Origin of the sequence: Burkholderia sp. COPS, from assembly GCF_019425585.1 — a bacterium.
Classification (GTDB): domain Bacteria; phylum Pseudomonadota; class Gammaproteobacteria; order Burkholderiales; family Burkholderiaceae; genus Burkholderia; species Burkholderia cepacia.
Genome location: NZ_WIXR01000009.1, coordinates 56,204 through 112,172 on the forward strand (window position 1 = coordinate 56,204; position 55,969 = coordinate 112,172).

A 55,969-nucleotide genomic window follows, 5' to 3' on the forward strand; every position below is an offset into this window, starting at 1 on the left:
TCGCTTGCCTGGAGCGTGCTGCTTGTCGCGCTGTCCGAGCACGCGGCGTTCGAGGCAAACGGATGGCTGTTCTCGCTGCACCAACCACGCGCCGCTTCGCTGCTGCTGTTCGTGCGCACCGGCGCATGGGCCGGCATCGCTTGCGCCGGACTGCTTTCCGGCGCGATGCAATCGATCGAGACGGTGTTTGCGATCTGGGTCGCGGTCAACGCATGCGTGGTGGTCGCATGCCTGCGTCGAATCGACACGTTCGCGCGCCGCGTACACGGCATCCGTTTTCCGGGGTGCGAGGCTCATCCGGGGAGCGTGCTGCCGGTCTGGCTGCGCGGGCTGCCCTTCTATGCGGCGGGCGTGCTCCTCGCGGCGCTGCAGTATGCGGAACGCTTCGTCGCGGGCGGCCAGGTGAGCGCCGACGCGCTCGGCCAGTACGTGTTCGCGTGGTCGATCGCCAATGCCGTGCAGACGGTCGCGTTCGCGACGGTCGTCGCGACGGCCGGCCCGCGCTTCGTGCGCACACTGGCCGACACGCCCGGTGCGTTTCTCCGGCAAGTGCGACGCGCGGTGGCAGCCAGCGTGGCGGTGACGCTGCTCGCGTCGGCCGCCATCGCGGTCGTCTGCCGCGATCTGTTCGCGTTCGCGCACCAGCCGGCGGACGCCGGTCATGCCGCGCTGCTCGCGGTACTGCTCGCGTCGTTCGTGCTGCGCGCGGCGGCGGACGTCCTGTGGACCGCCGCCATTGCGGTGCGTGCGGGCAGCATCGTGCTGGTCGCGTTGACGGCCATCGCACTGCTGTATCTGCCGCTCGCGTCGCAACTGATTGCTCGCGAAGGCGTCGTGGGCGCCGCATTTGCTCATCTCGCGACGAGCGTCGCGATCGCCGCGATGCTCGCGCTGAGTGTCGCACGGCTCGCGCGCCGGCATCGACTCGCCGCACAAACAACGGAGCTGCGTCATGCTGGATAAGCTGCTTTGCGCAGGCCCGCGGCTCAGCCGCGGCCTGATACGCGCGATCGCCGCGCTGGCCGTGCTCGCCTACTGGGTCATCTATGCGAAAGCCGGCGCGTTCCTGCCCGAGTTCGTGTTTCGCGACGCGGAGAAGATCCAGAGCCAGATCGGCGGCGCGAGCACCTACGAAGGCACGTCGTTCGACGCGGTCGCGCAGGTCTATGCCGCGCTCGGCACGACCGGCACACACCTGTTCGTCGCGTCGATCGGTGCGCTCTGCATCTGGCGCGTGCTCGGCCAGGGTACGCGCGCCGGATCGATGGCGGCCTGCATCGTGCTGCTCGCGCCGTGCGTGTTCTTCAATCTGTTCGTCGCGAGCAAGGACACGCTCGTCGTGCTGATGGCCATCGTGCTCGCCCGAATCGCGCAGCGCCGCACCACGCTCGTCGCGATCGCGGCCGCAGTCGTGCTGTACGGCGCGTACGCAGCCATCGTGCGCAGCTATTTCGCGCTGATCCTCGCGGTCGCGGTCGGTGTGCTGCTGTTCCGGCACGGCGGGTGGCCGCGCAGGATGCTGCTGATTCCGGCCGTGCCGCTCGCGATCTTCCTGCTGCCGAACGACGTGTATTACCTGCTGCTGCATCCGCGCGACATGGCGTCGGACTATCTCGCCTACCAATCGCCTTTCGGCGCTCGCACCAGTTTCCGCAACCCGCTCGAGCCAGTTTCGTTCGTCGCGTTCTGCGTCGACTACCTGTATGCGGTACTGCGCCTGAATCTGCCGGTGCTGTTTTCGCCCGGACCGAAGGAATTCGCGATGCAGGCGTTCGTCTGGATCGCGCTGGCCGCCGTATGGCGCCGCGCGCGCGGCGACGGCGGCGCCGGTCGCGACGTGCTCGCCGCGCTCGTCATCGGGCACGCGGCCGTATCGATGCTGTTCGAGCCCGATCTGGGCAGCTACACGCGTCATCTGTCGAGCGTGTCGTTGCTGTGCGCGATGCAGTTCGCTGGCGTATCGCGTTCGACGCGCGGGACGAATCGGGCGTCCGGCGCAATCGGCGCACCCCGGGCCGCCGCCGGCCGGCGGCGCTCCCCGACGACACCGCAAGCAGCCACGTCTGGAGGACCACATGCGTAACGACGGCATGCCACCCCGCGCGTTCTTTCCCAATATCCAGGCCGCCCGTGCATTCGCGGCCCTCGCGGTCGTCGCCTATCACATGCACGTACTGCCATTCGGTCAGGCCGGCGTCGACGTCTTCTTCGTGATCAGCGGGTTCATCATGTCGTGGGTCGCACCGGGCGAAGGTCGTATGTTCTTCCGCAAGCGCCTGGTCCGGATCGTGCCGCTCTATTGGGTGACGACGCTCGGCATCTACGCGATCGCCGTGCTGCGCCCGCACTGGCTGAACAGTACGACCGCGGCGCCCGAATACCTGATCAAGTCGCTGTTGTTTGTACCGTACGTCAAGGAAAACGGTCATTGGGGGCCGCTCAACCTGAACGGCTGGACCCTCGAATACGAAATGCTGTTCTACGTGGTAGTCGCAGCAAGTCTAGTGGGCGTCCGCGCACGCTTCGCGACGGCGTTCGCGGCGCTGATGCTCGCGTCGTTTTGCCTGTGGGCGACCATCGACGGCACACCGGGTACGGTCGCCCACCATCTGGGGCAACCGATCGTGCTGGAGTTCGGCCTGGGTGTGGTGGCGTACCGGATGCTGCAAACCGGTTTCGTGCGTCGCATCGCCACACCGGCGTGGGTGCTCGCGGCATGCGTCGCCGTCGCGGCGATTCCGTTGTCTCATGCGCTTTTCGGTACGCCCCAAGCGTTCGCGCGCATCGCGCTGTGGGGCATGCCGGCGTGCGTGCTGATCGTCTCGCTGGTCGTGCTCGACATGCGGAACGTGACGATCACGAACCGGATCGTGACCGCGCTGGGCGCCGCCAGCTATTCGATCTACCTGATCCATCCATATGCGATCGGTGTCGCCGAGAAAATCGTCGGCGTGCGCGCGGATCTTCAGACGTGGTCCAGCGCCGTGGCTGCGTGCGCGATGCTCGGCGCGGTGTGTGTATCCGGATACGTGTGCTATATCCGGGTTGAGCGACCGATGGTGGCCGCACTAAATCGATGGCTTCGCTGAGCGCAGGCTCCGATGCACGATTTATGATCGACTCACGACCAACGGGCGACGAGCGCCCCAAGCCATTTCATCGGAGGATTGCCATCAAGGCGCCCGGTGTCGCTCGTTGGCATGCGACCGACCTGAGCCGATAAGCAACACCATCGCACGGGTGCAATCGAGCGTCTGGCTGCGACGGAGCCCCTACGCGGCTCACCGTTGCGGGCTCCGCATGCCGGTCAGTTAAACGTCGCTGGGCGACCAGGGCAGCTAAGCACGCAGCGTGCCCGAGCCTTGTGTGGCCACATTCCGCCGGCCGGCACGTGAGAGGGATCGAGAAGCCTTCGAGACAAGCGCAGAGGTAACAAGGCCACTCAGTTGAGTTGCCAGGTGTAACGGATGATCTCGAAAGGAGTATTTCGACGGTTTTGATACCAGCCCCAGCCATACAAGTCAGGGCCAGTCGAATTGGAGGGCGAGAGGGAACGAACAACAGCCGCTCGACGTTGAGCGGCAATTTCGTCGCGCAGCCTGCGCAAGGAAACGGGTTGTGTGGTCGGTTGACGCATGACGATCTCGAAAGGCATCGATTTGTCGAAACCGGTTCGATTCATATGCCGATACGATCGAGGCTCTACCCTCAACCCGAAACACCCGCCCTGCAAGCCGAATGTTCCGGAATCTCGACGACATGGCCCGGCAAGGCCTGCGGCACGCCCGGATAAACATTGAAGTTATCGAGTTTTCGCCCATCCACTTCCGCCCCCTTCACGCGATAGCGAACATTGCCCGTGGCAGTGAGATGTGCGCCCGATGCATCACACGTGACCGACAGTTTCGCGCGTCCGCTCGCCGGCAATTGACGGACAAGTACGCTGAACCCGAGGTTGACGATAATGTTGCCCGCAGTCTTCTGTTCCCCCTCGGTCGACGCCTCGATCACGGGCGTGACGTTGAGCCGATACACCGTCTCCACTTCAACCGACCGCAACGGCTTCAATACGATTTTTTTCGTTTGCCCGGGCGCGAGACTCAGCTTGAACGGATACGCGTACAGCGAAGGCTTGCTCGCATTCACAATCGGCTCGACCTTTTCGTCGGCCAACGGTACGCCAGGATTGAGCAGACGCGACAAGGAAATGTTCACGTACTCGGGACGCATACCGTTATTGACGAGTTGCACGACCGTCGTGTCCTTGTCTATCTCGACCTCTTTCGGCAGCACGTCGATCGCCGCAAGGCTCGACCCGGAAAGGAGCCCGCCTACGACACAGACCATCGCTCGAAACCTGGCAGTAGAAAAGCTGGAGCTCATATCTGAATATCGATCAATTGGCGTTGGAAGGAAATTGCTGAGACTGCCGTGGAACTCGCCTCGCCACTTGCGATTCGGCGGCCGCCGATCGGCGGATCAGGTACTCGCACGAACTGTACGCATACCGCCGCCCGCAACAGATAGACCGTTCATCCGCTACGACCGGAAACGACTACCCTCACTGCTTGGTGATGATCGGCTCAAAGGTCAAGGACAGGGTGCCCGTGTATGTGCCGACGGTACTCTTGAAATCTCCCGCCGGCGGAAATGCCGAAACGAGAAGCGTGTAGTATCCCCTGGAATCCGCATTCGGTTCAGGGGGGGGCGGGTTCTGGAATTCGACACCCTGATCGACGCTCAACTGGGAAAGCGGGGCGCCTTCGGCGCCCAGGCTGACGGTCGGGGTCCGAAACGCAAGCGTCGGCTTTGCCTGATTCACGATTTGCAGCGGCTGATCCATGCGAACACGAAATCTTCCGGTGGTTGAATCGACGCGTAGCCGTGCCTGCACGTCATACGCAGTTTCCCAGCCACCGAGCTGCCGCATTTCCAGCCCGTTTCCGAACCACCCGCCCTTATCATCGGTCACGATCAGGTTGTTCGCGCGCGTAACGCGTGCGGTTACCTTGCTCGTCGTCTTACCGTTGACGAGGATGATCTGAGCAGACGCCAGCGCCGGCAACGCCACGAGTCCGATCAGCATCAGCTTGAAAAATCGCTTTCTCATCTCGCCCCCTAGGTTTTTGTAACAATAGTAAACGTCAATATGTCAGAATAATTCCCGACACCGACACTCATCCCAACCGATGTCTTGAACGTCGGAACAAAACATGTTCTGTTACGGTTATTTAACAAGACAGGACTATTACTTCCATTTGGAACGGTGAATTTATCAACACCACTATCCAGCGTCACCTTATACGGGATCTTTTCCGCCGCATTGGCGACGTTTTTCAAGAAAAAGGTTCCGCCCGAGGTGCCATTCTCACCTTTTGCATCAATAACGAACTGACGAGAACTGTTCACACCTGAATAAGTGAAACAGAGTTGTTCGGTCAAACCTGAAAGCGTCTTTTCGCCTTCACCCCGCGGCAATTCGCCGAGATTCCAGTCCGGCGCAGCCACATCGACCGTAATGGCGGCCGGCGGCGGAGGCGGCGGCCTGGTCGGCTCCAGGAGGTCGCACTTGCCGCTGCCCAATTTGCTTATATAGGCGGCCCCCGTCACTTCGCCGACGTCCGCTTTGGTGGTGTATGCTCCACCACGAATCCCGATACCCGGCCACTTGGCGATAACCGAGTTATTTATGATGACCTCTACGTCAGCGACGAATTTTGACCTATTTTTCCATGCGTAAACTCTAGAAAAGTAGATAAAATAGTCCTCACCTCTGTACACTTCGTCTGACCGATAACCATTCAGTGTGATCGACTTTGCAGCATTGCTGCTTGGCAAGATCTTCCCATTTTCATCATACGTATAGACCAATATCCCACGCGCCACCCACGTACCTTCACCAATTGTCTCAGGGGCCGATTTGAATTCCATGCTGACATTAATCTTGCTCGTTCCATCCCCAATGTTCTCCCACGAGCACGATTTATAGCTCACCAGAACGTCCGACGTGATAAGCGTAAAAGCTTTTGCGCTTTCCGCCACAAACAAAAGAGATAATAGGAGCACGTTGCAACACAATAAACTTAATGCCCGCTGCGTCAACATTCTTCGCATCATGTCGCCTGTATAAAATTTGCTCAATTTAACTTCATCGAGAAGACCAATCTCGCGAATTCACCGAGAATTCAACGGGTGCCCGATAAAGGCTCACAAACCGGAAAGATCCGCACTGCGATCAACCCGCGTCGCCCCGCTGATAAATCACGACTCCGTAGCCAATGCTGATCGACAGGGGTGCCGCTCGGCTGTCCTGCATGTCGTTGGACACCACGATGCGTTCCGTCGGCCGAAAGGTGACTCGCCATACCTGCGTTTGGGGCGGCGTACCGAATTCCTTCATGACCATCAGATATTTCTGCCCTGGCGCGAGCACGAGCCGACTCGGCTGGATCAACAATCCGGGCCGTTCGACTTCCGTCACCGGAACGAGACGCTCCGGGGACTCGCCAGGGTTCGCCACCCAATGCTGTTCGACGTTCAGATACAACGGCGCATCTCCGACGTTTTCGACGCTCAACTCGCCTGCCGGTTTGCCGGGTTCCAGCGTCAGTTCCACACGCGACAACCTCAGGACGCCGGCGGCCATGCTGGATGCGCACGTCATCGCGGCCAGAAGGGCCACGGCACCACGCAGTCCGGCTTTCATCACGGACATACGAGTTCCGTCGGCTTGTCGTCGACATTCATCGACATGCGCTTCGTCGCAAAATGCTGCGGCGTACCTGGAAAGACAGCCAACGTCTGCGGCGCCTTCGCCTTGTCATAAACGACCTGGGTAAAGATCTGACGCACATTCCCCGTGTTTTCCAGCGTCAAGCCGCCGTTTTCGCACCGATGCGTCCAGCCCGTAACCTGCTTGCCCGGCGCCGGCATGTGTCGCACCAGCACGCCATACCCGATCGCCACTGACATCGGCGCGGTGATCTTGTCCGCCGGCACGTCGTCGACCTTCAGCGATCGGACCGGCAGGATGTAGAGCCGATAGAGTTCCTCCCGCTCCGGTTCCGACAACGACTTCAGGACGATCGACCGTGTCTGGCTCGGGCCGAGCGTCAGCTTGTCGGGGCTGGCCAGCATGCCGGGATGCGCGACGTCACCGAGATCCACCTTCTTCTCCGGAATCGCACCGGGATTCGTCACTTTCTGAACGGTGATGTTCAGGTACAACGGCGCATCGCCCATGTTCCTCACGGTCACAGTCTGTTCGTGTGCGTTGAAGACCTTCGTCGTGGCCGGCATGACCATCAGTTCGCCTTCCGCATGAGCGGATTGGACGACTGCCATCACCAGACCGAACAACAGTGAAAATGGGGTATAACGTTTCATCGCTTTTCCTCTCCGATATTCGCCGGACGTTATTTGCAAAGGAAATTGCTGCCCTTTGCGTCCTTCAGATCGCACGTCAACCGGCGCCCACCTCCGTCGACCGTCACGACCCCCAGCATCTTCTTGCTGACGATAGAGAACAATCCATTCCGATGCACCGTATCGTCCGTTTCGACAATCTTCCCGCTGACGGGCTGGCCATTTTCGTCGATCATGAATCCGCTATAGACCATGTTGATATCGACACGCGCCTTGGCCGAATACACTTGCCCCGGATGGGCGCGCATGATGTTTGCCGGCACCTCGATATTCATGTCGAGATTGTCGTTATTGCCAAACACGCGTGCGAACGACACATCTCTATATGCGTTGAGCGGCACCGCGTAAGTTCCGTTTCCAGCAACCGGGCTACCTTCGACGCTGAAGCCATACTTCATGCCGTCAATTTTTGGTGTCCTCAGCAGCAATGCGCTTCCACTCGAACTGTACCGCCCGAATGCCATGCCATCCTTGCTTGCCGCAACCATGCCGCGGTAGTTGAAGTCGACGTTGCTGCCCGCATTGCTGGTGCCAAGATTCAGCGATGCGTCGCCACGCGTGCCGGAGCGCGTACCGTAAAGGTTGACGCCATAATTGCTGCCGACCCGGTTGGCCGTGGCGCCAATAGTCGACGTTCCGAAGCTGTCCACGAAATCCTTCCGGACGTCCCCGCTCAGCTGTGTCTGACCACCCACATGCGCGACATTGACCGTCCCTTGAACCTTGTCCAGGGTCATTGTCGTGTTGAAGTACACGCCATAGCCGCCGCTACCGCTCTGGTAACCGCCTTTCTGCACGCCAAGCGCAAACGTGGCCCACAAGCCGTTCGGACGATAGTTCCAGCGGACTTCCGCCTGATGCGACGGGCCGCCCATCGACTGCATATAGTTGTAGCCGAGCATCACCTTGCGCAGGCTGCGGCTATAGGACACGCTCGTGCTCGGTCGCCCGGAATAGAAGCGCGACACGTCGGTGCTCTGGTAGCGGCTCACCGACAGACTGCCGAGCGCTTCGCTGGCCATCGAGATGTTCACGTAGCCACCGACGCCTCGCTCCCCGGCCAGTAAGCCAAGCGTCGGTTGAATATCGATGTCGGCGATCTGCGTCGGACGCGTGATATTGACTTCTCCCGCCCATTTGCCGCCCTCGCCCGCAAGCGCCGACGCGTTCACGTAGAACTGCTTGAGGTTCCGGCTCACCCCGGCCTCGAGCAAGTAACTGCCGCTGCCCATTTCCTTGCCGGCCGTGAAGTGCCAGGCGTTGCCGCTCGTCGCGTTGAAATTCAGGTTGTTGATTTCACGGCGCTCACTGCTCACCACATTACCGTTACGGTCGACCAGCCGGACCTCGAGCGGATAGTAGCCACCAGGCAAATCGGCAAAACTGATTTCATTGCGTCCGATCGCGGCCGGCCGCTTGAAGATCAGGCGACCGTTGCGATAGAACTCGTAATTCCCTTCGGCCGTCGCATAGAGAATCAGCGAGCCGACATTGTTGTTCACCTGCAAGTTCGCCTGACTGCCGACCGTCACGAACTGATCGAAGCTCGGCGACAGCATCGTGCTGACGGAGCCCGCCGAGTAGTCGATGCTGTTCTGCTTACCCATGCGCACGTAGGTGCTTGCGAAGTTCTTCTGCAGATAGTACGAAGACACGCCGCGGTCGCCACCGCTGTAGCCGCGCGAGCTGGTCTGGTTCGCGTACCAACTCACGTAACCGAAGCTCTGCGACGGCAGTCCGACCCAGGTATTGGCGCTGATGTTTGCCGCGCGATAGCCGTCGGATCCGGCGCGCAAATCGACCGACTGGTTGTTGACGATGCCCAGGCTCGTCTGCGGCGCAATGTAGTCCTCTCGCGCATCACGAATCGAGATCGAGCGCTTCATTTTGTCGACGGTCACGTGATAACCGTCGATCTCCACGTCGCAGCCCTTGCTGCAACGCTTGTAATCCAGTTGTGAAACAACACGCTTGATCGTCGAGACATCCTCCGCCGGAATGCCATTTTCCTCGAACTTGCTCGCATCGAAAGTCAGTACGCCATCCGCTTGCGAGAAACCGATGAAGTCCGGCAACGTACGGCCGTTGAACGTCGCGACATAATTTGCGCTATCGTCCATCTCGGCCGCGCCGAACCCGTCCGGCACTCCGTACGAAACCTTAAGCTCTGCGAATGAATGCGACGAAACAAAAAGAAACGCACCCAGCCACAGCTTGTTGAAGCGGAAAGGAACTTTATCGGCGAACACGTTTTTCTTATCGAGGAGTTGGACGGATGGGCACGCGCTTGCTTCCTGTGACTGCGCTGAAGAGGAAGCCCCCTGATGTGGGGCTTCCCGTCAACCTGGCTAGGTGATTTACGGCGCGGTCGCTGCGGCCGGCTCGAACACCATGACGAGATCGCCGCTGTAGCTGCCGTTGGTGCTCTGAGTGCCCGCTTGCGTCGGTGCATCCACGTTGATCTTCAGGTTGTGGACTTCGTCGAAGCCGCCATTGCCGGCAACGGTTTGCGTGACCTTCTGGACGCCGGTCGTGATGTCATGGTCGCCCGCCTGGCTGGTCAGCTGGACCTTTGCGTTCTTCATTTCGTAGTGGCCGTTCGACATCTTCAGCGCCGATGCCAGCGAAACGTTGAAATCGGCATTCTTCGTCCACACGCGGACCGGCAGCGTCTTGGAGAACTTCGCCTGGGTGTAATCGGTGGCTTCGAGCTCTTCCGTGCCGTACCACGTCGAACCGTCCGGCTTCGAAACGAAGATGCCGTCGTTGATTTGCGCGGTCAACGTGATCTTCTTCGACACGGATTCCGCCTGCGCCGTATGCGCCATGCCGAACAGTGCCGTGGTCATGCCCAGTGCCAGAACGAGTTTGCTAAGTTTCATCTGATGCTCTCTTTTCAACGAGTTTCGAAAATGAAATGCCGGATTGAATCGGCACACGTTACGTGGAAGATCATTTCCACTGACGCTATTTTCCAAGAGCATCGCCATACGATGAATAGGACGATTTTTATAAACATCCGAGAAACACTCGTACATGTACGAATATTATCTTTCGGCAAACTCAAACCATTGATTGTCAAATCAATCTGACACTTGTGGTCATCGCATGCTTCATGCAAGCGACAGCACATGCTGGAAATGATTCGGGAAGACACGCTGCAAGCTTTGCCGCACGCGCAAAAGGAAGAGGCGACCGGTCAACGCGAGCGCTCGATTCACGCGTCCGGGACGGTCAAATGCGATCCGTCGTTTCGACGGATCGCGCGACGCCTGAGGAGATGACGCCGCTATTCGCGATGCTTCGGCAGACTCACCGCACGCAGCGTGCGTCGATCAGATGTGCGTGCCGGACTGCGCGAGGCCCGTTCAGCTCAGGCGCGTCAACGCAGTTTCAATCGCCGCCCTGCACTCAGGCCACGCCAGTCCAAATGCATCCGAACCGTCGCGGAGCAACACGTGTTCGGCTTGTGCACAGGCATCCCTCGCCACGGTATCGCGGGCAAGCGCAAATCCACCCCGCATCGAATGCAACTCGACCTTGATCGACTCGATATCGTTGTTCGGGAGTGCCGCTTCGATCACCACCAGCGAACGCAGCGTCGCCTCGCGTAATCTCTGCCGCATCTCGTCGGTCACAACCAGCGGCGCGCCATGTGCCAACGCATGCGCTTCGCCACTTTTCGCCACCCGCCGCCCGCCATGCCGGCGCAATACCGCTTCGAGCGTTCCGATCGACAACGGCTTCAGCACGACCTCCACCGCGCCGGCCCGTTCGCAGCGCTGGCGGTCCTCATCGGTCGCGTGCGCGGTCATCGCGATCACCGGCACTTTCGCGCCCTGCTCCCGCAGAAAATTCGCCAGCGCGAACCCGTCGAGTTCCGGCATGCCGAGATCCGTCAGCACGACGTCGTACGGATGCTCGAAAAACGCGCGCATTGCCTCTACGCCGTTGGATACGATCGTCGCGTCGTAATGCAGCGCGTCGAGCTGGTCGCGCAGCAATGCGCGACTCGCGGGATGATCCTCGGCGACGAGCACACGCAGCGGCTCCTCGTCGCCCTCCCGGCCCGGCGGGCCCGCTTCGGCCGCCGCCGTCGCTCGGGACTCATCATCCGCTTCCGATGCCGATCCATAACCGCGCACCGCATCCGCGAACGCCGGCAGTTCCGGCACGTCGATACGCCACCCGGGTGCGGCTTCGGACAGCGGCAACGCGGCCACGAAGGTCGTGCCTTCGCCAAGACGACTGTCGACGCTCAGCTCACCGCCCATCAGCGTGACGATGCGCTTGCACAGCGGCAACCCGAGCCCCGTGCCGCCGAAGCGGCGATACACCGATGCGTCGGTCTGAATATAGACGTCGAACAGCGTCGACACGCCGTCTTCGGGAATGCCGATGCCCGTATCCCGGACGATGATCTCGACTCGTCTTCCCGCGGCACCGGCCGGCACGGGCCGCGCCTCGACCGTCACGTCGCCGCGCTTCGTGAACTTGATCGCGTTGCTGACGAGGTTCGACACCAGTTGACGCAACCGGGTCGGATCGCCGACGTAGCCGTCGGCCAGTTCCGGCGCTACGCGACAAGCAAGCCCGAGGTTTTTCGCTTCCGCGAGCGGACGGAACATCGCGGTCACGTCGTCCAGCAGGCGACGCAGATCGAACGGGATGTTTTCCAGCACCATCTGGTTCGACTCCGCCTTCGAAAGATCGAGCACGTCATTGATCACGCGCAGCAACGTGTCCGACGACGAAGCGACCGTATTCAGGCGCCGCCGCTCCGCCGACGGTAGCGCCCCGCGCGCCATCAACTCGAGATTGCCGATGATCGCATTGAGCGGCGTGCGGATCTCGTGGCTCATCGTCGCGAGGAACGTGGATTTGGCCTTGTTCGCATCCTCGGCGGCCACACGCGCCGCACGGAGCGTCTCCTCCACTTCCTTGCGCGCGGTGATGTCGATCAGTGTGCACAGCAGCACGTCGATGCCGCGGTACTTGGCGCGCACCATGTGCGCATCGAGATACGCGGTGCCGTGTTCCGCGTGCTCGATCGCGAATTCATGCGTGACGAGCCCGTGCGCGCCATCGTCGACGCGCACCTCATCGCGATAAACCTGCCACAGTCTTTTGCCGAGCGGCGACCCCGAAACGGCCTTGTCGTAGGCAGCCATCGCATCGTTGCGCACGATCGCGTCACCGTCGGCGAGCGACAGCAGCGCGAGGCCGGCCGGCGCCGTGCGAATCAGCGTGCGGTTCAGCGCCTCGCTTTCGATCAGGCGTATCGCGCGCCGATTCGCAGGACGCAGCGCACGCCGGTCGAACAGCACGATCGCGGTCCACAACACCGCGATGCCGAACAGCGCCAGGACGCACGTGATGCCGATACGCGTGGCATTGGCCACCGCCACGCTTTGCCACGAAACGCTCTTGATCAGCACGAGGTCGGCCCCGGGCAGGCGATCCCCAAGCACGAAGCGGCCGCCGATGCGATGCGGAATGGCTGGCGCACGATCCCGATTCACCACGCGATCGAGCATTCGCGCGACGACTCCGCTGTCATGCGCCCGCCCCATCACGATATGCCCGCTCGTGTCGACGAGCACTTTCTCTTCGTCCGGCGCCTGCGGCGCCATGATCCGGTCGAGTTCGGGACGCCCGTTGAAAACAAGCCATGCGAACGGCTCGCCGTTCTCGTTGCGCAGCCGTTGCGCAATCCGGGTCACGGGCCTGCCAAGCAACGGATCGTCGCGCGTCTCGATGACGACGCGGTCATCGACGCCCGCCGGTTCGAGGCGTCGCGCCAGCGCCCGCAGATCGGACGGGGCCAGCCGTGCGGGGGCCCGTGCAGCCAGTTCAGCGCCGAACAACACCAGATAGTCGTCGTTCACGCCGATCAGGTAAGCCGAGAAACTCAGCGCAATCGAAACCGGCGACGGCGTGGCGACGGCGTGGCCCATCCGGTAGAGCGCGCCGATATAGCGCAGATACGCGGCAGGCGAATGCCCCGGCGTGATATCGGCGAACCCGACGACCCTCGACTTCCCGTACGGGTTCGGCCAATCGAGCCGGCCGCCATTGTCGATCAACGTCTGCAGATCGGACGGCGGCACGACTTCGGGGTTGCTGTTGGCCGCGGTCATGTTGTCGGCGAATCGTCCAAGCAACACCTTCGTCACCTGCAACTCGCCGTGCAGTTGCGCCGCTTCCCGCAGGAACGACGAGCGCATCTGGGCAACGTAGTCGTCGACGGCAAGCCGGACGACCAGGAACGCACACAGCACGATGAACACGGTGATCGCCACGCCGCCGCCGTACAGCAGCGCGTACTGCTGGCGCCGGACCCGGACCGGGTCGAACGGTTTGCCGCCAACGGCGGCAGCCTGCGCGGCCAGCCTTTTCAGTTTGTCGGGCATACGCTTCGATGTGGTTTCACTGTCGTCGAACGTGAGCCGGTATTCGCCCTTGCTGGCAACAGCTTGCCGCGGGTGCAACCGTCACGCATCGGACATGCGCGCAGGAACGGTGCATCACCGTGCCGCCCGCGCTGCGCGCCTGCCTGTGGCCGGTGCCGAGCCGTGTGGCCCAGGTCAGTCACGTGCGGGGGGGGCGCCCGGAGCGGACGGATCCTGCACGTCGCCTTCGTCCGCATACCGGATCAGGTCCGCGTCGCGAACGATCCCCAGCTTCTTCATCGCGCTCGACTTCTGGGAACTGATGGTCTGCTTGCTGCGATGCAGCTGCGTGGCGATCTCGCCCACCGTGTAGCCGGCGCCGAAAAGCCGGACCACCTCGATCTCGCGCGTCGTCAGCGCGCGCGCGACGGGCATCGCATCGCCATCCTGAAGCAGTTGCTTCACGAACGGCGACATGTAGTTCGCGCCGACATAGGCCGCGTGCACGGCGCCGATCAGGTGCGACAGCGCATCCGACTTGCTGAGGATGCAGTGCACGCCCTGCTTCTGGATCGCGCGCAGCACGCTCGGGTTGTCGATCATCGTGATCGTCACGATACGCAGCGCGGGGTAACGACGCTGCAGGAACGACAGCAGCACGAGGCCATCGCCGTACTTGCCGCCTGGCATCACGTAGTCGAGCACGAGCACGTCGCTCGGCTGCGCATCGAGCGCCGTGACCAGATCCGTCGAGTTCGAAACGGCGCCCACCAGCTTGATCGTGCTGTTGCCTTGCATCGCCTGCGACATCCCGAGCGCCGACGCCGGATGATCATCCGCCACCATCACGCGCACTGAAAATTCGTCCATGCTCCTGTTTCTCCCCGAGGCTTCCCGTCACGCATCCGGCGCACGACGCAACGCTCGCATCCTCGCGCCGTCGGCCGATCGTCAGCTACATACGGCCGCCGGACAATAGTGACCTAATTTTAAGATAAATCCGGCCGCGTTTGCCGGTCGGGCGGTCGATGCATCGCGCATCCTGCGCGCCAACTGGCGAACGGGCTGCGATGGCCGCGTCGCGCAGTTTGAGGGATCGAACACGCGTCACCGGGGAAATCGGCTACGCGGCGCGCCCGCACGTGCCAGAGGCGGCACCTGCAAGCGGCTGGCCCGTGCGGGTCCTCACCGCCTGCCGCCATCATACGGAGGGCGTCTCGGCGGACGGGCGCGGGGAGATCCCGCTACGTACCGCCCCGCCACCACGCACTATCGGTGCACCGACTCGCCGGGTTCGTCATGCCGCGCACCTTCCTGGCGCATTTTCCAATCGTTGATCGCGCGCCGTCTCTGAGTCGGCGACATCAGCAGATACTCGTTCATTATCGTCAGAAATTCCTTGCGCGACCGCTCGGACAGCGCCGCGAATTCGATCAGCAATGCGAATATCTTCCCCAGGTGACGCATGGTCTTCCCCTCCAGTGTGATTTGAAATGTGCACTGCGACCGGCGCAGGCACTCTGCCCCTGTCATGTCGGACATGCGTTGCCGGATTCCGTGTTGCCGGTTACTTGTCATGCAGTGCCGCCTCGCGATCGCCCGGCGCGCTCGCCGCGCTTTCCGGCGCAGCACCGCACCGCTGCCACACAGAGGCAAGCGCGGTGCGCAGGTGGACGAGCGTCACGGGTTTCGTCAGGACGCGCCGCACGCCTGCCGACAGGTAGCGGCGCATGCCATCGGGCGACACGTGCGACGTGATGACCAGTACGTCGCACGCGGCACCTTGGTCGCGCGCGGCTTCCGCCAGCTCGTGCGCGCGCAGATCGGGAAGATCGGCGCCGATCAGCAGCACGTCCCAGTCGCCGCCGGCCAGCGATTCGAGCACCGCGCGCCCGGACCCGACCTCGGCCACCGTGCAGCCGAGTGCATGCAGCTGCTCGCGGAAAATCGACCCGTCGACGGCTTCGTCGCGAGCGACCAGCACGCGCGGCGCACGGGCGATGGAGGGCTGTGACTGCGCCACCCCGGCGCGCCGCCGGCCGGGCATGGCGACAAGCGCAAGTTCGCCACCGGATGAAGCGGCAATCGCGCTTTCACCGCGACACGACGCGCAACACGACAGCGCGGCGCGCAGGCCGCCGAGCGAATAACTCGATACGCGCACCGTGCCGCTTGCGCGGTGCGGTTCGAGCGGGCCATCGCGCGTGGCGAGGATCAGCGGCGCACAGCCGCGCAGGTTGCCCAGTTCGGCGTGCGACCAGGTGTCGGGATCGCCGATCAGCACGACCGGGCCTGCCAGATCGCCCGGCAGGCTCGACAGGGTGTCGTACACGTCGACGTCGAATCCCCATGCATGCAGGTGCGGCAACGCGAATTCGCGCCATTCGCGATGCGCGGCAACGAGCGTCAGCGCACATGCATGCGCGCGCACGCCGTGCGGCCGGCCGAGCACCGCGACTTTCGTGCCGAGCGGCAGACGGATCGTGAAGCGACTGCCGACACCCGGCTCGCTCTCCACGCCGATGCTGCCGCCCATCGCCGCGACGAGGCGGTCGCACAGCGCGAGCCCGAGCCCCGTGCCGCCGTAGCGCCGCGTGATCGACGTATCGACCTGCGTGAACGCCTTGAACAGCTTGCGCCGATGCTCGTCGGCAATGCCGATGCCGGTATCCTCGACCGCGACCGACAGCACCGGCGCGCCGTGGCCGTCCGCAACGACGGCCACGCGCACCGTCACGCGGCCCGTGCTCGTAAACTTGATCGCGTTGTTCAGCAGGTTGCCGAGCACCTGCGCGAATCGCGTCGGATCACCGCGCACCCGCTGCGTATCGGCCGCGTCGATTTCGCAGAACAGCTGCAGGCCCTTCGCCTTCGCGATCGGCGCGAACGCGCTCAGCTCGCGTGCGACCGTCGCGATCACGTCGAACTCGATCGACTCGACCTGCATCGCGCCGGCCTCGATCTTCGAGAAATCGAGAATGTCGTTGACGAGCGCGAGCAGGCTCGTCGCCGACGTGCGCAACGTGCCGATGCGGCCGTGCTGGACCGCATCGAGCGCCGAGCGTTCGAGCAGTTCGAGGTTGCCGAGGATCACGTTCAGCGGCGTGCGGATCTCGTGGCTCGTCGCCGCGAGGAACGACGATTTCGCGGCATTGGCCGAATCGGCCGCGCGCACGGCCTCTTCGAGCTTCTGCATCAGCTGGTGCTTCGCGGTGGTATCGGTGACCGCGGCGATCAGCACGTCCGCGCCCTGATAGCGTGCGCCGCATGCGATGAATTCGAGATGCAGGTGCGCGGCTTCGCCGCTGCCGATCACGAGATCGTCGTGCAGCACGCGGCCCGCGCCACCGCTCGCGACGTGCGCCTGCCACGCGGTGGCGATCTGGTTCGACAGCTCGCGATGATCGCCGCCGTTGCGGGCGACCATCTCCCTGAGCGCGGGACTCGCCAGCATGCAGCGCCCGTCGTCGCGCGCGATCAGCCCAAGGCCGATCGGCGCCATCTCGATCACGCTGCGGCACAGCGCCTCGCTGTCGAACACGCGCTGCGAGCGGGCATAGAGCGGCGCGAATTCGCGCCGGTGAAAGCGCAGCAGCAACACCCACATGACGGTGAGCGTCAGCAGCGTCGCCGCCGCCAGCGTGCCCGCCGAATGCGCGACGCCGGCCGCAACGTCGGCCCACGACAACGCATACGTAAACGTCCAGCCCGTCGATTCGAGCTTGCCGTGAAACATCAGGAAGCCGTCGCGGAACACCGGCGAACCCGACGGGCCGCCGCCACGCCACCGGGCCAGTTCCAGCAGGCGCGCCGCGCGGCCGGCGTCGCCCACGGCGGGATCCATCGCGACGAGCCGGCCGTCGGCCGTCGCGATGGTGAACACGCCGTCGGGCCGATAGTCGGCCAGCCATGACAGCAGGTACTCGGGCGGATATTCGGTGACGAGCACGGCAAACGTTTTACCGTTGTCGTGCGCTTCGGCCGCGATCCGGATGCGCGGCTGCCCCGACACGGGATCGATGAACGGCGCGAGCCAGCGCACGTGCGGTCGGCTATCGACGACACCTGGATACGCGCGCTCGAAATCGATGCGCAGCGCGTCCAGCACGCGTGCGCGATCGTCAGGCGACACCAGCGCGGGATCGTCGCGGTTCCGGTTCGGCACCAGCCCGAACATGCCCGTGCGCGTGCTGTAGTGGTAGCCCTCCAGCGTGCGCCCGCGATTGATCGAGCTCGCCGCGCAGATGCGCGCCAGCAGCACCGACAGCGACAGGTAGCGCGCCACCTCGATGCGATCGCCCGTCTGCCCCGGCACGCCGAGCACGAGCGACGGATGCGGCCGGATCGCGACGCGCTGGTCGTCGCCGAAGAAGGCATCGACGACCGATTCCGGCGCGCTATCGGCCTCGCGCCAGATCAGCTGCGCATTCGCGACGCCGTTGCGGAACGAGGTTTCGCTCACCTGGATCTCGTTGAGCGTCTGCTCCAGCCCGTTCAGGTAATTGCGCCGCTCGCCCTCGACATGCCCCGAGACGATCGCCGTCATCCCGAGACCGCATGCGATCAGGACCAGGATGGTAACGACGATGCCGCCACCGAACACCGAGATGCTCAGATAGCGGCGGAGGGATTGAAGCGGACTCTGCGGCATGACGCGCGACGAGGGTCGCGCCCTCGAACGATGCCGATTCGAAGTGCGACGCCTGGCCGGAATTCACCATGGAAAAGATGGAATGAATTCCGACGATGCCAAACGGGTATGGGAGCGTCCACCCCAAATGAACCGTTTCGTACACGTCAAATCCTATTGAGCGGATATTTAGAACTTGACCGAAATTCGGTGCGGGAAAATGTGGCGTTCGGACACATCCCGGCTGCACGTCGGACCCTGCGACGCGCAACCGGGAGGAAGAGGAGGCGAGGAAAAAGGCGGGGGCGGGCCATCAAGCGGCATACCCCCACGGAAGCGCCGCTCAGGCGGCGAGGCACTTCGGCGGCCGTCGAACGACGGCAGGTCAGTTCTGCGTGAGCGGGTTGAGCGTCGTGCACAGGAACCCCGTGCAGTTCGCCGGCTTGAAATAGAACGACGCCATCACCGGCGTGGGGGCGCCGAGCGCGAGATCGCTCAGATACGCGGTACCCTGCGCGCCGAACGTGTTCGACTGCTGGACGAAGCTGGCGCCGCTCGACTGGATCGCGGCCGACTGGTACGTGAAGGTCGGCGACTGCGTCTGGTCCTTCACGTAGACCCACGAGATCGTGCTGCCGAACACCATCGCGCCCTTCGCGCGATAACCCTTCGCACCTTCGCTGTTGGCCTGCGCGATGAAGTCGCTGACGCTCGTCGTCGGCGTGAGCGCATCGTACGTGTAGGTTGCGCTCGACGCGTTGTTCTTCATGTACACGTTCGACTGCACCGAGCCGATCATCATCGGGCCCAGGAACCAGTAACCCGACTGGCCCTGGCCGTTCGCCTGCGTGAGGAATGCGTTCGGGTCGGCCGGCAGGCCGGTCGTCGTATACGTGTAGGTGGCCGACGAACCGCCATCCTTGCGGTACAGGTAGCCGTACGTGAGCGGCCCTTCGTAGCGATAGCCGTTCGTGCCCTGCGTGTTGGCCTGGTTGAGGAAGGTCGACCAGTCGCCCGGCGCGGATAGCAACTGGTACGTGTAGGTCTGCACGGTGCCGTCGTTCACGAAGATCGAGCGCGAACCGCCGTCGGACGGAGCGTAGTAGTAGTCGCCCAGGTAGCGGTAGCCCTTCGCGCCTTCGCTGTTGAGCAGCGTCAGGAAGCTCGCCTGGTCCGCCGCGGTCGGCTGCGCGTCGTAGCGCAGCGTCAGCGTGCCGCTGCCTGAGCCGCCGGAGCCGCCCGACCCACCCGAGCCGCCGCTACCGCCGCTTCCCGTTCCGCCGGAACCCGTCCCGCCGGTGCCGCCGTTGTTGCTCGTGCCCGATCCGCCGCCGGACGACGCTGGTGATGAATTGTCGTCGCCGCCGCAGGCGGTCAGCGCGAGACAGGTCAATGCGATCAATGCAACGGCTTTCATCGGAATCACCTCGAAACGAACAGGACAAACAGGACGAACGAAGCCGGCGCGCGCGGCTCACGCCGCACGCACGGACGATTGCGAAGCGGAAACCGGCCGGCGGCGCACCGCCGGCCCTGGACGTCAGTTGACCTGGAGCTGGCCACCGCGGCCGAGGCCGCCCTTGACGTCCTGCGCCTTGTAGCTGCGCAGTGCGACGACCATCTTGTTGTACGCGTCGATGAACGCGACGACGGTCGCCTTGCCTTCCGGCGTCGACGAGAAGCCCGCGAGCGCACCGCCCACGCCGCCGCCGAAGCCGCCCAGCGCGGCACCGTAGTTGGTCGCCGTCGAGCTGCCTTCCGATGCCGCGATCTGCACGGCCGAGCGCACGTCGAACAGCGTCAGCGTGACGACCGATGCCTTCGTCTGCAGGTGGCCGGCCACCGCCGCCACCGCGCTGTTGCCGATCAGCCCGCCGATCATGCTGCCGATGCCGCCGATCGGCGAATCGTTGATGACGATCTGCGGTTCCATGTAGTAGTCGGCCGCGACACGCTGGCCCTTCTGCTGCTTCGAGCCCGCGCGGTATTCGCCCGAGTTGCGCTGCAGCTGCGTGATGCGCGACAGGCGCGCGTCGCTCTTCTGGTTGCCGATCGACGTGATCACGAAGCAGTTCGACTGCTGGACGGCCAGGCGCAGCAGCGGGTCGATCGTCGTCATCTTGGTCGCGCTGCCGAACGGGCCCCACCAGTCGGCATTGCGGCCGTCGTCGACGGCGATCGTGCCGAGCGGCGACGCGCAGCGCTGCAGCCCCGTGTCGGCGCCGGCGCTCGTGCCGCCCGCGGCGGCACCGGTCACGCCCGCGTTCTGACCGCCGGGCGTCACGACGCCGCCGCAGCCCGCCGCGGACGCGCAAAGCGCTGCAACCAGCGCACCTTGAGTGAGACGTTGGGAAAGGTTGGTCTTCATGTCGTTGTCGATCGATTAGAGTCGTTGTTCGGCTTATGTGTTCGTGCGAACTTCGATAAGCCCCCCGGCTGGCGCGCGATGGTGGTCTCCCCGCTGCTGCCCCCGTTGCTTCAGGCCCGGTCAGTAGTACCAGTACGTCTGCTGCCAGACGCCGTAGTACGGATAGCCCGAGTACCAGTAGCCGTAATAGACGTCACGCCATTGCGTGCGCCATTTCCAGTCTTCTTCGTCTTCCTTCTTGGCCTTGCGTGCAAGGTCGAGCAGCTTCTTCGACTCCTTGTCGCCGCGGGCGGCTGCGATCGACAGCCACTTCTCCGCTTCGCGCGCATCGGAGCCCATTTCCTCGAGGCCGAACAGGTAGAAACTGCCGAGCGCCTTCTGCGCCTGCAGGTCGCCACGCTCCGCGGCCTCGCGCATCCACTTGAGGGCCTGGTAGCTGTCCTGGCGCACGCCGTCGCCGCGGAAATAGCGCAGGCCGAGGTCGTAGGCGGCCTTCGGCTGGGTCTTCGCGGTCTGCTTCAGCGCAGCGATGCGCGGATCTTCCCGGTCTTCCGAATCGTCCTTTTTCTGATAGGACACCTGATCTTTAGGACGGTCAGAACAGCCTGTGTCGTCGCAGATCCGCACCGTGTTGCCAGTGACGGACGGATCCTGCGCGCACGCGGCCAATAGCAACAGCAGCCCCGGTGCGAGTAGACGGCGGAACATTGGTACTTTCCTCAAGTTTTATTGGCGCCGCAATTCTTCGAGCTTTTCACCCCCGTGAGCTCGCACCCGGCGGCGCGCGGCGCAACGGATACAATCCGTCGACGCCGACACGCACTCCAAGGCTCTCTCAGGTTCTCTCTTCGAATCGTTCAGTCACCGCTTCATTGTTGTCGCTTTTCGTTGTACCGGCTGTTGCCGGCTGCGATCTCCAAACATGACGCGACAAACAAAGGTGACGTGGTGAGCAATAATAATGGAGAAAAACAGCATGTCAAGGTGATTCGCTTTTTCAAAGTTTGCGTGTCACGTCAGTTTTGATATGCTCTCCCTCGCCAAAAACCCCTGGAGACCCCATCGAGATGTCCAACAGCGAGCAGGCCAACGTCGATCTGATCACCGCCAACAAGGTGCGCGACCTACTGAACCGGAACGGCATTCCGCCGCGAAGTCACAACACGACGATCGCGAACGTGCTCGGCCTCAGCTTCTCTGTCGTCACCCGCAAGATGAAGGGCATGATCCCGTGGAACCTGTCGCAATTGCAGGACATCGCGACGCATTTCGGCGTGCCGCCCGCGATCCTGCTCGACGACAAGGGCACGCAGCCGGCCGCCGCCGAGATGATCGACGCGACGCTCGTGATCGAGTCGCGGCGCTTTCGCTGCCGCGCCGCGATCTCGACCAAGGCCAGCAGCCAGATCGAGACGGACTTCGTCGCGCTGCAGTGGCAGGGCGAGTGGCTCATCACCGAGCGTCAGCACGCGCGCGAGGGCCGCACGTATCCGGTCGACGTGATCGAGCTGCGCTCGACCCAGCCGAACGTGTATGCGGCGCGGATCGCCGTGGTCGACGATTCGCAGGACGTCGCCGAAACCATCTGTGAATATTTCATCGAAAAAGGCGTGAACGCGATCCCGTACTTCGACGGCGCGTCGTTCCGCAAGGCACTCGAAGTGGAGGATTTCGACGGCTACATCCTCGACTGGATGCTCGGCGACCAGACCGCCGCCGAACTCGTGCGCGGCATCCGCTCGAGCGAGAACAGCGGCGCGCCGATCTTCCTGCTGACCGGCAAGATCTCGACCGGTGAAGCGAGCGAAGACGAAATCGCGCACATCGTGTCGCACTACAACGCGCGCTGCGAGGAAAAGCCGGTGCGCCTGCCGATCCTGTTCGCCGAAGTGGCGCGCGAACTGAAAATCACGCTGCCGGCCGCGGCCGCCGCGAACTGAGACCAGAAACACAAGCCACCACACAACACGACAAAACCGAGGGAATGACATGCGAATTCCGACCATCTGGACCAAGGGCCTGCTGACGGCCTGCCTGCTCGGCATGGCCGCCGCGGCGTGGGCTGCCTCGTCGTTCACGTTCACCGTCGACGGCAGGATCGACAGGCACAACCAGCCGGGCAAGACGGCCTACGTCTTCTCCGAACAGGCGCTGATGGCGCTGCCCCAGCACACGATCGTCACGTCGACGAGCTGGACACCGAAGGCGACCTTCACCGGCCCGCGCCTGTCCGACATCCTGAAGACCGTCGGCGCGCACGGCACGCAGATCGAGTTCCGCTGCATCGACGAGTACACGTTCACGATTCCCGTGTCCGACGCCGATCGCTACGGCGTGATCCTCGCGCGGACGATGAACGGCAAGGTGCTCGACAACGACAACTACGGCCCGCTGTGGATCATGTACCCGCGCGACCAGTATCCCGACGAACTGAAGACGCCGCTCGGCGAAGCCAAGTTCGCATGGCAGATCATCGGCCTGACGGTGAAATGAAACGCGGGCGATGGAAAAATAGAAAAATCATCCTGGTCCTCGGCTCGCTGTGGATCATGGGGTTCGCCGCGTGGGCGTTCCTGCTGTGGGACCTCCTCGCCACCTCGGTCAACGAAGGCGTGCTCGAGGGGCCGCGTGAAGGCGTGTTCTGGACCGCTGCGCAATACCGGAACGTCTATACGCGGTTCGACCGGCAACTGATCCTCTACGCGACGCACGAGGACGACGACTTCAATCACGTCCAGATGCAGCTCGACAGCCTGTCGGTGTCGTTCGGCTTTCTGCAGCGGCCGTCGGAAGTGTCCCAGTACTGGCTGCGCATCCCGCGCGCGCGCAACGAGATCGACGCGCTCGGCGAATTCATGACGCGCCTGAAGCGCGACGTGCCGCCGTTGCGCGATTCGCCGCAGCGCGCACGGCAGGTGATCGACGACGTGAATGCGTACTGGCCGAAGGTCAACGGCCTCGCGAACTATTTCCGCGCGATCGAGATGGCGCAGCGCGACTTCACGTTCCATCAGCTGAGGGACAAGCAGCGCGCGATCCTGATCCTCGGCATCGTGCTCGGCGTCATCCTGTGCGCGTTGTTCCTGCTGCTGTTCTATACGATGCGCACGCGCGACGACCTGCTCGAACGGCAGGACGCGGCGCTCGACGCGGAACGCAAGGCGTCCGATCGTGCATTCGAGATGATCGAGGCGAAGAATGCGTTCCTCGGGATGGTCAGCCATGAGTTGCGCACGCCGCTGCAGGCGATCTGCGGATCGGTCGAGATCCTGCTCGCGCGCCCGCAGTCGGACGCGAACCTGAAGACGATCCGGCGGCTGCAGAATTCCGCGCTGTCCCTCGAGGCGCTCGTCAAGGACCTGACCGACTACATCAAGCTGCGCTCGACGAAACGTCTCGCCGAGCTGGATACCGTCGCCATCGCGCCGCTGCTGGCCGAAGTGCTCGACCCGCTGCGCGAGAAGATCGCGGCCAGGCGGATCGTGGTCACGCAGCAAGTCGAGCCGCACGACCTCGCGATCCGCTCCGATCGCAAGCTGCTGCGCCAGGTGCTGTCGAACCTGATCGAGAACTCGGTCAAGTACACGCTCGGCGGATCAATCAAGGTGTCGATCACGCTCGCCGACGCGCCGGCCGGCCAGCAATTGAAGATCGCCGTGCGCGACACGGGCGCCGGCATCGCGAAACAGCACCTGTCGAAGATCTTCGAGCCGTTCTATCGCGCGAACGACGCGGTCGGGCTGCATGTGGACGGAATCGGCATGGGGCTCGCCGTCGTGCGCGAAATCGTGACGACGCTGCGCGGGCATGTGGACGTGCGCAGCACGGTGGGCGAAGGCAGCGAGTTCGTCGTGACGCTGCCGGCCGAAGTGCCCGGCATCGACACCGCCGGCAACGCGGCCGGCGACGCGCCCGCGCTGCCGCACGCGGCCGCATACCGCGGCCGGCGCGCGCTGGTGGTCGACGACGACGACAACGCACGCGAAACGCTCGGCGCGATGCTGTCGGCGCTCGGCATCGACGTCGATCTGTGCAGCACCGGGCAGGAAGGCGTCGCGCGCTTCGGTGCGAGCCGCTACGACATCGTCGTGCTCGATCTCGAGCTGCCGGACCTGAGCGGTTTCGACGTCGCACGGCGCATTCGCGCGGTGGCGCAACCCGACGACGACGGCCGGCATCCGGCGATCCTCGGCGTCAGCGCGTATGAATCGGCTGCGCTGCGCGAGAACAAGCGGGTATTCGACGCATTCCTGCCGAAGCCCGTCCACCTGCGCGAACTCGGCGCGCTCGTCGAGAAACTGCTCGCGTAAGCCCGCGATGCCGTGTGCGCACAGGCACCGCATTGCGAGCCGCGCGCGGCGTCACCCGTCGAGGCTCATTCGCCGATCAGGTGCAGCACGATGTCGCGCCGGTGCGCGGCGCGGCGATGCTCGAACAGGTAGATGCCCTGCCACGTGCCGAGCACCATGCGTCCGTGCTCGACCGGGATCGACAGCTGTACCTGCGTGAGCGCCGTGCGCAGATGCGCGGGCATGTCGTCTGCGCCTTCGGTGTCGTGCTCGTAGCGCGTGGCGTCCTCCGGTGCGAGCGTCGCGAAGTAGCGTTCGAGATCGCGCTGCACCGACGGATCCGCATTCTCCTGGATCAGCAGCGACGCCGACGTATGGCGGCAGAACACGGTGAGCAGGCCGGTGCGGATCGCCTGCTGGTCGACGAACGCACGCACCTGCGGCGTGAATTCGACGAGGCCGCTGCCGCGCGTGTCGACGCCGATGTGCGTGAGGGCCTGTTGCATCTCGGCGACCTCAGGCCAGCGCGGCGAAGCCGTCGGCTTCGATCTGCTTCGCGTCGGCCGGGCGCACGACGCGCGCGACCTCGACACCGTCGCGCAGGAACACCAGCGTCGGCCACAGCTTCACGCCGAACGAACGGCCGAGCGGGCGGCCCGGGCCATCCTCGATCTTCAGGTGCCGCACCGCAGGATGCGCGGAGAACGACGCGACGATCGCGGGCTGCGCGCCCGCGCAGATCCCGCACCAGTTCGCGCCGAATTCGATGACGGTTGCGCCGCCCAGTGCGTCGACTTCCGCGCGCGTCGGTGCATTGGCGGTATAGCGTTGCTCGGTATCCATCGGGCCCTCGTGTGCGTTGGCGGAACGTGGCCGCGCCCGCATGCGTGGTGCGGCGGTCGCGGCCTGCGATTTCCTACTCTAGCGGAAAAGCGCGCGCGATGCCGGCCGGCCCGTTGCGGCGCCCATGCCGCCGGTGCCCTTCCGGAATGACACGACAAGATTCGGAGCGCCGCGCCGCCGCGACAGGATCAGCATGCGGACTGATCCGTCACCGAGGGCACCTGCCATGAATGCGCCGCATTGCGTCACCGAACCGAACATCCTCTATTTCGGCACGCCCGTCGTGCTGGTCAGCACGCTGAACGAAAACGGCACGCCCAATCTCGCGCCGATCTCGTCCGCGTTCTGGCTCGGCTGGCGCGGCGTGATCGGCATCGCCGCCAGCTCGCAGACCACCCGCAACCTGATGCGCACCGGCGAATGCGTGCTGAACCTGCCGTCGTCGGCGCAGGCGGACGCGGTCGACCGGATCGCGCGCACGACGGGCACGCATCCGGTGCCCGACGGCAAGCGCGCGAAAGGCTACGTCTTCGAACCCGACAAGTTCGGCACGGCCGGGCTCACCGCAACCGCGTCGCAAACCGTCGCGCCGCCGCGTGCGCTCGAATGCCCGGTGCACATGGAAGCGGTCGTCGCGGCCACGCATGGGATCGGCGACGAGGCGCCGGACCTGCGCGGCCATATCCGCGTGTTCGAGTTGCGCATCCAGCGCGTGCACGTGCATCCCGACCTGCTGATGGACGGCTACGCCGACCGCATCGATCCGGACAAGTGGTCGCCGCTGATCATGAGCTTCCAGAAGTTCTACGGGCTGGAGCCGCGGCAGGTGCATGCGTCGCGGCTCGCGGAGATTCCGGAGCGCGCGTATCGCAGCCCCGACATCGAACGTTCGCGTGAAGCGGGCATGTTGACCGGCGCCGGACGGTAACGAAGCGCCCGGCGCAATCGCAGTGAACCGGGCGCTTCGTCATGCCTCCACCGGCGGTGGCGAGGCGGCTGCACCGACCCCGCACCGCCTCGTTCCGCCTCGCACTGCCGGCCCTGTGCATCGCGGTGCCGATCGCGCGGATTCACACCGCGAGCCTATTCCGCCTCGCGGCCCGCCATGCGTTCCATCCACTGCTCGAACGCGGACACCGCGGCATCGTCGGCACGATCGGCGTTCGTCACCAGCATGTAGTCGTCGGCACGCCATACAGGCGACGCGATCGGACACACGAGGCGCCCCTCGGCGAGATCGCGCCCGATCAGCGGCAGCGATGCCAGGGCCACGCCGAGCCCCTCGATGGCCGCGCCGAGCTGAAGATTCACATGATCGAATTCGACATGACGCGCGGCGCGCAGATCGGAAGCCCCCGCTTCCTGCAACCAGTGCGACCAGGCGGAGCGCGTCGTGGCCGAATGCAGCAGGGTGTGATGGCGCAGGTCGGCCACGCCCTGTATCGGATGCCGGCGCAGCAATGCGGGATTGCAGGCCGGCACGCGCAGGTCGGGCATCAACGGGCGCGATACGACGCCCGCGCCCTGCTCGGGACCGGAACGCACACCGATATCGAAAGCGTCGGCGACATAGCGCAACTTGCGCGATGTCGTCGACACCCTCACGTCGATGTCGGGGTACCGCGAATGGAAATCGGCGAGCCGCGGCAGCAGCCAGCACAGCGCAAAGCTCATCGGCACATTCACCCGCACGACGCCCGATATCCGGTGCTTGAACGTGTCGTGGCGCAGCCGCCCCACCGCGGTACCGAGGCGCTCGAACACGTGGCTGACGTCGTTCAGCAACGCGGCCCCTTCGTCGGTCAGCACGACACCGCGCGGACGACGGTCGAACAACGGCAGCCCGAACCAGTCCTCCAGCAGCCGGATCTGCTTGCCTACGGCCCAGTGGGTGACATGCAGTTCCACCGCCGCCCCCGCGAAGCTGCCGTGCCGCGCGACCGCATCGAAAGCGCGCAGCGCATTGAGCGGGGGCAACTCGCCCCGATGCTTCGCCGTGTCCTGGTTGTCGTTCATGACGTGACTTTTTCTCTCCGTTGACGCGATTTTAGTTCAATTGAAATGGCCGCTGCCTCCCCCATAAAATTGGCGCATCGAGCGTGAACGCGATGCCACGAGCGGCTTCCACCGACCGCTCGCACGGAGCAAATGACGATGCGCCTGCCGGTTTTTTCCCCTCCCGTGACGCGGGGGACTGCAACGCCCCGACGGCGCGTGCTGTGGCTGTCCTGCATTGCGCACGCAATGCACGATGGTTATACGGACATGATTTACGCGTTGCTGCCGGTGTGGCAGTCGGAATTCGGGCTCGACTTTGCGGCCCTGGCGATCCTGCGCGGCATCTATGCCGGCACGATGGCGACGCTGCAGTTGTCTGCGGGGCGCCTCGCGCAACACCTGGGCAGCGGCACGACCCTCGCATTCGGCACACTGCTCGCCGCGCTCGGTTATGCGCTCGCGGGCCTGTCGGGTGGCCTGCTCGGTCTGGGCGTGGCGCTGGCGATTTCGGGCGGCGGATCCAGCACGCAGCATCCGATCGCATCGGGCGCCGTCTCCCGCCTCTATGGACGCGACGCGAGAGGCCCCCTGAGCATCTACAACTTTGCCGGCGATCTGGGGAAATCCGCACTGCCGGCCGCCATTTCGCTGCTCGTGACCCTGATGCCGTGGCGTCACGCGCTATGGATCGTCGCCGGATTGGGCTGCGTCGTGGCCGCCGTCATCGCGCTCTGGTTTCCCGCCGTGCCGCGTGGCGCAAGCAAGACGGCGGCCAAAGAACAGGCGTCCGCTCAACGCAGCGGCACCGGAGGAAGCGGCTTCCCCACGCTGTTTTCCATCGGCGTGCTCGATACGGCGGTACGCATGGGACTGCTGACATTTCTGCCTTTCCTGCTCAAGGCGAAAGGTGTCTCGCCGCAACTGCTGGGAACGGCGCTTGCGCTCGTGTTCATAGGCGGTGCGGCCGGCAAATTCCTGTGTGGCTGGTTGGGCGCGCGCCTGGGTATGGTCAGGACGGTGCTGCTCACGGAGGGCGGTACAGCCGCGTGCATCGTCGCGGTGATGTATCTCCCGTTGGCACTCGCCATGGTGCTGCTGCCGATTCTGGGTATGATGCTCAACGGCACTTCGTCGGTGCTGTACGGAACCGTTCCGGAGATGTCCGCACCCGAGCGCACCGAGCGCGCATTCGCGATCTTCTACACGGGGACGATCGCATCCGGCGCAATATCGCCTGTTCTCTACGGTTTCCTGGGCGACAGGATCGGTGTGCATGGCGCCACGTATGCAACCGCGCTGACCGCCCTCGCGATTTTTCCGCTCGCCCTCGCACTGCGCCCGCATCTGGCGGATGACTGAACAGGATGAACACCATGACGAACGCTGGCTACCCGACCGTCGCCCTCGTCGGTCCGGGCGCAATCGGAACGACCGTCGCCGCGGCCCTTCATGAAGCCGGCCGCACGCCGGTGATCTGCGGCCGCTCGGCGCACGAACAGTTGAAGCTGCGCTTCGACGGCGGCGAGATCGTCGTGCCCGGGCCCGTACTGACCGATCCGCACGCGGTCGAGGAAAGGTTCGATCTCGTGTTCGTTGCGGTCAAGTCGACGCAGATCGCGAGCGCGGCACCCTGGGTCTCCGCGCTATGCGATGCGAATACCGTCGTCTGCGTGCTGCAAAACGGCGTCGAGCAGAAAGCCGCGTTCGCGCCGTATGCGGCCGGCGCCACGGTCGTGCCGTCGGTCGTCTGGTTTCCGGCGCAGCGCGAATCGGGCGCATCGGTGTGGCTGCGGGGCAAGCCTCGGCTCACGCTGCCCGATACGCCGGCGAGCAACGTGGTGGTCGCCGCTTTGCACGGCACGCGCTGCGCGCCGGAGGTGGCGGAGGACTTCATCTCGCTCGCGTGGCGCAAGCTCTTGCAGAACGCTGTGGCGGGACTCATGGTGCTGACCGGTCGCCGCGCCGGCATGTACACGCGAAGCGACATCACCGAACTGTCGCTCGCCTACCTGCGGGAATGTCTCGAGGTCGCGCGGGCGGAGGGCGCGAAGCTGGGCGATGACGTGCCGCAGGAAATCGTCGATGGATTGCATGGCTTTCCGCCCGATTTAGGGACGTCCATCCTTGCCGACCGACAAGGCAACCATCCGCTCGAATGGGACTGCCGGAACGGCGTCGTGCAGCGCTACGGACGAACGCACGGCATTCCGACGCCGATCAGCGATCTGGTCGTTCCGCTTCTCGCTGCCGCCAGCGATGGCCCGGGCTAGCCGCAAGCAAACCCAAGGGATCGGATCGACGCGAGACTCACCGCCTCGTCGGTCATGAAATTCGGCCGCCGTGCGCGTCTGCGATCGGATGATCAGACTCCGTGCAAATCGCCCGGTTGCGTCGGAAAGTGCATCGCGGCGAATCAGATAACATACAGGCCGCCACCTTTCCACGATCAGACCGACGGAGTGTTTTCAGTGATTCAACCGACCCCTGTATTCAAGGACAACCTCGCGCAACTGCCGGCCATCGACGGTATCGCGCGCATCGATCTCGCCGGCGCGAACGGCGACGTGGTCGCGACCATCGAGAACCAGCCGGGCAAGCAAGGCTCGCTCGCGGTGTACAACTATCTGCAGCAGGCATTCGGCACGCTCGACGCGAAAGCGGCCGAGCACGGCCTCGCCGTGTTCGCCGAACATACGGCCGACGCACGCAACCGCCCGGGCGCGCACCCGAACGTCGATCGTCTGCTGGCGATCGTCGACGGCGGTGAAGCGCTGCACATCGACGTCGTCGCGAAGGGCTGAGTCGTTGGCGGCACACGTGCGGAACACCGCAATCGTCGCATCCGTATCCGCTTCCCTGGAGATCGCCCGCGTGTCTCGCTTGAGTGCTCTGGCTTCGGGCCGTCGTTTCGCGACGGCCACCGCGATCACGGCCGTTGCCTGGGCCGCGCTCGGCGGCACGGCATCGGCCGCCCCGCTGCGGACAGCATCCGATATCGCCGGCGCGTCGCTCGTGCCGCTCGGCGTGCTGCCGCATTCGCCGGAGGACGGTTCGCTCGATCCGTTTTGCGAGCGATATCGCGCGAAGACGACCACCGCGGCCGGCCGCGAAGTCGCGAAGCGCGACTGGATCGTGACGTCCGAGGCGCCGCTCGGGCGCTACACGGTCGTCACGTTCTCGAGCGGCTTCCGCGCCGGCACGAGCGCGATCTGCTTCGCGCGCAACGGCAACATCGGCGTATTCGACGGCACGACGCTCATCGCGCTCGGCTATACCGCGCGCAAGGCCGGCTGGCAGCTCGGCTCGGTCGATCGGCTGGAAAACGGCGCGCTGCTGATCTGGGGTGGCGACGGCCCGGCACCGCCCGTCGGCGAACTGCATGAAGAGAACGGCGGTCTGCGCTTGACCGGTGTCGCCGCCGAAAGCACACACTGCGGCGGCCGTGCGGTCGTGCCGAACGTGTACGGCGAGCCGCTCGATGCGGCACGCAGGATCCTGATCGCGCACGGCTGGCAACCGCTGCGCCCGCGCGAGAAGCCGGAAGCAACGGACGGTGCGGCAACGCTCGCGAAGCACGGCATCTTCGAAGCCGAAGCGTGTTCGGGTACCGGAATGGGGTATTGCGCGCTGCGCTACCGGAATGCAGCCGGCGTGCTCGGCGTGACGACGGCCGGCGGCGAGCCGGACAAGCCTTCGGCGAATACCGTGATCGACTACCGGGTCGCGTGCCGCAAGCCGGGGGCGCGCTGATCGCGCGAGCATGATGCATGTGTCATGCGATCCGCGCGGTCCGGCCATCGTCCGTTCGCTCGATTGACCGCGCTCACGTGCCCTCCTAAACTGACCTCCCTTTTACGCCGCACCGACAAAAGGGACTGCCATGATCGACCTCTCCACGCTCGCGCTGTTCTCCGGCGCATGTCTCGCCCTGACGGCCACGCCCGGCCCCGACATGCTGCTGATCGCGTCCCGCAGCGTGAGCCAGGGCCGGCGTGCGGGCTTCGCGACGCTCGCGGGCATTCAGGCCGGCACCTACTGCCACGCGCTCGCTGCCGCGCTGGGCTTGTCGCAGCTTTTTGTCGCGGTGCCGCTCGCGTATGACGCCGTGCGCTTCGCAGGCGCCGCGTATTTGCTGTATCTGGCGTGGAAAACCTTCCGTTCGGATGCGACCGCGCTGTCGCCCGTCGCGTCGCCACGCCGCCACTCGACCGCGACGATCTTCCGTCAGGGCCTGACGACGAACCTGCTGAATCCGAAGATGGCGTTGTTCGTGCTCGCGCTGTTTCCGCAGTTCGTGCGCCCCGAGCACGGTTCGATCGCCGTGCAGATTCTCGTGCTCGCGACGGTGCTGAACCTGATCGGACTCGTCGTGAACGGCGCGGTCATTCTTTCCGCGAGCCGGCTGAGCCAGCGGATCGGCGCGCGCCGCCGGCCGTCGAAACTGCCTCAGTATCTGCTTGGGTCGGTATTCGTCGGATTGGCGGCGCGGCTTGCGGTGGCGGGGCGGCAGTAGTCGTAGCCGCCGCCCGATTCAGGTGCCGCCCGAACGGCCAGGTTCAGGCCCGTTCTCGACACACCCGCGCGTATCCGCCACCACCCGCAACGCGTTGCTCTCGAGCAAGCTCGCCGGCGTCACCGTGCGGCGGCGCCACGGGATTCGCCCGAAATACCAGATTTTCCAGAAACCGAGCGGATGATCGGGATTCCGGCGCAACAGCATGTCGAAGGTCTCGACGTCGCCGAGCACGATCCGCGTCGCATCGCGCACGACTTCGCGCACGAACCGCGAGCAGAACTGCCGGCGCGACGCGAGATTGAAACCCGTGTCGTAGACCACGCCGGTCCGGCGCATCGCCGCGTCGACAAGCCGCCGCCGCTGCTCTGCATCGAGCGGCTGCTTCAGCCGCGCGATCACGCATGCGCCGCGATCGGAGCGTGCGAGAAATCGCGACATCGTCGTCACGCGCGATAACGGAAACGTGCTCTCCGCGATCAGCGTTTCACCGCCGCGCGCGCCGACGACGATGCCGACGTGATTCGTCCATGAGCGCGTTGCGCTCGCTACCTCGAGGAACGGCCGCACGGTCACACGAATGAACACGATGTCGCCGATCTCCGGTGCGACCGGCAACGACACATGATGCGTTTCGGGAGAACCGACGCAGAAGAGGCGCCGCCGGCCCGCGCCGGGCGAGCGGATCATGAGCGGCTGGCGGCCGGTGTCGACGACCATACGGACCTCGCGCAAGTGGTGATGGCGCGAGCATGTCAGCAGCGGCCGGACTCCGCATCCGCTTCGTGTGCGAGGCCAGGTATTCGCGCCGCCCGGTGGCGGATTTCGATACCGGGGTGAGGCGGCGCGCGGGCGCCGCCGCCTTCAGCGCGTCGCGCCCAGCGCCACGCGCAGCCGTTCCATCAACTGCGTGTAGTGGCGCAGCACGTCGTCCTTCGGCACGACATTCGCCGTCGCGAAACGGTCGGACCACACCGGTTTCCACTCATACGAACCGTGCAGGCTGCGGTCGCCGTCGGGCGCCTGGATCAGCGAGCGGATCCGCGCATCGCGGCCCGGGCCCGTATGCATGTCGAACAGCGCATGGATATACGTGTGATACGCGTCGTACACGTCGTCGTCGAACAGGTAACGATAGATGTGGAACGTGCGGTCGAGCTCGCGCTTCGCGCGGATCACGTCGTCCGGCGAGATGTCCTTCCAGTAACCGATCCACGTGTAGAAGCACAGCAATGCATTGAGCTGCGGCGCGACCGCGTCGTACAACGCGAGCCGCTTCTCGATCAATCGCTGGTTGGTCCATTGCACCAGTTCAAGGCGCTTCAGCCGGCGCGCGACGAGCCAGCCGAGACACGCGACCGACAACGGCGTCAGCACGCCGAGCACGAGCTTGACGATTTCCAGCGAATTCCACGGATTGTTGAATGGCTGCATGAATGGCCCGACAAGAAGGAACGTACTCGCGCCGGCGCATGACCCGGCGCGCGGCGCCGCCTGCCCATTTGCGTCGACATTGACCGTTAGTTGCTTGCGCATCGAACGTCGCGCGACAACACGGGCGACATGCCCGAAGCGGCGCGATGCGTTAGTCTATCGGGCGATTGTCACCGAGCCGTGACCGTTCGTCGACCCGTCGTCGCAAGTCCGCGCGCCCGCGTCGCGTTACGTCGGCAGCGCCGACGTCAGCTTGACCTTCTGCATCGGAATGTCCGTCTTCACGCTCAGCACGCCCGGGATGCGCGTGAGGGTTTCCATCTGGAAGCGCCGGTAGTCGTCGATATCGGCCGCGACGACGCGCAGCAGGAAATCGCAGTCGCCCGCCATCAGGTGGCATTCGACGACTTCCGGCATCTGCTGGACGGCGTCGGCGAAACGGTTCACGGATTCCGCGTCCTGCCCCTTCAGCCACACGCGCGTGAAGATGGTCAGCCCCTTGCCGACTTTCGCGGGATTCAGCACGGCCACGTATTTCTCGATCACGCCGGCTTCCTCGAGCAGCCGCACGCGCCGCAGGCACGGCGATGGCGACAACCCGACCTCGTGCGCGAGTTCCACGTTCTGCATGCGGCCGTCGCGCTGGAGCGCGCTCAGGATCCGGCGGTCGATGGCGTCAAGTTTCATTTGGCATCCGATTCCAAGAAATTCCCAAATCCTTCGTTCGATGCCAAATTCTCCGAAAATCATGGCCACAACGCAACCCGATTCGAGTCAAAAAAGCAGACAATCCCTCCCCCGAAGGAGGAGTAATGAGCAGTAGCGTTTCAACGTCGTCAGGGCTTCGCGACAAGCCCGCCTATGTCGCCGAGATGGGCCGCGGATTGCGCGCGGCGCTGCCCGTCATGCTGGGTTTCGTGCCGTTCGCGCTCGTGCTGGGCGCGCAGGCCGCGCAGAAAGGGCTGAGCCTGTTCGAAGTGCCGATGATGACCGGCATGAACTTCGGCGGCGGCTCCGAATTCGCGGCGATCCACCTGTGGACGTCGCCGCCGCACATCGCGCTGATCGTCGCGATGTCGTTCCTCGTGAATTCGCGTCACATCCTGATGGGCGCCGCATTCGCGCCGTATATCCGCCGCCTGCCGCGCCGCCGCGCGTTCTTCGCCCTGTTCTTCATGTGCGACGAAAGCTGGGCGATGTCGCTCGCCGACGCCCGGGCGCGCTCGGCCACCCACATCAGCGTGCCCTACTACGCCGGTATCTGCGTGGGGCTCTACCTGACATGGATCTCGATGACCACGCTCGGCGCGGCGGTCGGCCCGACGATCGGCGACGTCGAGCAGTACGGCTTCGACATGGCGTTCACGGCCGTCTTCCTGGTGCTGCTGCGCGGGATGTGGAAAGGGATGCGCGCGAGCCGCCCGTGGTTCGTGAGCCTCGTCGTCGCGGCGGCCACGCACCTGGCCGTGCCCGGCGCATGGTACGTCGCGGCCGGCGCCTGCGCGGGGCTGATCGCCGCGCTGCTGTGGGAGCCGCGCGATGCCTGATTTACCGGATCTCAACACGGTCGTCACGATCGTGCTGATGGCGTCGACGACTTACCTGTCGCGCATCCTCGGCTACGTGCTGCTGCGCAACCGCACGCTGAGCCCGCGCATGGCGTCGGTGATGGAGAACGTGCCCGGCTGCGTGCTGATCTCCGTGATCGCGCCGGCCTTCGTGTCGACGCGCCCGGCCGACCTGCTCGCACTGGCCATTACGCTGATTGCGGCGACACGCCTGTCGATCCTGCCGACCGTCATCGTCGGCGTCGTGTCGGCCGGCGTGTTGCGGCACCTGCTCGGATAACGCGGATAACGCGGGTAACGCCGATCCGTCCCGCCGCATCGGCGGTCTGCCGAACCCGAGAACGGGCGCGCGATGCGCCCGTTTTCGCATGCGCGCACGGTGCAAGGCACTGCGCGGCACGACAGGCGTCGCGACGGGATGCTAGCCTTGCGGGTGTACCCGCGATGCCATCTCCCCTCATTGCCTACCTGCGAGGATCGTCCCGATGCAAGAAACCCGCCCGCTGTTCGATCGTGTCCTGCTCACCAACGACGACGGATTCGACGCCCCCGGCCTTGAAGTGCTCGAACAGGTCGCCACGCAACTGGCGCGCGAAGTGTGGATCGTCGCGCCGGCGGAAGACCAGAGCGGCACGTCGCATTCGCTGAGCCTGCACGAACCGCTGCGCGTGCATCGCAAGGGCGAACGCCGTTTCGCGGTGCGCGGCACGCCCGGTGACTGCGTCGCGATCGCGATCAGCCACCTGATGAAGGATGCGCGGCCCGACGTCGTGTTGTCCGGCGTGAATCGCGGCGCGAACCTCGGCACCGAAACGGTGTTCTCCGGCACGGTCGGCGCCGCGATGACGAGCATGCTGGTCGGCGTGCCGGCCATCGCGCTGAGCCAGGCCTTCACCGATCGTAATGCGGTGCCGTGGGGCACCGCGCTGGCGCTCGCGCCGGACGTCATTCGCCGGCTCGTCGCCGCCGGCTGGGACCGCGATGCGTGCCTCAACGTGAATTTCCCGGCGCGGCCGGCCGAGGACGTGCGCGGCCTGAAGGTGACGAACCAGGGGGCCGGTACGCTGCAGGGCGTCGAGATCGTGTCGGGCCGCGATCCGCGCGAGATCGACTATCACTGGCTGAAACTCGCTCGCGCGCCGCGTGAGGACGATCCGGATTCGGAAACGGTCGCACTCGGCGAAGGGTATGTCGCCGTCACGCCGCTGAAGTTCGAGCGCACGCACGACCATGCGCTCACGCAACTGCGGTCGCGCCTCGGCTGATCCGCGTACGGAGGCAAAAAAGCGGTCGCGGCAATCGCGTGCATGATTCTTGCGCGCGGCTGTCCGGCCGCGACATTGCGTCACCGCATCGCCAAAACACCGCGACGCTGTATCCCCACATCACTTGCATCACTGCACTACCGCACTACCGCATCACTGCATCACCGCATCACCGCATCACCGCATCACCACTTCACCCCATCACGTCAGGTTCATTCCCCCATCGAGCATCACGATCTCGCCCGTCACGTAATCAGACGCGACGAGCATCGCGACCGTCTGCGCGATGTCATCCGGCGCCGCCGCCCGGCGCATCGGCGCGCGCTCGCGCCAGAGCTGCTGCGCGTCCGTCCAGTCGGCCGTGAGCGGCGTATCGACGAGCCCCGGTGCGACCGCGTTGACGCGAATCGCCGGCGCGAGCGTGCGCGCGAGCAGCCGCGTCGTGTGATTGAGCGCGGCCTTCGCCGCCGCATAGGGAATCGACGCGCCCTTCGGCCGCACGCCCGCATGCGAACTGACGTTCACGACGCACCCGGCCCGCCCGTGCGACGCCGCCTCACGCAGCGCGGCCTCCGCTTCGGCGACGAGCCGGAATGGCGCGATCACGTTGATCTCGTGCATCTCACGCCACACGTCGGGCGTCGCCGCGGCAAGGTCGTCATGCGGAATCACGCGGCTGACGCCCGCATTGTTGACGAGGACGTCGAGCCGCCCGTGCACGGCCAGGGCGTCGCGGATCAGCCGCACGCGTTCGGCATCGTCGGCGAGATCGGCCTGCACGTAGACCGCGCCGAGTTCGCGCGCCATTGCTCGCCCCACGTCCGCCGAACTGCGCGAATGCAGGATCACCGCATAACCGTCCGCCGCCAGGCGGCGCGCGATCGCCGCGCCGATGCCCGACGTCGATCCGGTGACGAGCGCGACCGGCCGATGCAGCCGCGACGCGCGCGGCTCGGCGACCGTTTCGGTTTCAGGTTCCGTTTCGGGAATCGGGGCAGAAATCGGCGGAAGCGGCGCGTCCATGTCGGGGACCCCTGTCAGTGGCGTTCCCGCATCATAAGCGCGATCGGCGCACACCCGGCCGCCGGCACCCACATCCCGGCGACGATCAGCCCCTTGCGGCCCCAGCAGTCGCTCAGCGGCCCGGTGACGATCCGGCAACTTGCCCTGTACGGCCGGACAGACGGCCTCAAGGAGGCGATCCGCTCGAAACCGGCACCACCGGACGAAGCCATTCGGCCCGCATCGAGGCGGGCCGCTCGCTGTTGCCTGCTGCTACTTCCCTGCCAACGCCAGTGAAGGCGCGAGCGCGCTGTTCGGATCCTGGCCGTTCCACTGGCTGACCCAACCATCGTTCGGCGTCGCCCCCATCACGAAATCGAGTGTGCCTCCGGCCTTCATCTCGTCGTAGGTGATGTACGGCCGATGCAGCGGCACGCCGTTCAGGCTCACCGACTGCACATAGCGATTGACCGACGACGGCGCGCCGCCGCCGGCCGTGTGCGCCGTCACGGTGAAGCGCCGCGACTTGCCGAACTTCAACGCACCGCCGTCTCCGCCGCCCAATGCAATCGGGATGTCGATCGTCGCTTCCTCGAACAGCGGCGTGCCAAGGTAGAACACGCCGCCCACCGGATTCAGCGAGTAGATGCCGAGCGCGGACAGCACGTACCACGCGGACAGTTGCCCGCAATCGTCGTTGCCGGGAATGGCCGAATCGCGCACGCGGCGCGGGTCGGCCAGCGCGGCCTTCAGGCTGTCGCCGCTGAGCAGCGCGCGATCGCCGGCCGTCAACGTCAGCGAGTACATGTCGTCCATCACCGTGCGCACGCGATCCTGCGTCTTCGACGGCATGCCCGCGACGTCGTACAGGTACGGCAGATGGTTCGCCGGCTCGTTCCCGGCGAAGAACTGGCCGCTGCGGCCGGTCAGGTCCGGAAAGCCCTGGTTGTCGAGGAAGGTCAGCGGGTTGGCCGGATCGAACGTGCGATCGAGCTGCGCGATGAACTGGCTTTTCCCGCCGAGCAACGCAACGAGCCCCGGGAAGTCGTGGAAGATGTTCCACGTATCGATCCACGCATTCGATTCGGAGAAGTCCGTCTTCTCCGCCGCCGTCGGGTCGAAGCCCGCCACCCAGTTGCCCTGCGCATCCTTCGGCTGCGCGAACTTCCAGCCGTTGTTCAGCGTCGGGTTGAACACGTTCCGGTAATTCTGGCTGCGCTGCAGGTAGGGCCGGTAGTCGGCCGTGCTCTTGCCCGCCGCCTTGCCGACCGCGGCCGTCGCCCAGTCGTCGAACGCATAGTCCTGCGTCGTCGACACCGATGCGTTATCGCCCGCGACCACGTAGCCGCGCTGGCGATACTGGTCGAAGCCGTGCGCGCTCGCGCCTTGCGTGGTGGTCAACGCGGTCCAGATGTCGTCGATGCCCGCGCTCGTCAGGTGCTTCAGGTACGCATCGGCGATCAGCGGAATCGACGGGTGACCGGCCATCGTGAAGGTTTCCGTTTGCGCGAGCGGCCACACCGGCAGCTCGCCCTTGCCGTTCTGCCTGAACTGCGTGAGCAGCGACTTGACCCAGCCGTCGACGCGCTCGGGCTGTACCAGCGTCATCAACGGCGACTCGGCGCGGAAGGTGTCCCACAGCGAGAACGTCGACGAATAATCGAAGCCCGGATTCGCATGCTTGCTCGTCGTCGGCGGCGACGTCGTGCCGTCGTTGGTCGAATCGGTGCCGACGTAGCTGCCGTCCGCGTTGTTGTAGACGGTCGGCGCGAGCATCGTGCGATACAGCGACGTATAGAACATCGTCCGCTGGTCGGCGCTGCCGCCCTTGATCGTGATCCGTCCGAGCGCGTCGGCCCACACGCGTTCGGCGGCGCCGCGCACCTGGTCGAACGACTTCGCTCCGACTTCCGCGGCGAGACTGGCCTGTGCATCCGCGATGCTCGACGGCGAGATGCCGACCTTCACCGTAACCGCGCCGCTGTCGTTGCCGTCGGCGAACGTCAGGTAGGCCTTGAAGCCGTCGGCGCTGAACGCGACGTGTTTCGTATCGAACGGCTTCGAGAAACGCGCGACGAAATACGTCGGCTTGTTGTTCGCCCAGTTGTTCGTGATCTCCCAGCCGGCGATCGTCTGCGCATCGATGACCTGGATCTTGCCGCTCGCGGTCGAGCCGCCGGTCGGGTTGTCGATGCTGACGATCATGCTGCGCTTCTGTGCTGCCGCGCTCGGGAAATACGTGTAGCGATGCACACCCGCATGCGCGGTGGCCGTCATCTCCGCGAGAATCTTCGCGCCCTTCACGTTCCACGGCGTGTTGCCGCTGCCGGCCGGTGCCATCTTCAGGCGGTAGTAGCCGGGGCTCGCGGTTTCGTCGTCGTGGCTGAACGACGCGTTGTAGGTGATCGACGCATCGGCGGCCACCTTGGCCAGCGTCGCGGTGTCGACCGGCGCCAGCGTCGGCAGGAACCGCACTTCGCCGCCCGAACCGATGCCGGTGCCCGACAGGTGCGTGTGCGTGAAGCCGGTGATGAGCGGATCGTCGTACTGATAGCCGGACGTGCGATCCCAGTTCCACGGCAGCGTGTGCGCGCCGCCGGTCGTGTCCGGCCCGAGCTGCACCATCCCGAACGGCACGGTCGCGCCCGGGTACACGTGGCCGTGGCCGCGCACGCCGCTGCCCCAGTCCGCGTTGATGTCGAGGTTCGCGGTGCCGATCATCGGATCGACGCTGCGCAGCACCGATCGCTTGCCCGCGCCGCCGCTCTCGCCCTGGTCGTTCTGGTTGCCCTGGTCGTTCTGGTTGCCCTGCGCGTTCGACATCTGCGCGAGCACGCTCGCATCCGTCGAAGCCTGATCGCCCCCGCACCCCGACAACACGGCAAGGCACCCGATACCCACCACATGACGTAGCTTCATCCGTTCGTCCCTCCCTCTCTCTGCGTCGATCCTGTCGGCAAGAACCGCTCGTTGATCTTCTCGACCGTTACGGCGCGCTGGCCGCCTGCGGGAACGACGGCATCGCGGATGCGTCGGTGCCCCACGTCGCCGCGCTCGCGTCGGCCGTCATCGAATACGACAGCTTTCCGCCCTTCGCGATGTGCTCGAACGGCAGCCACGCGGTCGGGTAAGGTGCGCCGTTCAGCTTCAGCGACTTCACGTAGAACGACGCGGCATCGCCCGAACCCGCGCCCGGCGCGACGATGTGCAGCAGGCGGTAGCTGCCGTCCTGCTGCCCGACGCGCACGACGATCTTCTCGAACTGCGGGCTCGACAGCGCGACGCCGCTCACGCCCGGCACGACCGGGTAGAGACCGAGCGCGGCCCACACGTACCAGCCCGAGATCGCACCGAGATCGTCGTTGCCGGGCAGCCCGGCCGCACCGGTGCCGAACGCGTTCGCGAGCGACGCGTGCAGCACGCGCTGCGTATGCGACGGCGCGCCGGCCCACGCATAGACCCACGGCACGGCCATCGTCACTTCGTTGCCGACGTAGAAGTACGGCTGCACGGTGCCGATGTTCAGGTGCGTGAAGAACGTGTCGAGCCGCTTGACGACCGGTGCGGCGCCGCCGGCCTGCGCGACCACGCCGCCGAGATCGTGCGGCACGTACCACGTGTACTGCTCCGAGTTGCCTTCCATGAAGCCGGTGCCGTCGGTGACCCACGCGCCCGCCGCGGTCTTCGGCTGGATCGCGTTCCTGTCGAACAGGTTCTGCCAGTTGCCGCTCGACTTCAGCAGCGCGCCGGCCGTCGCCGTATCGCCGAGCGCCGTCGCGAAGCGCGACACCGCGAAGTCGCGCACCGCATATTCGAGCGTGTTCGACGCGGTCTGGTTGTCGCCCGGGCCCGACGACGGCACGTAGCCGAGCCGGTCGTAATCCGCGCGGCTGCCCATCACCGGCGTGCCGGCGCATGCGGCGCCCGGCGTCGTGCTGCGCTTCATGATCGACAGCGCGGCCTGCGTGTCGAAGTTCGTCGCGCCGAACGCATGCGCGTTCGCGACGATGATCGATCCCGCATCGCCCGGCATCACGGCCGTCTCGGTATTGAAGTACGCCCAGCGCGGGAACGCGCCGCACGCTTTTGCATCGAGCACGAGCGACTGCACGATGTCGCTGGTCCGCACCGGATCGAGCAATACCTGAAGCTGCATGAACGAGCGGTCGATGTCCCAGCCGGAGAAGTTCGCGTACATCGTGCGGCCTTGCTCGACCTGACGCGTCGGCGCGGCCGATGCGCCGTTCGACGCGTAGAAGTCCGGATACTGGCCGTTCACGTCGTTGAACACGTTCGGGTGCAGCGACGCGTGATACAGCGCGGTGTAGAACTTCGTCTTGTCGGCGTCGCTGCCGCCCGTGACCTGGATCGCGTTCAGGCGCGCGTTCCACGCGGCGCTCGCCGCGCTGCGTACCTTGTCGAAACGCCAATTCCGGTTGCCTTTCGCGTCGGTGCCCGGATTCTCGGCGAGCAGGTTCGCCTTCGCATTCGCTTCGCTGACGAACGAAATGCCGAGCTTCATCATCACGTCCGGGTGCTTGCGGTCGACATTGAACGTCAACGCCACGGGGCTGTCGTTCGACAGCGCCGGCTTCGCCGCGAACGGCTGGCTGAATTCCGCGTAGTAGTAGACGGGTACCGCATGCCCGGCCCAGCAGAATCCGCCGCCCGCGATCGTGCCCGACAACGCGCGATCGCCGACCTGGCTGATCGTGTCGCCCGTCGAGCCTTGCGCGCGATTGTTCAGCACGGTCGGATCGATCGCGATCGTCGCCTGCTGGCCCTGCGCGAGTGCCGGATACGTGAAGCGCGCGAAGCCGGTGCGCAGCGTCGTCGTCAGCTCGGCCTTGATGCCGTTGCCGAGCGTGACACCGTAATAACCGGCCTGCACGGTTTCGTTCGCGTGGCTGAAGCTGGCCGGCGTGCCTGCGTCGCCGGGCGCGAGTTGCGGCATCACGTTCAGATAGCCGCCGTTCGCCCAGCAGCCGGTGCCGCTCAGGTGCAGGATGCTGAATGCGTTGATCGACGTGTCGCCATACCAGTAGCCGCCGGAGAAACCGGAGCCGTCGCCTTTGCGGCTGTCGTATTGCGCGGTGGGCGTCATCGGGCTCCACTGCATCATCCCGAACGGGACCGTCGGCCCCGGGAACGTGCCGCCGCCCAGACCCGAGCCGACCGGGTCGGCCGGCTGGTCGGTCGCGTAGTCGGTGCCGATCAGCGGATTGACGTACTGAACGACACGAATGTCGGCGTTCTTCTTCGCTGCTGCGTTGCCGTTGTCGTTTCCATTGCCGTTGCCGCCGTTGCCGTCTTCGTTGCCTTGCGACTGCGCCGCGGCCGACAGATTCGAAGCGGCTGCCGACGGCGAATCGCCATCGCCCCCGCACGAAGCCAGGCCAACGCAGAGCGCCAGCAGCGCCGCTCCCAACCCCCAGTTCCTCGACATCGCCTGTCTCCGTTTCGTTCTTGAATCAAGCTGTTGGTTCGAACTACTGAGCTTTAAATCAGGAATCTTTTCGTGACTTGTCGCGTACGCGGTCAATCGGTCGAAACTGCCGGACGCGTGTATTTATTTCCGTACCCGGATGCCCGAAAAAGACGTGCCGGCAGGTCGAAATGCCGGCACCCGGGAACGGACAATGCGCACAAGCGTGCCCAAATAAACGTGGTTTCTCTACCCCGTATTTTTACGAATTTTTATTTTGTTTATCTAAACAATATGTAATTGATTCGGTTTTTTATACGGAATTCGACATTGCGAATGCGATTGGCAATCAGGGCTGTTTCGGCAGCTCGACGTAGTCTTCAAGCTCGCCGGCGATATAAAGCCGCTTGCCGATACGCGGGTATTCGCAGACATCGTGTTCGAGCCGCTGTCCGCCGACGAGCAGTTCCAGCGGCGCATCGCCGGTGTTCTGCACCGTGTGCGCTTCACCGCCACGCGGAAAGCCGATGAAATCACCGGGCCCGATTTCACTGACGCGTTCGCCGATCGTGACGGAGCCCGTGCCGGACAGCACGTAGACGAATTCTTCCTCGTACAGGTGACGGTGATACTCGGCCGATTCGTGACCGGGCATCAGCGTGAGCAGGTGAACACCGAATTGCGTCAGGCCGGTCAGGTCGCTGAGTTGTCGTTTGAGCCGGACGGCATTGGGATTCAGCGAATGCACCGCGCGCGTCGGTTCCATCTTCGCGATATCGGCGGCCTTCAGCAGTTCCCGTGGAAAGGGAGTCGACATGGGGGTCTCGCAAGCGTGAATGCATCGGTTGAACGCTGCGCCGGCGCGGCGCGCGAGCGGCTATTGTCCGACATTTTCACGCCGGCAGACGTGGCATTCGCACCGCTGTCGCACGCGGCTCACACACCCCCGTTCGTTGCGCGAGCGCATCGATGCGAATGGTGCGCGCCGCGCTGCACGTCATCGCATGCATGAAGGTTGCGCCCGCCAACCTGACGGGCGCGGACGCCGCGTGACGCTCAGCGCACGTGCACGCCGCGCAACGCCGTCAGCAACGCGACGAGCCGATCGATGTGCGCATCTTCCGTGCGCCACGACGACACGCTGATCCGGAACGCCGGCCGCCCCTGCCACACGGTCGCGCCGAACCACACGTCGCCCGATGCCTGTGCGGCTTCGAGGATCGCCGCGGTTTCGTCGTCGGTGCCGGCGCGCACGAGCACCTGGTTCAGCACGACGCGATTCAGCACGTCGTAACCGGCCGCACGCAGGCCGTCCGCAACCCGCGCCGCCTGCGCGCAATGTCGCTCGACCATCGTCGCCACGCCGGCGCGGCCGAGCGCACGCAACGCAGCCCACACGGGAATGCCGCGCGCCCGCCGCGAGAATTCGAGGTTCAGGTTCTTCTGCGCATCCTGCGCGCCGCTCAGGTAGACGGCGTCGCTGTTCATCGCGGTGGCGAGCGCCGCCGCGTCGCGGCAGATCACCATCGCGCCGTCGTACGGCGTGTTGAGCCACTTGTGGCCGTCGGTCGTCCAGCTGTCCGCGCCGTCGATGCCGTCCGTCAGCGCGCGCTTCGACGATGCGCGTGCCCACAGGCCGAACGCGCCGTCCACGTGCACCCATGCGCCGGCCGCCTTCGCGGGCGGAATCAGCGCCGCGAACGGATCGAATTCGCCGGTGTTCACTTCGCCGGCCTGCACGCAGAGGATCGTCATGTCGTCGAGCGGCGGCAACTGGGCGGGGTCGATGCGGCCGTGCGCATCGACCGGCGCGACGACGATGCGCTTCATTCCGAAGCCGAGCACGCGCAGCGCCTTCTTCACCGTGATGTGCGCGAGCGCGGAAATCACCACCTTCACTTCGGGCGCGCCGATCAGCCCGTCCTCGTCGATATCCCAGCCCTTGCGCGCGAGCAGCGCACGCCGCGCGGCCACCAGCGCGACGAGCGTGCAGGCTGTCGCGCTCGTGCCGAACCCGACCGCGCTGCCTTCGGGCAACGCGAGCGCATCGACGACCCAGCGCGCGGCCTGGCGTTCGATCGTCGCCGCGACCGGCGAATTCGCGTACGACGACGCGCACTGGTCCCACGCGAGCATCAGTCGCTCGGCCGCGGCAGCAGCCGGGAGCGCCGCGCCGATCACGAAGCCGAAGTAGTTCGGGCCGTTCGACGCGACCGTCGCGGGCGTGCCGTGCTCGTCGAGCAGGCGCAGCACGTCGTCGGCCGGGCGGCCCGCGTCGGGCAGCGGCTCGTCGAAAGCGGCGAGGCCGGCCAGCGCGGCCGCGTCGGGAAACGCGCGTCGCTCGCCGGTTGCGGCCAGATACGCGTGCGCGCGCCGGTCGGCGTCGGCCAGCAGTGCAAGTTCGTCCATGTCGGTTGCCTCGGGGGAAATGGAATCAGAGTTGCGAGAGATCTTGGCCGAGCTGCTGCAGCGCGCCGTCGATCCGCTTGTAGTACGTGAACTTGCCGACGCGGGTCGCCCGCACGAGCCCGGCATCCGCGAGGATGCGCATGTGGCGCGTGGTCGTGGCCGGCGCGATGCCGAGCTTCTCGGTGATGTACGTGCAGCACACGCCGAGCTCGTCGAAGTCGCCGTGTGGCTGCGGCGGGAAATGCTTGCGCGGCTGCTTGAGCCAGCGCATCACGGCCAGACGGCTTTCGTTGGCCAAAGCGCTGATGCGGGTAACGTCGTCCATGGGGCGCGGTTTCGTTTGACGTTTCGAATATTAGCTAAATGACGAAATGTGGGCAATCGGTTTGAAGGACGATTTCGGCTGGCGATGTGGCATGCAGGGGCGTTGCGTCGACAAGCGACGCAAGCGCAGCGGGATCGCTGCTTCAACGTTTCGCGACAGCCCGTGTAATCTGCATCACGCCGCAGTCAGTGCCTGCGCCATCCGCTCGATCAGCGCACGCACGCGTCTCGGCTGCGCGGCACTGCCGGGATAGACGATCTGCAAGTCGACGTCGCCCGGCGAGAAATCGCGAAGGATCTCGACGAGCGCGCCGGACGCCAGATCCTGCTCGACGTCGACCAGCGACTTCAGCGCGACGCCATGCCCCGCGATGCACCACGCTCGCACGAGCGCGCCGTCGTTGGCCACGCGCCGGCCGCGGACCATCACGCGCTTCGCTTCGCCATCGATGCTGAACGGCCATTCGGCATACAGGTCCGGCCCGAAACGCATCACGATGCAGTCGTGAGAAACGAGATCGTCCGGATGCGTTGGCGTGCCGTGCGCGGCGAGATACGCAGGCGACGCACATACCACGCGCCGCGCGCGGCCGAGCGAGCGGCTGCGCAGCGAACTGTCCGCGAGCGTGCCGCGGCGAATCGCGAAATCGAGCCCCTGCCCGACGAGATCGACGTAACCGTCGCCGAGATGCAGGTCGACCGTCACACCCGGGTGTTCGGCCAGGAACGCATCGACGACCGGCACGACGCGCTCGCGCCCGAGATCGGCCGGTGCGCTCAGCCGCACGGGCCCCGACAGCGTCTGCACGCCCAGCCGCACGCGGCTTTCGAGTTCGTCGGCTTCGGCCAGCAGGCGCCGCGCGCCGTCGACGAGCGTGCGGCCCTCGTCGGTCAGGCTGATCGCGCGCGTCGTGCGCGTGAGCAGCGCCGCGCCGTAGTGACGCTCGAGCGCCGTCAGTCGCTCGGACACCGTGGCCGGCGACAGCCCGACCTCGCGGCCCGCCGCGGCCAGCCCGCCCTTCTCCACGATGCGCAGGAACAGCGCGAGATTGTCGAGCAGCATTGTTCGCTCCTTCCGAAGGATATTTTCGAAGCCTGCCCGATTATCCGAAATGTCCGCAAGCGATACAGTGCGGCAACGCTCGATGTCACGGCCGTCCACCCCAGCGCTTCGATCATCCACAGGAAACCCCGCCATGGAATACCGCACCCTCGGCCGCTCCGGCCTCAAGGTTCCCGTCCTGAGCTTCGGCGCCGGCACATTCGGCGGCACCGGCCCGCTGTTCAGCGCATGGGGCAACACGGGCGTCGACGAAGCGCGCCGCCTGATCGACATCTGCCTCGAAGCCGGGGTGAACCTGTTCGACACGGCCGACGTGTATTCGGACGGCGAATCCGAGCGCGTGCTCGGCGCCGCGATCAAGGGGCGTCGCGACCGGGTGCTGATCTCGACGAAGACGGGCCTGCCGACCGGCGACGGCCCGAACGACGCGGGCACGTCGCGCGCGCGACTGGTCCGCGCGGTCGACCACGCGCTGCGCCGCCTCGACACCGACTACATCGACCTGCTGCAACTTCATGCGTTCGACGCGGGCACGCCGATCGAGGAAGTGATGTCGACGCTCGACGATCTCGTGCGCGCGGGCAAGCTGCGCTACATCGGCGTGTCGAACTTCGCGGGGTGGCAGATCATGAAGTCGCTGGCGGTGGCGGATCGGCACGGTTGGTCGCGTTACGTCGCGAACCAGGTGTATTACTCGCTCGTCGGCCGCGACTACGAGTGGGACCTGATGCCGCTCGGCGCCGACCAGGGCCTCGGCGCACTCGTGTGGAGCCCGCTCGGCTGGGGCCGGCTCACCGGCAAGATCCGGCGCAACGTACCGCTGCCCGAAGGCAGCCGCCTGCATGAAACGGCGAGCTACGGGCCGCCGGTCGACGAAGAACGCCTGTACGACGTGGTCGATGTGCTCGACACGATCGCGGAGGAAACCGGCAAGACGGTGCCGCAGATCGCGCTGAACTGGCTGCTGCAACGGCCGACCGTGTCGTCGGTCATCATCGGCGCGCGCAACGAGGAACAGTTGCGCCAGAACCTCGGCGCGGCAGGCTGGGCGCTGACCGATGCGCAGGTCGCGAAGCTCGATGCGGCGAGTGCTGTCGAAGCGCCTTATCCGTACTTTCCGTACCGCCGGCAGGCGGCGTTCGCGCGGCTCAATCCGCCGATGCGCGGGTAAGCAACCGCGCCGTAGCCGTCGACGCCTCCCGAACGTGTTGCCGGGTCGGCATGATCCTGTTGCGCGGCTGCTTGCGTGTTGGCCGTGGCACCATGAAATGCTGTCGCCATGGGCCTACCCATGGTGCCGCGAGCTTCCTATCGTAGAGACCTGCGACGCGCCGGCCGGACCGGCGGCGCGCGCCCTCCTCATCGAAAGGTTCGCCAACAACATGAATGCCGACGACACAAGACTGACCGTACGCGCGGTCACTGAAAACGACTACGACCAGTGGCTGCCGCTATGGGACGGCTATAACCGCTTCTACGGCCGCTTCGACGATACGGCCCTGCCGCTGCGCATCACGCAGCTCACGTGGTCGCGCTTCTTCGACGGCTACGAGCCCGTCCATGCTTTCGTCGCGGAACGTGACGGCAAGCTCGTCGGGCTCGTGCATTTCCTGTATCACCGCAGCACGACGCACGCCGGGCCGGTCTGCTACCTGCAGGACCTGTTCACGCTCGACAGCGAGCGCGGCAAGGGCGTCGGCCGCGCGCTGATCGAAGCCGTGTACGACACCGCGCGTGCGCATCGCGCCGAACGCGTGTCCTGGCAGACGCACGAATCGAACCACACGGCGATGCGCCTCTACGACACCGTCGCGGACAAGCCAGGAGCCGTGCTCTACCGGAAGGAGTTGTTGCGCTGAGTACGCGCGGCCGGGCGCTCATCTGCCACCTTGCCCCGCGAAGACGACGGCATGCGCGCCCCTTTCTTCAACGCGCTGAATGCAGGAACACCAACCAGCGTCAGCCCCTGGATAAGCCCGCCCGATTGAATGCCATGATCGATCACAGTCGCGGTTACCTCGGCAGCTTGGTAGCCCTCGAGACACAAAATCTCCGGTTACATCCATTTTTGTATCCCTGAGGCTACAATCCTTGCATGCCATTTTGTAGCAGAAGGGCTACAATTAAAGCCGGTTTGGCGCTTTCTGATGCCTTGGGGCTACAAATGACAACATTGGCCGATGTGGGAGAAATGCTGAGGGATGCCCGCCACGCGGCGGGACTTTCTCAGAGTGAGCTGGCTGAGCACGCCGGTGTCGCACGCACGACGCTCGCACGCATGGAGACACTTGCACGAGGCGACATGAGCGTATCTGCGCTCGTCCGCCTCCTTGAGGCCGCCGGCTACGACCTGCGCGTCGTGAAGCGCGGACACGGGCGCACGCTCGATGACGTGCTGGCCGAACAGCGCACGATGGGAGATACGTGACCATGCGCCTCCACGTGTATGTCAAAGGCAAACTCGTTGCTCACCTCTACCGCCAAGCGGACGACTATGCGTTGCGCTACACCGCAGACGCCCTCGACGCCGACTTTGCCAGCCTGACCATGCCCGTTCGCGAAGATGCCTGGGTCTGGCCTCGCGACCTGCATCCCTTCTTCCGGCAGAACCTGCCCGAAGGGTTTCTCTTTCAAGTGATTCGCGAAGAGTTCGGCCCTTATCTCGACGGAACCGACCTCTCGCTCCTGGCCATCATCGGCGGCTCCGGTATCGGCCGGGTAACAGTCACACCCGAAGGCGGCCCCCCTGGCGGCGAGCTCGACCCGCTCGACCTGAAGAGCCTGCTGCACGAAGACATCACGACCGCCCGCTTTGCGGAACTCGTGCGGTATTACGCTCGCGCCGCCATTTCAGGCGCCGTACCCAAATTCCTTGCGCCTGAACTCCGGTCAGGCCAGGCACCCGTAGGCAAGCAAACGCTACGCACGAGCCGGCACATCGTCAAGGGATCCGACGAGCAAACGCCCTATCTCGGTTTCAATGAGCATTACTCGATGCAGGTGCTGGCAAGACTCGGGGTCGCCCGAGTAGCGAAGACCACGATGTCGGACGATGGCCGTGTGCTCGTCGTCGACCGGTTCGACATCGACGAACAAGGCAAACCAGCCCTTGGCCTCGAAGACGCTTGCAGCCTACTTGGCCTGCCTCCGCATGAGAAGTACCGCCCGTCGACCGAACAGGTCCTCAACGCAACGAAGCCCTACATCGGCCCCGCCAATTGGCGACGAGAGGCCGAGCAACTCGGCTGGCAACTCATCACCAACTACGTCGTGCGCAACGCGGACTGTCACGCGAAGAACATCGCACTCATCTACTCGAACATCGACGACGTCATCTACACACCCGCCTATGACATCGTCACCACGGAGGCTTATCCGCGCTTTGCAAACAACCCGCCAGGGCTGAGCATCGAAGGTCGAAAAACGTGGGCTCCGGGGAAAACGCTGGAGCGCTTTTTCAACACGCGCCTCGGCATCCCGCCAAGGCAATACCGCGAAATGGTCGAAGCGCTGTGCGACTCCGCCGTATCGACAGGGAAAGATATCGTCGAAGCAGCAAAAAACGAGACGCGGTGGCGGTGGATCGCCAAACAGATGCTGCATGCATGGAACGAAGGGATGGGATCGCTTCGCAGCACCAAACCGCAGGTCGCACTCAAAGCGCTCACGCCAATCATCGAGGCCGCCGGTTTCTCGGATGCCGACAAGGCCGACAACACGAGAGAGGTCATTGGTCGCTCGGAATTGCTGGCCAATCACGGCAGGGACAACTGACACCCGCACAGTTCAGCCCACCGACACACGTCCGGGTCGCGCTCACCCCACCGGCCGCGCCTTGATCCACAGAAACAGCGGCACGCGCGCCCATTGCTTCAGTTGATCCGTATCGGCCTGATCGGGCGGCGGCTCGCGCAGCGACACGATCGCGAACCCGGCCGCTTCCAGTGCTTCCATATACGCCTGCAGCGGCAGCGACCAGCCGGCGAAATGCATCGACAGCCCATCGCGCGTTTCCACGCCGGCGAAGTGCTCGCGCCCGAAATAGCTGCCCTTCAGCACGAACGGCGCATCGGGTTGCGGCCCCGCGAAGCCGCCGCGATCGCGGAACGGATGCACGAGCGAGATGAACAGCAGCCCGCCCGGCTTCAGCACGCGGCGCGCCTCGTTCAACGCGCGCTGCATGTCGTCGAGATCCATCAGCACGTTGTACGCCATCACGAGATCGAAGCTGGCCGCGTCGAACGGCAGCGACGCCGCGTCGGCCAGCTCGTAGCGATGCGCGGAATCCGCGTGCCGGGCGGCGTCGAGCATCGCGGGCACCACGTCGGTCGCGGTCACGTCGTAGCCGAGCGCCTTCAGCTCGCGGCTCACGCGGCCTTCGCCGCAGCCGATCTCCAGCGCGCGGCCGGTGTCGCGGCCGATATAGGCCGCGAGCCCCGCGCGGTATTTCCAGAACGCATCGTGCCCGGGCTTGCCGGCCCAGCCGATCCATTGGTCGGCGACCTGTGTCCAGTGTTCGGTGATGGCTTTCGTGTCGGTCATGCGCGCTCCCGCCCGGTGGGCGTCGTTGGCTCAGGATGCGCATGGTAAGCCGATGCGGCGGAACGCGCGACCAGGCTGCACCGCGCGGCCGGTTTCCGTTTCCGGCGGCAACGTTCTACAGTGACATAAAACAATCCGCGCCGCCGCGCGTCGCCCCCGCCGGGCGATGCGCACCCGATTCCGAGGACACCCCATGCCGAGCATCCTGGCCGCGCCCGCCAATCTCCCCCCGAGCTCCGTCGCGGCGGAAACGCGCATGGTGCACGACGTCGCGACGCTGAAGCCGTCCGACTACCGCTCGGCGGACGGCGTGTCGTGGGTCATCTCCACCATCACGCCGGCCGCGGACAGCGGATCGAACGTGACCGGCACGACGTACTTCGACACCGTGAAAGGCAAGACCGTCCCGCTGCCCGACGCGCGCCGTCGCTATGCGAATCGCGGCACGTGGCAGGTCGTCGCAAGTTCGAGCCCTGCCGTGCCCGCCACCGGCCGCTACGACTGGCTGACGCTCGCCTGGCTGCCGATCAACCGGCGGCCGCTGCCGCAAACGCCCGAACACCTGTATTCGCCGTTCATTCGCGGCGGCACGATCGTATATCGATGGAATCCGGCGGCGGAAGGCGGCGAGCAGTTCGGCAACGTACGGATGATCTTTCCGGAATGGACGCGGCAGGTGGCCGATGCGTTGCGGTCTGCGCCGGCAGCGATGCCGGACGGCGCCAGCACGTCGGCCGCACCGTCGGCGCTCGATCGCCTGACAACGGACACGAACCCGATGACCGCCGTGCTCGACTTCGGCGACGCACTGCGCGACGAGCCGGTCGAGCGAATCGTCGCGCGGCTGCCGGCGCTGCTGCGCGTGAAGGACCTGCACGAACTGTCGGCGATCGTGTTTCTGTGCCTGTCCGGATCACGCGCAGAAGACCGGCCGCGCCTCGCCGAAGCGATCAACGGATCGATCGCGTCGACCGACGACAGCGCACGCCTGCTCGCGATTGCATATGGCGCGTTCGCGGCCGGCCGGGCACGGCCCTATCCGTTCAACGACGCGGGGCAGGCCGCGCGTATCAACGACGTGTTCGGCGCGTTGAAGCGGCGGACCGCGGCGCTCGACGTGCCGGTCGCGGAAGGCTCGCCGTGGTACGAGTTCTTCACGGCATATCGGCTCGGCGGGGCGGCGCCGGGGAACAACCCGTGACGACGGGCACATAGCCGGTGCGGCCACGGCGAAAGCCGGCCTCCCGCTTGCGCGTGGAACCCGTCGCTACGGTGAACCGCGCGCCGTCATCGCCCGTCACGTGAGTGGCGCATGTCTGCATCAGCGCCGAAGGCCGCGACGAATCCGGATCAAATGGAACGTTCGATCTATTCGACCATTTGAACCGGATCGCCCTGTGCTAGATTCGCGCCCGGCCACAGAGCCATCTCAAATAACCCGAACCAAAAAGACCAAATCATGAAATCTGTATTCCGTCATGCCGCTCTGGCATTGGTGACGATCGGCTTCCTGTCGGGCTGCGCCAGCAGCGTGACACGCGACGCCAGCGATCCGGCGGGGGCCGCCGTGACTGCTTCGACGATGAAATTCGGCACGAAACCCGTGGTCGTGAAGGTCACGCTCGACAATACCGCGCAGGAAGCGTTGAAAGACAACCTGAAGTTCGACGCGAAGAAACTGCAGGAAAAAATCGAAAGCGCGCTGGATGCACGCAAGCTGCTGGCAAAAGCGGATTCGACCGATGCAATGCACCTGAACGTCGAAGTCAACGGCATTCGCGTGCGCTCGAGCTTCTCGGCCGTCATGTTCGGCTTCATGGCGGGCAACGATCACGTCGACGGCACCGTGACGCTGCTCGACGCCGACAATCATCAGATCGACCGCTTCAAGGTATCGGCTTCGTACGCGCTCGGCGGCATCGCCGGCGGCATGGACGATACGCGCATGAGCTGGCTGTACGAGAAGTTCACCGAGCAGACGCTGACGACGCTCGAACCGGCGGCCGGCGCGCAACAGGCGAACGCCACGCAGACGAAGACGCAGTAATGCCCGCCGCCCGGCCGGCCGCGGATGCGCGGCCCGCCGGGCGGCTGCGATCGCGCTCATCCGCCGGCGACGATGCGGATGTCGCACGCAACGATCGTCGTCGACCGGGGGCCTTTCAGCCTGCCCCGCCTCTCACCGCGCTCCCGCGCGCGGCATGACTCCATCGCCGAATTCCTCGATACGGTCGCAAGCCCCGCTTGCGCAAATGCTCAGCCATCGGTCGGCCGATCAGCAACGACGGTTCATGAGTGTTGCCTCCATCGGAACCCGGTGCCTGCCACCAACCTCGCACCACGCCGTGCGCGAGTGACTGCCCGGTGCCCGAATCGGGCGATGATCCCGTTCCGTCGAATCAGCCTGCATGAATCGGATCGAGGCCGTGCCCATCTGCCGCCACAACGCATACACGATCGCATGTGAAACGATGGGAATGGAGCCGCTCGGGGGAGCCGACCATCAGGCGGAGATCCCTTTCGAGACACCGGCGGACACCACGCCGGACCGGCGACCGCATTGTCGATGAGCGATTCTCAACCGATCATCAGACCAGCCCGAATGACTGCGCGCTTACCGGAAAATGACGGCATCCTGACTATGCACGCGCCGCGCCGGGAACCCGCGCGCATCGGGCCATGTCGAATCGCATCACGACCGTTGACTGCATCGCGTTCATCGGCCGATCATCGTCCTCCTGCCCCCGCTCGATCAAGTCGCCCCTTTCCTGCTCATGTTAAGCATCGGTCCCTTCTCGATCCGCGTCGTCGCGGTGGCCGTCGCCGCGCTGCTCGCGTGGCTCGTCGCCCGTTTCATCCAGCGCCGCCCGCCGGACGGCCAGCACAAGGCCCCATCGAGCCTGATCCTCGATACCTTGCTGCTCGGGCTGATCGCCGCGCGCATCGGCTACGTCGCGCAGTGGTGGCACGAGTACGCCGCCGCACCGCGCGCGATCGTCGCGCTCGGCGACGGCGGCTTCGACTGGCGCATCGGCCTCGCGGCCGGAATCGTGTTCGCGGGCTGGCGCGTGCGCCGCCTGCCCGCGCTGCGTCGCCCGGTGATGGCCGGCATGCTCGCGGGCATCGCCGCGTGGGGCATCGCGCAGGGCACGCTCGCAACGTTGCAGCACGGCGCGCCGCCGCTTGCCGCGTTGCGGCTCGAAGCACTCGACGCCACGCCGGTGCCGGTGCAACGCTTCGCGGGCAAGCCGGTCGTCGTGAACCTGTGGGCCACGTGGTGCCCGCCGTGCCAGCGCGAAATGCCGATCCTCGCGCAAGCGCAGCAGGATCATCCGGGGATGACGGTGCTGATGGTCAACCAGGGCGAAGACGCGCAAGCGGTGCGCGCGTTCCTCGAACAGAAAGGGCTGCGGTTCGATCACGTGCTGCTCGATCGCACACTGCACGCAATGCAGGCCTATGGTTCGCGCGGGCTGCCGACGACGCTCTTCTTCGATGCGAAAGGCAATCTCGTCGAATCGCACATGGGCGAGATCACCGCCGCGCGGCTGAAGGACGCCGTGGCGGACCGCTTCGGCCAGTAACGCGCGTCGGCCGAACGGCCGCGGCATCGCTGCGCCACATCGGCGCCTCGACCGCGGCGAGCGCACGCCGGCAGACGGACGCGCTACACGCATGATGCGCGGTCGCCGTTGCGGAAAGCACGGCGGCGTTCCCGCGCAAGTTCGGGCGGCACCTGCACGACGCCCATGACATCCTCGGGCGACGTGTGGCGGGCGAATCGGAGTATTCGACCGACACGCTTTCTGACATATCGTCGATAAAGTGACGACACGGCCCGCCGGCGCAATCGCCGGGGAAGCGTTTCGCAGCAAGCCTGCAAGACATCGGGGCATCCATCCGTGCAGACGAAGACGCTCCGGACCGACACCTGATGCCGGCCGATCTCGGCTAGAGTGATTGCACGTTTTCGCGTGGAATGTCATTTCATTTCGTCATGCCAACGATGTGACGGGATGTCGATCGAAATCCACTGCGTAAACGAGCGCGGCCCGCGCGTGCACTACCACGCGCGGGCCGCTGACCACAACCCACTCTGTACAGGAGTCAGTCATGGCTGACGGGAATCATAACGCACCGGTTCGCTTTCACGATTGTTCCGTGCCCGCTCGCACGTCTTTTCAGACTCGCCGCATCGTTCCACATCTCAGGCTCGCCGACACGGCACCGCCGGCCCTCCATCTGTGGATGAAACTGTCCGGCCGCTGGATCGACGCAGCGGGTTTCGAACCCGGGCAGCGCTTGCGGATCGAGGTGATGCACAAGCGGCTGGTGGTCACGCCGATCGAAGACGGGCCCGGCGACGATTTCGGCCAGGATGCCGATCGCGCAACACGACGGCCGCGGCCGACGTTCTCGGTGATCACGGGAGGCGCACAATGAATCGCAACGACTCGCGACAACGTGCCGACACGTTGC

Annotated in this window: 53 protein-coding genes (2 of these 53 cut by a window edge); 24 read left to right on the forward strand and 29 right to left on the reverse strand. The window is 65.2% G+C overall.

Features of this window, described 5'->3' with window-relative positions; all coding sequences use genetic code 11:
- The 3 genes in view from FOZ70_RS06120 to FOZ70_RS06130 are tightly spaced (each overlapping or abutting the next) and all read left to right on the forward strand, a layout consistent with a single transcriptional unit that may run on beyond the window.
- Positions 1-963, forward strand: partial view of a polysaccharide biosynthesis protein gene (locus FOZ70_RS06120; protein WP_219705204.1) — the 3' portion only. The gene continues 330 nt to the left of window position 1, outside the view; 963 of the gene's 1,293 nt are visible here — the last part of the coding sequence; its start codon lies beyond the left edge, outside the window; its stop codon occupies positions 961-963.
- On the forward strand, positions 953-2,083 hold the full coding sequence (locus FOZ70_RS06125) for a hypothetical protein (RefSeq protein WP_258025558.1): 1,131 nt from the start codon (positions 953-955) through the stop codon (positions 2,081-2,083). The genes FOZ70_RS06120 and FOZ70_RS06125 overlap by 11 nt, the downstream gene beginning before the upstream one ends.
- Positions 2,076-3,089 (forward strand): acyltransferase, encoded by a 1,014-nt coding sequence (locus FOZ70_RS06130; RefSeq protein ID WP_258025559.1) that lies wholly within the window; start codon positions 2,076-2,078, stop codon positions 3,087-3,089. The genes FOZ70_RS06125 and FOZ70_RS06130 overlap by 8 nt, the downstream gene beginning before the upstream one ends.
- A gap of 353 nt (positions 3,090-3,442) precedes the next feature.
- Here the strand turns inward: FOZ70_RS06130 and FOZ70_RS06135 are convergent, their stop codons facing one another.
- From FOZ70_RS06135 to FOZ70_RS06205, 15 genes are all read right to left on the reverse strand, one after another.
- Positions 3,443-3,655 (reverse strand): hypothetical protein, encoded by a 213-nt coding sequence (locus FOZ70_RS06135; protein WP_155634856.1) that lies wholly within the window; start codon positions 3,653-3,655, stop codon positions 3,443-3,445.
- Between the two features lie 53 nt (positions 3,656-3,708).
- Positions 3,709-4,383 (reverse strand): hypothetical protein, encoded by a 675-nt coding sequence (locus tag FOZ70_RS06140; RefSeq protein WP_059676594.1) that lies wholly within the window; start codon positions 4,381-4,383, stop codon positions 3,709-3,711.
- Between the two features lie 178 nt (positions 4,384-4,561).
- On the reverse strand, positions 4,562-5,110 hold the full coding sequence (locus tag FOZ70_RS06145; RefSeq protein WP_059621196.1) for a hypothetical protein: 549 nt from the start codon (positions 5,108-5,110) through the stop codon (positions 4,562-4,564).
- Between the two features lie 8 nt (positions 5,111-5,118).
- Positions 5,119-6,141 (reverse strand): hypothetical protein, encoded by a 1,023-nt coding sequence (locus tag FOZ70_RS06150; protein ID WP_219705206.1) that lies wholly within the window; start codon positions 6,139-6,141, stop codon positions 5,119-5,121.
- A gap of 94 nt (positions 6,142-6,235) precedes the next feature.
- Positions 6,236-6,715, reverse strand: a complete 480-nt coding sequence (locus FOZ70_RS06155) for a hypothetical protein (RefSeq protein WP_219705207.1) — start codon at positions 6,713-6,715, stop codon at positions 6,236-6,238.
- On the reverse strand, positions 6,706-7,386 hold the full coding sequence (locus FOZ70_RS06160; protein WP_155629145.1) for a pilus assembly protein: 681 nt from the start codon (positions 7,384-7,386) through the stop codon (positions 6,706-6,708). Before FOZ70_RS06160 ends, FOZ70_RS06155 begins: the two co-directional genes overlap by 10 nt.
- Positions 7,387-7,415: 29 nt before the next feature.
- Positions 7,416-9,545 (reverse strand): TcfC E-set like domain-containing protein, encoded by a 2,130-nt coding sequence (locus FOZ70_RS06165; protein WP_059676623.1) that lies wholly within the window; start codon positions 9,543-9,545, stop codon positions 7,416-7,418.
- Positions 9,546-9,782: 237 nt separating this feature from the next.
- Positions 9,783-10,307 carry a CS1 type fimbrial major subunit gene (locus FOZ70_RS06170; RefSeq protein WP_193093754.1) on the reverse strand — a complete coding sequence of 175 codons (525 nt, stop codon included), beginning with the start codon at positions 10,305-10,307 and terminating at the stop codon, positions 9,783-9,785.
- Positions 10,308-10,793: 486 nt separating this feature from the next.
- Entirely contained in the window at positions 10,794-13,838 is a 3,045-nt protein-coding gene (locus FOZ70_RS06175) for a hybrid sensor histidine kinase/response regulator (RefSeq protein ID WP_219705208.1), read from the reverse strand.
- 174 nt (positions 13,839-14,012) lie between these two features.
- A complete protein-coding gene (locus tag FOZ70_RS06180; protein ID WP_059488619.1) occupies positions 14,013-14,687 on the reverse strand; it encodes a response regulator in 675 nt (224 codons plus the stop codon).
- 399 nt (positions 14,688-15,086) lie between these two features.
- Positions 15,087-15,359 (reverse strand): hypothetical protein, encoded by a 273-nt coding sequence (locus FOZ70_RS06185; RefSeq protein WP_308043792.1) that lies wholly within the window; start codon positions 15,357-15,359, stop codon positions 15,087-15,089.
- Positions 15,360-15,384: 25 nt separating this feature from the next.
- The gene (locus tag FOZ70_RS06190) at positions 15,385-18,468 is read right to left on the reverse strand and encodes an ATP-binding protein (RefSeq protein WP_219705209.1); all 3,084 of its coding nucleotides are present in this window, start codon (positions 18,466-18,468) and stop codon (positions 15,385-15,387) included.
- 364 nt (positions 18,469-18,832) lie between these two features.
- Positions 18,833-19,864, reverse strand: coding sequence for a hypothetical protein (locus tag FOZ70_RS06195; protein ID WP_059858015.1), 1,032 nt, complete (start codon positions 19,862-19,864; stop codon positions 18,833-18,835).
- Between the two features lie 123 nt (positions 19,865-19,987).
- Positions 19,988-20,815, reverse strand: a complete 828-nt coding sequence (locus FOZ70_RS06200; protein ID WP_219705211.1) for a penicillin-binding protein activator LpoB — start codon at positions 20,813-20,815, stop codon at positions 19,988-19,990.
- Positions 20,816-20,935: 120 nt separating this feature from the next.
- Positions 20,936-21,523: a tetratricopeptide repeat protein gene (locus FOZ70_RS06205; RefSeq protein ID WP_021160569.1), complete on the reverse strand. Its 588-nt coding sequence runs from the start codon at positions 21,521-21,523 to the stop codon at positions 20,936-20,938.
- 359 nt (positions 21,524-21,882) lie between these two features.
- On the opposite strand from FOZ70_RS06205, the gene FOZ70_RS06210 reads away from it, so the two are divergent.
- From FOZ70_RS06210 to atsR, 3 genes are read left to right on the forward strand one after another with little or no spacing between them, the layout of a single operon-like run.
- Positions 21,883-22,755 carry a helix-turn-helix domain-containing protein gene (locus tag FOZ70_RS06210; RefSeq protein ID WP_021160570.1) on the forward strand — a complete coding sequence of 291 codons (873 nt, stop codon included), beginning with the start codon at positions 21,883-21,885 and terminating at the stop codon, positions 22,753-22,755.
- Positions 22,756-22,804: 49 nt separating this feature from the next.
- Entirely contained in the window at positions 22,805-23,308 is a 504-nt protein-coding gene (locus FOZ70_RS06215) for a molybdopterin-dependent oxidoreductase (RefSeq protein WP_048021454.1), read from the forward strand.
- Positions 23,305-25,125, forward strand: coding sequence for a hybrid sensor histidine kinase/response regulator AtsR (gene atsR / locus FOZ70_RS06220; protein ID WP_059652564.1), 1,821 nt, complete (start codon positions 23,305-23,307; stop codon positions 25,123-25,125). Before FOZ70_RS06215 ends, atsR begins: the two co-directional genes overlap by 4 nt.
- Before the next feature lie 65 nt (positions 25,126-25,190).
- On the opposite strand, the gene FOZ70_RS06225 is transcribed toward atsR, so the two are convergent.
- Both FOZ70_RS06225 and FOZ70_RS06230 read right to left on the reverse strand, forming a co-directional pair.
- Positions 25,191-25,610 (reverse strand): secondary thiamine-phosphate synthase enzyme YjbQ, encoded by a 420-nt coding sequence (locus tag FOZ70_RS06225; protein WP_048021450.1) that lies wholly within the window; start codon positions 25,608-25,610, stop codon positions 25,191-25,193.
- A gap of 10 nt (positions 25,611-25,620) precedes the next feature.
- A complete protein-coding gene (locus tag FOZ70_RS06230; protein ID WP_021160574.1) occupies positions 25,621-25,947 on the reverse strand; it encodes a thioredoxin family protein in 327 nt (108 codons plus the stop codon).
- Between the two features lie 226 nt (positions 25,948-26,173).
- Here FOZ70_RS06230 and FOZ70_RS06235 point away from each other — a divergent pair, with 226 nt between their 5' ends.
- The gene (locus FOZ70_RS06235) at positions 26,174-26,875 is read left to right on the forward strand and encodes a flavin reductase family protein (protein WP_021160575.1); all 702 of its coding nucleotides are present in this window, start codon (positions 26,174-26,176) and stop codon (positions 26,873-26,875) included.
- 155 nt (positions 26,876-27,030) lie between these two features.
- Here the strand turns inward: FOZ70_RS06235 and gcvA are convergent, their stop codons facing one another.
- Positions 27,031-27,963 carry a transcriptional regulator GcvA gene (gene gcvA / locus FOZ70_RS06240; protein ID WP_021160576.1) on the reverse strand — a complete coding sequence of 311 codons (933 nt, stop codon included), beginning with the start codon at positions 27,961-27,963 and terminating at the stop codon, positions 27,031-27,033.
- 138 nt (positions 27,964-28,101) lie between these two features.
- Here gcvA and FOZ70_RS06245 point away from each other — a divergent pair, with 138 nt between their 5' ends.
- The 5 genes from FOZ70_RS06245 to FOZ70_RS06265 all read left to right on the forward strand — a co-directional run bounded on the left by FOZ70_RS06245 (position 28,102) and on the right by FOZ70_RS06265 (position 32,458).
- Complete coding sequence (locus FOZ70_RS06245; protein WP_193093755.1) at positions 28,102-29,304, forward strand: MFS transporter; 1,203 nt, start codon at positions 28,102-28,104, stop codon at positions 29,302-29,304.
- A 14-nt stretch (positions 29,305-29,318) separates the two neighbouring features.
- Positions 29,319-30,215, forward strand: coding sequence for an oxidoreductase (locus tag FOZ70_RS06250; protein WP_048021565.1), 897 nt, complete (start codon positions 29,319-29,321; stop codon positions 30,213-30,215).
- 198 nt (positions 30,216-30,413) lie between these two features.
- Positions 30,414-30,746, forward strand: a complete 333-nt coding sequence (locus tag FOZ70_RS06255) for a DUF2322 family protein (RefSeq protein WP_124589871.1) — start codon at positions 30,414-30,416, stop codon at positions 30,744-30,746.
- A gap of 124 nt (positions 30,747-30,870) precedes the next feature.
- Complete coding sequence (locus FOZ70_RS06260) at positions 30,871-31,695, forward strand: hypothetical protein (protein WP_346656393.1); 825 nt, start codon at positions 30,871-30,873, stop codon at positions 31,693-31,695.
- A 130-nt stretch (positions 31,696-31,825) separates the two neighbouring features.
- Positions 31,826-32,458 (forward strand): LysE family translocator, encoded by a 633-nt coding sequence (locus FOZ70_RS06265; protein ID WP_021160580.1) that lies wholly within the window; start codon positions 31,826-31,828, stop codon positions 32,456-32,458.
- A gap of 18 nt (positions 32,459-32,476) precedes the next feature.
- Here the strand turns inward: FOZ70_RS06265 and FOZ70_RS06270 are convergent, their stop codons facing one another.
- From FOZ70_RS06270 to FOZ70_RS06280, 3 genes are all read right to left on the reverse strand, one after another.
- Positions 32,477-33,178 carry a YebB family permuted papain-like enzyme gene (locus FOZ70_RS06270; protein WP_124475624.1) on the reverse strand — a complete coding sequence of 234 codons (702 nt, stop codon included), beginning with the start codon at positions 33,176-33,178 and terminating at the stop codon, positions 32,477-32,479.
- Positions 33,179-33,322: 144 nt separating this feature from the next.
- Positions 33,323-33,892, reverse strand: coding sequence for a hypothetical protein (locus FOZ70_RS06275; RefSeq protein ID WP_048021440.1), 570 nt, complete (start codon positions 33,890-33,892; stop codon positions 33,323-33,325).
- A 228-nt stretch (positions 33,893-34,120) separates the two neighbouring features.
- Positions 34,121-34,579, reverse strand: coding sequence for an Lrp/AsnC family transcriptional regulator (locus FOZ70_RS06280; protein WP_006749370.1), 459 nt, complete (start codon positions 34,577-34,579; stop codon positions 34,121-34,123).
- Positions 34,580-34,704: 125 nt separating this feature from the next.
- Here FOZ70_RS06280 and FOZ70_RS06285 point away from each other — a divergent pair, with 125 nt between their 5' ends.
- From FOZ70_RS06285 to surE, 3 genes are all read left to right on the forward strand, one after another.
- Positions 34,705-35,439: an AzlC family ABC transporter permease gene (locus tag FOZ70_RS06285; RefSeq protein WP_048021436.1), complete on the forward strand. Its 735-nt coding sequence runs from the start codon at positions 34,705-34,707 to the stop codon at positions 35,437-35,439.
- Complete coding sequence (locus FOZ70_RS06290; protein WP_059621186.1) at positions 35,432-35,740, forward strand: AzlD family protein; 309 nt, start codon at positions 35,432-35,434, stop codon at positions 35,738-35,740. The genes FOZ70_RS06285 and FOZ70_RS06290 overlap by 8 nt, the downstream gene beginning before the upstream one ends.
- A 205-nt stretch (positions 35,741-35,945) precedes the next feature.
- Positions 35,946-36,725, forward strand: a complete 780-nt coding sequence (gene surE, locus FOZ70_RS06295; RefSeq protein ID WP_059652574.1) for a 5'/3'-nucleotidase SurE — start codon at positions 35,946-35,948, stop codon at positions 36,723-36,725.
- Positions 36,726-36,926: 201 nt separating this feature from the next.
- Here the strand turns inward: surE and FOZ70_RS06300 are convergent, their stop codons facing one another.
- From FOZ70_RS06300 to FOZ70_RS06330, 7 genes are all read right to left on the reverse strand, one after another.
- The gene (locus FOZ70_RS06300; RefSeq protein WP_219705215.1) at positions 36,927-37,748 is read right to left on the reverse strand and encodes an SDR family oxidoreductase; all 822 of its coding nucleotides are present in this window, start codon (positions 37,746-37,748) and stop codon (positions 36,927-36,929) included.
- Positions 37,749-38,000: 252 nt separating this feature from the next.
- Positions 38,001-40,646 carry a GH92 family glycosyl hydrolase gene (locus tag FOZ70_RS06305; protein WP_219705216.1) on the reverse strand — a complete coding sequence of 882 codons (2,646 nt, stop codon included), beginning with the start codon at positions 40,644-40,646 and terminating at the stop codon, positions 38,001-38,003.
- 67 nt (positions 40,647-40,713) lie between these two features.
- Positions 40,714-43,173, reverse strand: coding sequence for a GH92 family glycosyl hydrolase (locus FOZ70_RS06310; protein ID WP_219705218.1), 2,460 nt, complete (start codon positions 43,171-43,173; stop codon positions 40,714-40,716).
- Positions 43,174-43,501: 328 nt separating this feature from the next.
- Entirely contained in the window at positions 43,502-43,969 is a 468-nt protein-coding gene (locus tag FOZ70_RS06315) for a cupin domain-containing protein (protein ID WP_048021426.1), read from the reverse strand.
- A 239-nt stretch (positions 43,970-44,208) separates the two neighbouring features.
- Positions 44,209-45,561, reverse strand: a complete 1,353-nt coding sequence (locus tag FOZ70_RS06320; protein ID WP_060086059.1) for an aminotransferase class V-fold PLP-dependent enzyme — start codon at positions 45,559-45,561, stop codon at positions 44,209-44,211.
- A gap of 25 nt (positions 45,562-45,586) precedes the next feature.
- Positions 45,587-45,886, reverse strand: coding sequence for a metalloregulator ArsR/SmtB family transcription factor (locus tag FOZ70_RS06325; protein ID WP_021160594.1), 300 nt, complete (start codon positions 45,884-45,886; stop codon positions 45,587-45,589).
- A gap of 174 nt (positions 45,887-46,060) precedes the next feature.
- Entirely contained in the window at positions 46,061-46,948 is an 888-nt protein-coding gene (locus FOZ70_RS06330; protein WP_048021423.1) for a LysR family transcriptional regulator, read from the reverse strand.
- A gap of 133 nt (positions 46,949-47,081) precedes the next feature.
- Between FOZ70_RS06330 and FOZ70_RS06335 the strand changes: the two genes are divergently transcribed.
- From FOZ70_RS06335 to FOZ70_RS06350, 4 genes are all read left to right on the forward strand, one after another.
- On the forward strand, positions 47,082-48,119 hold the full coding sequence (locus FOZ70_RS06335; protein WP_219705219.1) for an aldo/keto reductase: 1,038 nt from the start codon (positions 47,082-47,084) through the stop codon (positions 48,117-48,119).
- Between the two features lie 211 nt (positions 48,120-48,330).
- Positions 48,331-48,807: a GNAT family N-acetyltransferase gene (locus FOZ70_RS06340; protein WP_219705222.1), complete on the forward strand. Its 477-nt coding sequence runs from the start codon at positions 48,331-48,333 to the stop codon at positions 48,805-48,807.
- A gap of 305 nt (positions 48,808-49,112) precedes the next feature.
- Entirely contained in the window at positions 49,113-49,376 is a 264-nt protein-coding gene (locus tag FOZ70_RS06345) for a helix-turn-helix transcriptional regulator (protein ID WP_042975682.1), read from the forward strand.
- Positions 49,377-49,378: 2 nt separating this feature from the next.
- Positions 49,379-50,722 carry a type II toxin-antitoxin system HipA family toxin gene (locus tag FOZ70_RS06350; RefSeq protein ID WP_021160599.1) on the forward strand — a complete coding sequence of 448 codons (1,344 nt, stop codon included), beginning with the start codon at positions 49,379-49,381 and terminating at the stop codon, positions 50,720-50,722.
- 42 nt (positions 50,723-50,764) lie between these two features.
- Here FOZ70_RS06350 and FOZ70_RS06355 read toward each other — a convergent pair whose 3' ends face one another.
- Positions 50,765-51,490 (reverse strand): class I SAM-dependent methyltransferase, encoded by a 726-nt coding sequence (locus FOZ70_RS06355; RefSeq protein WP_059858002.1) that lies wholly within the window; start codon positions 51,488-51,490, stop codon positions 50,765-50,767.
- Positions 51,491-51,683: 193 nt separating this feature from the next.
- On the opposite strand from FOZ70_RS06355, the gene FOZ70_RS06360 reads away from it, so the two are divergent.
- From FOZ70_RS06360 to FOZ70_RS06380, 5 genes are all read left to right on the forward strand, one after another.
- Positions 51,684-52,691, forward strand: coding sequence for a hypothetical protein (locus FOZ70_RS06360; RefSeq protein ID WP_219705224.1), 1,008 nt, complete (start codon positions 51,684-51,686; stop codon positions 52,689-52,691).
- 258 nt (positions 52,692-52,949) lie between these two features.
- Positions 52,950-53,537: a DUF4410 domain-containing protein gene (locus tag FOZ70_RS06365; protein WP_059587098.1), complete on the forward strand. Its 588-nt coding sequence runs from the start codon at positions 52,950-52,952 to the stop codon at positions 53,535-53,537.
- Positions 53,538-54,264: 727 nt separating this feature from the next.
- Entirely contained in the window at positions 54,265-55,074 is an 810-nt protein-coding gene (locus tag FOZ70_RS06370; protein ID WP_219705225.1) for a TlpA disulfide reductase family protein, read from the forward strand.
- A gap of 664 nt (positions 55,075-55,738) precedes the next feature.
- The gene (locus FOZ70_RS37990; protein WP_226167818.1) at positions 55,739-55,933 is read left to right on the forward strand and encodes a SymE family type I addiction module toxin; all 195 of its coding nucleotides are present in this window, start codon (positions 55,739-55,741) and stop codon (positions 55,931-55,933) included.
- A protein-coding gene (locus FOZ70_RS06380; protein ID WP_059587094.1) for an XRE family transcriptional regulator crosses the window boundary here: on the forward strand, positions 55,930-55,969 show its start. 281 nt of this gene lie beyond the right edge of the window; only the first 40 of its 321 coding nucleotides appear in the window; it begins with the start codon at positions 55,930-55,932; its stop codon lies beyond the right edge, outside the window. The genes FOZ70_RS37990 and FOZ70_RS06380 overlap by 4 nt, the downstream gene beginning before the upstream one ends.

What these genes read in the sequence shown, in the direction of transcription:
- FOZ70_RS06125 (WP_258025558.1), top strand. Translation starts at nt 953, where the DNA reads ATGCTGGATAAGCTGCTTTGCGCAGGCCCGCGGCTCAGCCGCGGCCTG.
- FOZ70_RS06130 (WP_258025559.1), top strand. Translation starts at nt 2,076, where the DNA reads ATGCGTAACGACGGCATGCCACCCCGCGCGTTCTTTCCCAATATCCAG.
- FOZ70_RS06135 (WP_155634856.1), bottom strand. Translation starts at nt 3,655, where the DNA reads ATGCCTTTCGAGATCGTCATGCGTCAACCGACCACACAACCCGTTTCC.
- FOZ70_RS06140 (WP_059676594.1), bottom strand. Translation starts at nt 4,383, where the DNA reads ATGAGCTCCAGCTTTTCTACTGCCAGGTTTCGAGCGATGGTCTGTGTC.
- FOZ70_RS06145 (WP_059621196.1), bottom strand. Translation starts at nt 5,110, where the DNA reads ATGAGAAAGCGATTTTTCAAGCTGATGCTGATCGGACTCGTGGCGTTG.
- FOZ70_RS06155 (WP_219705207.1), bottom strand. Translation starts at nt 6,715, where the DNA reads ATGTCCGTGATGAAAGCCGGACTGCGTGGTGCCGTGGCCCTTCTGGCC.
- FOZ70_RS06160 (WP_155629145.1), bottom strand. Translation starts at nt 7,386, where the DNA reads ATGAAACGTTATACCCCATTTTCACTGTTGTTCGGTCTGGTGATGGCA.
- FOZ70_RS06165 (WP_059676623.1), bottom strand. Translation starts at nt 9,545, where the DNA reads ATGGACGATAGCGCAAATTATGTCGCGACGTTCAACGGCCGTACGTTG.
- FOZ70_RS06170 (WP_193093754.1), bottom strand. Translation starts at nt 10,307, where the DNA reads ATGAAACTTAGCAAACTCGTTCTGGCACTGGGCATGACCACGGCACTG.
- FOZ70_RS06175 (WP_219705208.1), bottom strand. Translation starts at nt 13,838, where the DNA reads ATGCCCGACAAACTGAAAAGGCTGGCCGCGCAGGCTGCCGCCGTTGGC.
- FOZ70_RS06180 (WP_059488619.1), bottom strand. Translation starts at nt 14,687, where the DNA reads ATGGACGAATTTTCAGTGCGCGTGATGGTGGCGGATGATCATCCGGCG.
- FOZ70_RS06185 (WP_308043792.1), bottom strand. Translation starts at nt 15,359, where the DNA reads ATGTCCGACATGACAGGGGCAGAGTGCCTGCGCCGGTCGCAGTGCACA.
- FOZ70_RS06190 (WP_219705209.1), bottom strand. Translation starts at nt 18,468, where the DNA reads ATGCCGCAGAGTCCGCTTCAATCCCTCCGCCGCTATCTGAGCATCTCG.
- FOZ70_RS06195 (WP_059858015.1), bottom strand. Translation starts at nt 19,864, where the DNA reads ATGAAAGCCGTTGCATTGATCGCATTGACCTGTCTCGCGCTGACCGCC.
- FOZ70_RS06200 (WP_219705211.1), bottom strand. Translation starts at nt 20,815, where the DNA reads ATGAAGACCAACCTTTCCCAACGTCTCACTCAAGGTGCGCTGGTTGCA.
- FOZ70_RS06205 (WP_021160569.1), bottom strand. Translation starts at nt 21,523, where the DNA reads ATGTTCCGCCGTCTACTCGCACCGGGGCTGCTGTTGCTATTGGCCGCG.
- FOZ70_RS06210 (WP_021160570.1), top strand. Translation starts at nt 21,883, where the DNA reads ATGTCCAACAGCGAGCAGGCCAACGTCGATCTGATCACCGCCAACAAG.
- FOZ70_RS06215 (WP_048021454.1), top strand. Translation starts at nt 22,805, where the DNA reads ATGCGAATTCCGACCATCTGGACCAAGGGCCTGCTGACGGCCTGCCTG.
- atsR (WP_059652564.1), top strand. Translation starts at nt 23,305, where the DNA reads ATGAAACGCGGGCGATGGAAAAATAGAAAAATCATCCTGGTCCTCGGC.
- FOZ70_RS06225 (WP_048021450.1), bottom strand. Translation starts at nt 25,610, where the DNA reads ATGCAACAGGCCCTCACGCACATCGGCGTCGACACGCGCGGCAGCGGC.
- FOZ70_RS06230 (WP_021160574.1), bottom strand. Translation starts at nt 25,947, where the DNA reads ATGGATACCGAGCAACGCTATACCGCCAATGCACCGACGCGCGCGGAA.
- FOZ70_RS06235 (WP_021160575.1), top strand. Translation starts at nt 26,174, where the DNA reads ATGAATGCGCCGCATTGCGTCACCGAACCGAACATCCTCTATTTCGGC.
- gcvA (WP_021160576.1), bottom strand. Translation starts at nt 27,963, where the DNA reads ATGAACGACAACCAGGACACGGCGAAGCATCGGGGCGAGTTGCCCCCG.
- FOZ70_RS06245 (WP_193093755.1), top strand. Translation starts at nt 28,102, where the DNA reads ATGCGCCTGCCGGTTTTTTCCCCTCCCGTGACGCGGGGGACTGCAACG.
- FOZ70_RS06250 (WP_048021565.1), top strand. Translation starts at nt 29,319, where the DNA reads ATGACGAACGCTGGCTACCCGACCGTCGCCCTCGTCGGTCCGGGCGCA.
- FOZ70_RS06265 (WP_021160580.1), top strand. Translation starts at nt 31,826, where the DNA reads ATGATCGACCTCTCCACGCTCGCGCTGTTCTCCGGCGCATGTCTCGCC.
- FOZ70_RS06270 (WP_124475624.1), bottom strand. Translation starts at nt 33,178, where the DNA reads ATGGTCGTCGACACCGGCCGCCAGCCGCTCATGATCCGCTCGCCCGGC.
- FOZ70_RS06275 (WP_048021440.1), bottom strand. Translation starts at nt 33,892, where the DNA reads ATGCAGCCATTCAACAATCCGTGGAATTCGCTGGAAATCGTCAAGCTC.
- FOZ70_RS06280 (WP_006749370.1), bottom strand. Translation starts at nt 34,579, where the DNA reads ATGAAACTTGACGCCATCGACCGCCGGATCCTGAGCGCGCTCCAGCGC.
- FOZ70_RS06285 (WP_048021436.1), top strand. Translation starts at nt 34,705, where the DNA reads ATGAGCAGTAGCGTTTCAACGTCGTCAGGGCTTCGCGACAAGCCCGCC.
- FOZ70_RS06290 (WP_059621186.1), top strand. Translation starts at nt 35,432, where the DNA reads ATGCCTGATTTACCGGATCTCAACACGGTCGTCACGATCGTGCTGATG.
- surE (WP_059652574.1), top strand. Translation starts at nt 35,946, where the DNA reads ATGCAAGAAACCCGCCCGCTGTTCGATCGTGTCCTGCTCACCAACGAC.
- FOZ70_RS06300 (WP_219705215.1), bottom strand. Translation starts at nt 37,748, where the DNA reads ATGGACGCGCCGCTTCCGCCGATTTCTGCCCCGATTCCCGAAACGGAA.
- FOZ70_RS06305 (WP_219705216.1), bottom strand. Translation starts at nt 40,646, where the DNA reads ATGAAGCTACGTCATGTGGTGGGTATCGGGTGCCTTGCCGTGTTGTCG.
- FOZ70_RS06310 (WP_219705218.1), bottom strand. Translation starts at nt 43,173, where the DNA reads ATGTCGAGGAACTGGGGGTTGGGAGCGGCGCTGCTGGCGCTCTGCGTT.
- FOZ70_RS06315 (WP_048021426.1), bottom strand. Translation starts at nt 43,969, where the DNA reads ATGTCGACTCCCTTTCCACGGGAACTGCTGAAGGCCGCCGATATCGCG.
- FOZ70_RS06320 (WP_060086059.1), bottom strand. Translation starts at nt 45,561, where the DNA reads ATGGACGAACTTGCACTGCTGGCCGACGCCGACCGGCGCGCGCACGCG.
- FOZ70_RS06325 (WP_021160594.1), bottom strand. Translation starts at nt 45,886, where the DNA reads ATGGACGACGTTACCCGCATCAGCGCTTTGGCCAACGAAAGCCGTCTG.
- FOZ70_RS06330 (WP_048021423.1), bottom strand. Translation starts at nt 46,948, where the DNA reads ATGCTGCTCGACAATCTCGCGCTGTTCCTGCGCATCGTGGAGAAGGGC.
- FOZ70_RS06335 (WP_219705219.1), top strand. Translation starts at nt 47,082, where the DNA reads ATGGAATACCGCACCCTCGGCCGCTCCGGCCTCAAGGTTCCCGTCCTG.
- FOZ70_RS06340 (WP_219705222.1), top strand. Translation starts at nt 48,331, where the DNA reads ATGAATGCCGACGACACAAGACTGACCGTACGCGCGGTCACTGAAAAC.
- FOZ70_RS06345 (WP_042975682.1), top strand. Translation starts at nt 49,113, where the DNA reads ATGACAACATTGGCCGATGTGGGAGAAATGCTGAGGGATGCCCGCCAC.
- FOZ70_RS06350 (WP_021160599.1), top strand. Translation starts at nt 49,379, where the DNA reads ATGCGCCTCCACGTGTATGTCAAAGGCAAACTCGTTGCTCACCTCTAC.
- FOZ70_RS06355 (WP_059858002.1), bottom strand. Translation starts at nt 51,490, where the DNA reads ATGACCGACACGAAAGCCATCACCGAACACTGGACACAGGTCGCCGAC.
- FOZ70_RS06360 (WP_219705224.1), top strand. Translation starts at nt 51,684, where the DNA reads ATGCCGAGCATCCTGGCCGCGCCCGCCAATCTCCCCCCGAGCTCCGTC.
- FOZ70_RS06365 (WP_059587098.1), top strand. Translation starts at nt 52,950, where the DNA reads ATGAAATCTGTATTCCGTCATGCCGCTCTGGCATTGGTGACGATCGGC.
- FOZ70_RS06370 (WP_219705225.1), top strand. Translation starts at nt 54,265, where the DNA reads ATGTTAAGCATCGGTCCCTTCTCGATCCGCGTCGTCGCGGTGGCCGTC.
- FOZ70_RS37990 (WP_226167818.1), top strand. Translation starts at nt 55,739, where the DNA reads ATGAAACTGTCCGGCCGCTGGATCGACGCAGCGGGTTTCGAACCCGGG.